Consider the following 57,671-nt stretch of genomic DNA (forward strand, 5'->3'; position numbering starts at 1 on the left):
GGGTGTCCTTATGATAACGCAGTTGCAGAAGCTACGTTTAAAATTATGAAGACGGAATTCATTAATCAGATGAACTTCCACAGTTTACATCACCTAGAATTGGAGCTATATGACTACGTAAATTGGTTCAACAAACATCGCATCCATGGAACCTTAGGCTATATGAGTCCAGTAGATTACAGAAGATTATCCCTTAAAAAAGCTGTCTGATTTAGTGTTGACAATCCATTTAGTGTTCCATGAAAATTGTGGAGGGGATAGGTCTTTGATTCTAGTGCTTAGCTTTGATATAGTAAGCTCTTAGGTCGCAGATTAAGGTTGTTGTAGGTTAAAACCTACAAAGGACAGGGAACCCTATATACAAACAATCATGGAGTGATTATATGAGTAAAGCTAAGGGTAAAGGCGGAACAGGTAGAGGAACGGACAAAAAGGGCTGGAATAGATGGCAAGCTAGTGAAAGAAGAGCAAAAAACAAACCAAAACCTTATAAAAGCAAAGGGACTAAAAAGGCAAATGGTGCAAAGTCCGATGGCGCAAAGAGCACTAGTAATAATAAAGGATAAAGGCGAGAACCCCGAAAATATAGCGCTTGCCAGAAGGTCATACGTAACAATTTTCAAATTATGATCATAGCAGTTGAATAAGAAACGAAAAAAACACCTCTTTTGCCTAAATCGGTTAGTGGAATCCGAGTTGGCTGTAAGAGGTGTCTTTGCATGTTGGATCAAAAAGCGAGATAAGATCATTTTTCGATTGTAGTATTAAGCATGCTTATCCGCAAAATATTCTTGATACTGGCTCGGCGTGACGTGGGCGTACTTTTTGAAAATGCTAATGAAGTACTTGTAGTCGCTGAAGCCGATATCGTGAGCAATGTTGTAAACTTTGTTGTCGCCTGATTTCAGCAGGTCGATCGACTTTTGGATACGATAGCGGTTCAGGAACTCGTTGAACGTATAGCTCGTCTCAGCTTTGAATTTCTGATTCAAGTAGTAGGCACTCAAGTCGAGCTGCTCCACGAGATCATGGATGCTGATTTTCTTCGCATAATTCTCCTGCACGTACGCGATCATTTGCGATACATACTTCGAAGTTTTCGTTTCTTTCTCCATAAATTTGCTGTTCAGTATCTCTTCGGCTTCTTGCGGATGATTCGAAATGACCTCATATTTGCGCTGCAAATCGACCTTCGTCTTGGCCGATTCAAGGGCGGCGATCAATTGATCATCTTCCAGCGGCTTCACGAGGAATTCGGTTACCCCCAATTGCAGCGCCTGCTTGGCAAGATGGAATTCATTATAGCCAGAAATAATAATGCTGCTGAACGTATGCTGCTGCAAACCCTCGCGAATCATGGAGATGCCGTCCATAATGGGCATGTTGATATCCGTGATGACGATATCCGGCTTCAGCTCGCAAATTTTCTCATAACCGTCCTGTCCGTTCAGCGCTTCTTCTATCACGATGCAATCATACTGCAGCCAATCGATGCTGAAGCGTATGCCTCTGCGTATCATATCTTCGTCTTCAACTAGCAGAACCTTGAACATCGCCTTCACTCCATTCATAAGGAATTGTTAGTGTTATACAAGTGCCAGTTCCTTGCTTGCTGTTGATGTGGATGCCGGATTCCTCGCCGTAGAGCAGCACTAAGCGGCGGTGAACATTGTAGAGCCCGATATGCTGTGTCGTATTGTTTTGGCTGTGTAGGATTCGGTTAACCTTCAGCAGTGTCTCCGCGTCCATGCCTTGTCCGTTGTCGCATACCTCTAGCATCAGCTTCCCGTCAGAAGGGTAGATGCGGATTTCGATAAGCACATTGCTTTGATTTTGGTAACCATACTTGATAGCGTTTTCAATGATTGGCTGCAGCAGCAGCTTAGGAACGTATACATGATTGGTTTCCTCTTCGACGGTAATGCGGTATTCCAACCGCTCATTGAAGCGGATTTGCTGCAGCTTCAAATAATCATGCACATAATTCATGTCATCCTTCAACTGGACGCTCCGATCATTGCCGATGCTGTATCGCAGCAGTCTCGACAGCAGCATAACGATTTGCTGCGCTTGATTGGCGTCCATCTTAATGGCGTATCGCAGCGTCTCCAATACGTTGAAAATGAAATGCGGATGGAACTGCGATTGCAGCTGCTTGACCTCGATAATCGTGCGTAGCTCGGACAGCTCTTTATTTTTCATCATCAATTCCTTCAACCGGTCCAGCATCACATTGTACTCATCGCCGAGTATCTCGAATTCATCATTCGTGTGAATATCGACATAGCCGTTGAAATTCCCTTCACGCAGCTGGGCCAGGGCCAGAATTAATTTATCGACCGATTCGGAATTGCGGGCAGACATTTTGTTCGATAAGAAATGAATGATGACCCACAGCAGCAGGCTGGCAGCGAGAATAAAGATAGACACCGTGTAGTAGGTGTATTGCTCTGACTTGTAGGAATTGAGCGTGACCACTTGAATCGGTGTGCCTGGTATGCGCTTGGTATACATGTAGTACGTACCGTCGTTCAACAGAACATGCCCTTGCTTGTCCAGCTTAGGACTGAATTTGTTCAATACGCCCTTGGTGACATTGCTGGTAGTGGCAATGATCGTGTTATGCTCGTCCGTGATCATCGCAATCTCATTGTTTTGTTCAAAAATGAGCTTCTGCATGTCAGATTCGTAGAGCTGGTAGATGATATAGCCAATCGTCTGCTTGTCCTTGACGATCGCTTTGCCGAACGTGTAGCTTGTGTCGCGATCATGCGAATAGCGGAAGCTGTTCATTTCAGTCAGCGTATTGCCGGATTTCTGATCAATTCGGTTGATGAGATTGCCGAAGGCGAAGCTGTTGTAGAGTGCATCCGGCGAATCGGAGCTGGCTCGGAAGATGCCGTCCGTGTCGACAATATGGAAGATGCTCTTCACTTTTTGCCGATTATTGAAGTCATAGAATTCGGAATACACCTTGTCGCTGCCTAAGCGTGTAGTCACATATTTCGTCACGGCAGGTGAGATAGCCATCCGGTTGATTTCCTCGTGATACTGTTGAAACACCTCCGCCATAGATTTACTGATCGACTCGGCGGCCTCCGTCGTTTTTTGCGTCAAATTCATCCTTCCATTAATGATCGTAAAGATGAAAAACAGCACAATCAAAATCAAAAATGGAATCACCGCATACAGCTGAAATAAGTGACGGGTTGACTCCTTGAAGGTGCGAATCTTCTTCTGTTCCATGTCTCCCTCCAGTGTCGGTAAGCCCTTTCATTCCATATTATACTGGTTCGTTGTTGAAAGAAGATCATCCAAATACAACCAAGCCGGCCCTCCAGATGAGGTACCGACTTGGTGTGGATGAAGCATTCAAATATGGTGTTCAAGAAGTTTGGTTTTCAGTACCGAGTTACTTCCTGTGTAACTTCGTGATCAAAGTCGGACTTTTTGAATTTCCTCTCTTATAGGGAGACTTCTTTTTGTCCGGACAACTTCAGGAAGACGAGCAGCGATATGACTGTGATGACGGTTAGGATTGTAGATAGTGCTGCTGCCACGCCATAGTTGCCGCGAATAACCTCGGTATAAATAGCAACCGTAACGGTCTTCGTCTTACCTGTATACAAGATGATCGAGGTACTTAATTCAGTAATGATTGTGATCCAGCTTAGAATTGCACCAGAGACAACGCCCGCGAGCATCATCGGCAGTGTAATCTTGAAGAATGTCTTCATCTGAGAAGCGCCCAAGCTGATTGCGGCTTCCTCAATACCGCCGTTAATTTGATGCAAAATGGCTGCACTGGAACGAATCGTATAAGGCAACCGCCGGATGACGAACGAGATAATCATAATGAACGCCGTTCCGCTCAGTGCCAACGGCTTATCGTTGAACGTAATCAACAAGGCGATACCTAAGATAGAACCAGGAACGATGTAAGGGAACATCGTGAAAATATCGATTGTGTTCGTTAATGCATTCTTTCTACGAACGGTTACGTAAGCAATCAGAATCGCAAGCAGGATAATGATGACAAGCGACACGATAGCCAGGATGAACGTGTTCGTAATGACACCGCCGATGCTATTGAAAGCATTCTGATAGCTTTGCAGTGAGAAGCCATCAACGAAGACGCGGCCGTTCGATTTCAAGAATGAAGTATAGATGACGTACAATTGCGGCAGCAGCGCGATTAACGTATACAGATAGATGACAGCATGCGCCGCGATATTGCCGATGCCTTTTTTCTTCTTCGCTTCAAGCGGATGCAAAGCACTCATTGTGATGGACTTGCGGTTGGCGATGAACTTCTGCATCAGGAAGACCGCTGTTGCGAACAATACAACGATGACACTGATTGCGGCAGCAAAGCCGTCGTCGCCGCCGACTTCACTGATGAACTCAGTAAAGATCAGGACAGGAACGGTCTTGTAGCCTTCACCGATCAGCATCGGCGTACCGAAGTCGGCCAGCGCGCGCATGAATACGAGCAGCCCGCCTGCGAGCAGGGTTGGTGTGATGAGCGGGAGCAGTACCTTGCGCATCTTGTTGATGCCCTTGTAGCCCATGCTCTCTGCCGCTTCCATAAGCGATTGGTCAACATTTTTGAGTGCCCCGGATACGTACATGAAGATAAGAGGCACCATTTGCAGGGTCAAGACAACTAATATACCGGTAAAGCCATATATGTCAGGCATTTGGAAGCCAAATGTATTGCTGACGAATTTGGTAATGACGCCGTTTCTTCCGAGTAGGAGAATCCAAGAGTAAGCTCCGATGAACGGGGCCGACATGGACGAGAGCAGAATCAAAATTCGAATCGTTGAGTCCCCTTTAATCTTAACGGTAGCCATTATATAGGCTAGCGGTGTTGCGATGAGCGCCGCAAGGGCGGTTACGCTGACGGTAACTTTAATACTGTTGAATAGTGCATTGGTGTAATACGGCTTGCTGAAAAACTTCACGAAGTAGGCGAGTGAGAAATCGCCTGTGGTACCGTTGAAAAAGCTTTTGAACAGCATCGTAAACAAAGGCAAGGCTAGGAACAAAAGATAGAAACCAAATATCAGGAACGAAATGTTAGTCCAGACGTCAAATCGTTTGCGCGTCCCCCTCATAGTTGACCGCCCCTTGTATAGTTCAATTCACCTGCAGCATCGTATACATTGATTTTTTCCTTTTTCACCTTCAAATGAACGACTTGGCCAGGATCAAGAATCTGTGTTGTCTTCGATTCCTGTGTAATTTCCACGCGCTGACCGGATTCCAGATCGACGAAGTAATGCGTGTTCTGACCCAAAAAGACGCTGTGTACGATGGTTGCCTTCATACCAGTCTGATCCTCAGTAATGACGAATTCCTCTGGGCGAACCGAGATTTTGACATTCAATTCATTTTGCTTCGCTGAAGCCGGAAGCTGAATGTTAGGAAGCTCCTCAGCATAGCCGGAACCGAAGTTCACCTTATAGTTGTCGCCCTGACGCGTTAAGCTGCCTTCGATAATGTTCGTGCGGCCGATGAATGTAGCTACGAATACGTTGGCTGGACGTTGGTAGATTTCTTGCGGTGTGCCCAAGTGCTGAATGACGCCTGACTTCATAACGGCGATGCGATCGGATACAGCCATAGCCTCTTCCTGATCGTGTGTTACATACACCGTTGTAATGCCGACTTCGCGTTGAATTTCCTTAATCGCGTTCCGCATATCGACGCGGAGCTTCGCATCAAGGTTGGACAACGGTTCGTCCATGAGCAGTACATCCGGGTGGATGACGATTGCACGGGCAAGCGCGACGCGCTGCTGTTGGCCACCGGACAGGTTCTTCGGCATGCGATCTTTATATTGCTCAATTTGTACGACCTTGAGGATATCTTCTACTTTGTCGTTGATTTCGGCCTTGGACAGCTTACGGTTCTCTAGACCGAACGCAATATTTCCCTTAACGGTAAGGTGAGGGAAGATCGCATAGCTCTGGAACACCATCCCGATATTCCGCTTGCCTGGCTCAACCTGATTAATGACGCGTTCGTTGAAGTTGATTGTTCCGCCTTCAATGCTGTTGAAGCCAGCAATCATGCGCAGAAGTGTCGTTTTGCCGCACCCGGAAGGACCGAGAAGTGTGAAGAATTCGCCTTTCTTGATCTCCAAGGACAACTCTGGAATGACGGTTGTGTCGCCATACTTTTTGACTAGGTCTTTTATTTTTATTGTCACGCTCATTGTTGTTGTCACCTAACCTTTTTATAGGTAGTCAAAAAGTCCGATAATCAAAAGTGGTTCTGAGAACCGGACTTTTTGACACGCATATTTTGATTCTGAAAACCGATTATTTGCTTGTGAATACAGAGATGTAACGTTCTACGATTTCGGATTTATGTGCACTAACGTAGTCTGTATCTTCGTCAATCATGTTGATCTTGTCGAGTGGCGTCATGTAGTCGCCGAGCTGTGTATCTTTGCGAAGTGGACGGTTCGTCAATTGTGTGCCGAATGCATCTTGCGCTTCCTTGGACAGGATGAAGTCGATGAACTTCTTCGCATTTTCCATATGAGGTGCGTCTTTAATAATGGCGGATGCTGCATCCAAGAATACGGCGCCTTCCTTCGGATACACGACTTCTACTGGTGCACCGTTTCTGACATAAGTGCTGGAAGGATCTTCGTATGTTAAGCCGACGATGTACTCGCCGTCTGCGACACTCTTATGAACTGCACCGGAACCGCTTGCAATTTTGCCGTCGAGGTTCTCGATCAGCTTGCTGACATAATCCCAGCCCTTTTGATTTTCATAGTCGCCACCCATAGCTTTCAGCATGTTCGTAAGCTGAGCGAAGGCGGAGCTGGAGCTTGCCGGGTCAGCGGATGCGATTTTGCCTTTCAGCTTCGGATTGAGCAAATCTTCATAACCCTCAATTTTGATATCGCCGATCAGGTTCTTGTTCACGAGCAGCACGCTGCCGTCTGAAACAAACGGAGTTGCGAAGCCTGTCTTATTGCGATGGCCTTCAATCAAGTTCGCATCTTCCGGAGATACGTAAGGCTCATACAGGTCAGCATGCTCGCGGTAGCCCGCCATGGAGCCGCCGAACATAACGTCCGCGTAAGGATTTTTCTTTTCAGACTGTAGACGCTTAACAATTTCCCCTGTACCAGCTGTTACGAGCTCAACCGTAATGCCTGTTTTCTTTTCAAACATTGGGATGATCGTCTTGATGATTTCTTCGCTGTTCGGACTGTAAATGACCAATTTATTGGATGAACCCGAATCCGATTCACTGCCGCCACAACCGCTTAACACTCCGACAAACATCATGCAAGCCGCTAGCATCAAAGAAAGCCTTTTCATTTGTTTATTCCCCCTTGAGCAATGTTCATTGCGTTGTGTGTCTATTGTAGCAAGTATGGTACCGCTTACAAATCCTATAATCCGCAAACATTGTCTAAAATTCGCAAGTGAATTTTGGGGAGGGATTGATGTCTTGTTCATAAGTGGAGGTAAATGCATTGAGTTAATGTACATATTTATACTTTAATTCCAATTAACATATTATATAGGTCTTATGTTCGAAAAATAGGTCTTAAGATCGTAAAATGATGAATTGTGTAATATTATGTTTTCCTAATTGTGGTATACTCATAGAGTGGAAGCTAATAATAGTGGCTGTTTTATTATTTTTTTCTTAATAAATATTCTAAAATAGGAGGGGTTTTCATGGAGTATAGGTTAAGAGTAGCAGGGACAGCTATAGGAGAGCTATCAGAAAAAATTCCTTCAAATATAATTGCACTAAACGAACTAATAAAAAATGCCTACGATGCTGGAGCTAAAAATGTATATATTTCTCTAGATACAAAAAAACAACTGCTAACAATAGAAGATGATGGATCAGGTATGAATGAGGAAGAAATATCTACATTGCTTCAAATCTCTAAGAGCAATAAAAAATACGGCTCCATTGTTAATAACCGTTTTGTTCAAGGATCAAAAGGGTTAGGTTTCTTATCGGTTTTCAAATTTGGAGATGTTGTTACATGGAGAACAGTTAAAGATAAAGAAAGGTATTTTAAAATTTATTATAATGAAATGCTTAAATTAGATAACGTGTACGATTATAAAGTTATTATTGATGAAAGCGAGGAAACAAATTTAAGTAATGGAACTATAATAGAAATACAATTAAGAAAAAGTTATGGGGTTGAACAATTAAAGGAATACCTTCGGGAAGAAAAGAATCGAGATAAAATACTCAATTCGTTTATTGATAGTTCATTTAATATAGAATTGAAAATTGATGGGGATTTTTATCAAACTCAGATGGATTTAACATTAACGAAATATTTTAAAGATCATCAATTGTTTCATGTTACTTACGATTCTGATTCTCATCAAATTGTTATCAATTATTTAGAACATCCTAAATATGGTAGCTACCATACCGCTTGTAAAACAATACCAGTTACAAAAATCGACAAACCGAAAAGGTTTAAACTTGAAATCGAATTGATGATTTATGACTTCAGTAGGGGGAGAAGAGGAGATTCCGGAGATAAACTCTATATAGATCCTACAAATAACCTTACTGATAAACTCACCCCTTTAATCTATGTTAATAAAAATTTATTTAATAACTATACTTTATTTGATCCAGAGATATCAAGATATAAAAGATCAAACGAAAGCCTTGCTCAAATGATAGGACGAGTTGAAATTATTTGTGAAGATGAGGAATTGCAATTTAATTCAGATAGAACCCAATTTTCAGAAAATGAGTTAACAAATAAAATAAAGCAAACACTATCAAATATAAATTTATTCATTCAAAGTGAAGGATCTAAAATTAAAAATGAATTAAAGAATAAGAAAAGTAGTAAACAGGTACAGTCACATGGAGCGCCCCCAGAATCAACAACTGAACCAACAACTGAACCAATAACTGAACCAACAACTGAACCAACAACTGGATCAAGTCCGGCATCTAGAGTAGGTGGTACAGTAACTGAGGAAACCAATAAAGATGAAGGCGTTAAATCAGTATCGATTAAAGATCCTATTTTGATACTAAATGAAAGGGAAACATCTTATTCGATTCCTATTGATTCAGTAGATTTAAACAAATATATTGAAAAGGCTGAAGATAGTGAAGGGAATTCGATAGATATTAACTTATTAATATATGAAATAAATGGTTTACCTGTTGAGAAGGGGATTCTTTCTTCATTAAACGAAGGAGAAAATAAAATCAGTATTTCTTTTGAAGATTCTATAAAAGGAAAAGTAGCGAGTGAATTAATAATTTATGGTATTGAAAAAGTCACTCCCTTAGAAACAGAAAAACCAGATCGAATATTAATTAGGAATGAAGCGAAACAAGGATACAAAATAAAATATTCAATAACTCCAATTACGCAATTGGTTGATCAGTTAAATAGACTTTATAAATATACAAGAGTCAATTATATTGAAGTTATTGCTTGTTCGTTACGTTCAGTTTTTGAATTAGCAATATATGAATTGGAAATGTCAGGTAAAATAGAGTTTAATTTTGTTAAAAAATCAAGTGATCGACTACTCGATAAGGTGGTAACACTAGTTAGAAATATTAGTGGTAATGCGAAGCTGTTGGGGGAAATACATAATGGGCTCGGGCTTAATGGCTATAGAGATTTTAAGAATAATTTAGATGCAAGGGACTATGCCGCTACAATCAAGAAATGCCATTTAGGTGCTCATAAGTCAACAAAGTCATTATCGGAGAGGAATTTGGAGGATATAGGAAAGGACGTAGCCCTATTTTTAGTAATTGTAAATGAAATCCTTAATAATCCTATGATCGATTGGACTAGTTTAGGAAGTCCTTGGGTGATTGACATATAAATATCTACCTGAAGTTGAGGTGTCTTAGGTGCGTAATATTGCTTTCAAGGAGTATAGAAAAAAAAATGACATACACGGAACTGTTTTATATCCTGCTGTAATGGTAGCACCAGTACAAAAAAATATTTTATCTGATTTGATTAATGAGACAATATCAACGAAAATTATTGATCCTTTTCATGGTTCAGGAACATCATTATATGAAGCATTAGAAGTTTCAGAAAATGTGCATTTAGTAGGATGTGATATTAATCCACTAGCAAATTTAATTACACTGGTTAAGCTTCAAGGTGTTTCAAGTGATATATTGACAGATATTGATGAACTAAAGCGCTTATTACTAAATTCATCTTGCATTAGTAATCATAGTTTTCCTAACATAGAAAAATGGTTTAGGAAAGACATAATACAATCTCTTTCACATGTAAGAACTTGCGTAATGCAAATTAAAAACAAACAGAACCGTTTGTATTTTTGGTGCATGCTCTGTGATATTGTTCGGAAATACAGCAATTCAAGGAGTTCGACATATAAACTACACACCAAAAAAATTGATGACATAAACAAAATGGACAATAATGTAGTATATGATTTTTTGAAGTCAGTGGAAATAAATTGGTCAAAATTCCAGAAGAACTTTAGTGATTTCACACTGTATAAAGGAAATACACTATCAATAATTAAAGAATTATCTTCAAATGAATTTGATATATGTATTACGTCTCCGCCTTATGGAGACAATAATACAACCGTACCATACGGACAGTTTTCAACTCTCCCATTATTCTGGATAAATAGAGATGACTTGATTATGGAGGGCTGGGAATTAGATAATTTTTCTGCGATAGATTCTAAAAGTATGGGTGGGGGATTTTCGCAAGGAAGAGATGGAAATGTTAATAGCGACTTGTTGAGTCCTTACCTAAATTTGATTTCAAAACCAAAGAAAAAGAAGGTAATGAGATTTTTCAGTGATTATTTTTTCTTTTTAGATGAGATGTGTAGAGTAACAAAATCACATATAATTATGACACTTGGAAACAGAACAGTAGACGGTGTAAAGATAGATCTCACTGATATTACTGTGAAGTATTTAAGTGAAAAGGGTTTTTTACAAAAAGAAGTTATGGAAAGGGAAATAGTTTCAAAACGAATACCAAGAAGAATATCAAGGGTTCATAGTAAACCAGTATCATCAATGAATAAGGAATATGTCATTGTAATGCAAAAAAGTACATCAGAATAATAAGTTAAATGATATCAAACAGCCATATATCTATATACTATGTAGGTTGTTACTTTTAACAGATCAGATAGCGACCCTTGATTTCAAGAGTCGCTATCAATAATTTCTGAACTAAATCTAACGTCGCTATCCAATGGACTTCACCCCGAGCCAATATCGGTGCTTATTGGTGACGATCCAGACCCGTTGTCAGCAAGACTCACTCCTAAGACGACCCGATAGAGCTGAACAAAAAAAGCCATGGACATTGTGATCAAATCCTAATAATTGATGTGACTTCAAATAATTCTGTAACATGGCTTGTACAAGACGTCAAACGGACTCATATAGAGAGCTAGGCATACTGTATGAGCAGGGAATATCTGTGCCGCAGCAGATTTGGTTAGTGTATGAATTGAGTGGGAGGAAGTGGGAGATTTGGCCACCTTCTACGGCGAACCGCTGCTGCCACTGAAAAGTAATATGGGCAGAATTACGTTAATTATATACAATCTCTTGATATTACAGTATGACAGTAGAAACCGCGTACAATGCGGTTTTTTTTGTTTTAATGCATCAATTGAAAATAATATCGAAAGTATTAGTTCAATTCGAGACCTGATCGAATCTTGTTTATAAATATTTATCGTTAATAATTTAACGATAAACATTAAATTATTATTGAAATACATAAATTTACCTGTTATGCTCTAGTCATCATAATAAAGGAGCAGGAAACATATGAGCACCCTTAAAATTCAGAAAACGAGCAAAATATTGGCTGTTTGTTTACGAATGTTGTGTATCATGCTGTTGCTAGTAACGATTGTGGAAATTGTCGCAATCCTTTGGCTTTCTCAGGTATCAGGGGATGAAACTCCAGCAGCAATAAACACTATGAGCTCTATATTCTTACATACCGACCATAGTGATTACGCCAAATCAGATCTAATTATTACATTCAGTGGGGATGTAGTGAGGCTATGTCTAATCATGGTGATACTATTTATTGCCGGGGGGATTTTTAAAGATATTAGTAAGGACTATACACCGTTTGTTGCCAAGCATATGAAGCGTTTGAAACGGATATCCTTGCTCATAGCTGGCATGGCCATTATTCCTGGACTTGTTGAAATAGCAATGATACAAATGGTCACCCCAGCAGCCATGGTAAATGTGTCGTTTGAGCTGTTTTATATTTTGGTTGCGGTCGTATTCTTTTGCCTAGCTCAAATATTCGATTATGGCAGAATGCTGCAACAGCAATCCGATGAAACTCTGTAAGGATGTGTGTATTATGGCTATTGTTTTGAGGCTGGATCGTGTGATGGCAGACCGTAAGATATCTCTGAACGAGCTTGCGGAGAAGGTAGGAATATCAAATGTTAATCTCTCGAATATAAAAACGGGGAAAATAAGTGCGATTCGTTTCTCTACGCTTGATGCGATTTGTAAAGTACTTGATTGCCAGCCTGGCGACATTTTAGAGTACAAGAGAGAGGAGTAATAAGAGATGACTGTTCCAATGTTGGTTTCATCACTTATACAAGTAACCCTATTTAGTGTAATTCCTCTGGTATGCTGGTTCCTTTTCGCCAGAAAGAAGCAGTCTTTTTTTGAATGGATTGGATGTAAACTTCCTGTTATCGAGAACAGAAAACTCTTTTTCAGCCTGTTCTTCTTAGCGCTTCTATTGTTCGTATCTCTTGGGTGGATAATCATTTTGTTTTTCACTAATGACACCGATGTTGCTGCTTCACAATTTTATGGAGTAGGCGTTTCAGGTATAGCTGCGGCTTTGTTGTATGCTTTCGTTCAGACCGGTTTATCTGAGGAAATTATATTCAGAGGTTTTATCGGGAAGAGATTGATTTCTGCGTTTGGATTTGCAACAGGGAACACGGTTCAGGCGTTATTGTTTGGTTGTTTGCACGGAGTTATGTTTTTTTCGAGAACCGGAATTATCAATGTTGTTATCATAACGTTATTTACTGCTTTAATTGGCTGGTTTATGGGGTACATAAACGAGAGATTAGCAGGAGGATCGATTATTCCAAGCTGGATTATGCACGGATTGGCCAATTCGTTCTCGGCGATGACGATGATGTTCCAATTGGTATAGTGAGCGTGATAGATTCGAGCCTTAAGGACCGCTTACTATTGTTGAATGTTATCCTAAATAAGAAAGCGACCCTTGAACTCAAGAGTCGCTTTCTGTATGTTTTGAACCTATACATTTTCATTAATTTGCACATCACTACTCAACGGACTCCATCCGGAGCCGATGTTGCTTACTTTCCACCCTGTCCCAATATCGCTACTCAAAGGTGACCATCCAGAGCCAATGTCACTGTTCGATGGAGACCAACCTGTACCAATATTGCTCTTCGGTGACCATCCCGAACCGATATTGCTCACATGGTAGTCGGATTCAGTATCACTGCTTGTTTTAGACCACCCCGATCCAATGTTGCTAACAAGCCATCCCGAACCGATGTCAGCTAGATTCGCTGCCGAAGATGCTCCGGTAGAACCGAACAAGAAAAGAGCCATGGACATCGTGATTAATACTTTTTTCATTTGAATCCACCTCATTTAATAGAATGTGTGTGAAACGGCTTTTGTTTTCTGCAGTAGCATGTATCTCATACTCTTGGAAGATAAGAACAGCCATTCCGACATACTGCATATTTTTGAATGTAAGCGCCAGTTCCAACGATAAGGCATTGTAGTCAAACCCTAATTCATGTTGGTTTGATTTCAAGTAATACTGTGCCAACGCATGTGTAAGGCGTAATTTATGCTTTTCGTGGAAAGGATCTTTTCTAGATAATAAATCGTCAACCTGAAGCTTGTATTTCTCGATATATTGAGCAGCGTCTTGGAAAGCTCCATTGCTGATATAACATTCTAACGCGATAGGAAGTACAAGAAGCAATTGGTCACCTTCAAGCATAGTCATGAGTTTATCGATAGCCTCTGTTTGCTTCATCTCAATAAAAATATAGAGACGATTACATTGAGATAGCCAAGCATAATGATCCCCATAAGAAACATACTGCTGTGTTGCTTTTAAAGCACCCTCATAATTTTTCATTCCCATTAGTGCAAACGATTCATACAACCAGCCTTCTGCCACGAAGTCATTTTGCCCTACCTCAAACGCAACAGCGCGCAATTCCTTGGCATACTGGAGCAGCTTTGCCCAGTTTTCTACGACATTGTAGTATGTAAGAATACGATAGTAGGCGTCGAGCCTCAGTGAATCAGGAAGTATAGGCAGATATTCAATCAGCTGGCATAAGGCTTCGTTGCCTGCTCCACTCGTATCCAAGTCTCTCAAGATGAGGAATCTTCTGAAGTAGGAGATGGCTATTTTCTCGCTGCGGCTGTATCCATTTCGGATAATGATGTCGTAGAAAGGAAGTGAGTAGTTGCGTTTCGGTGACTGGAAGATGCGTTCGGCGATTTTGAAGGCGGTGTCGATCAGTTTGGAACGATTGGTTTCTTCATAGAGGAGTTGTACTAGTTGTTTGACCAGGTCATACTTTTCTACTTCAATACAATGGAGAATAAAATCGCTTGTCTTATCAGGCCGCAATCGGCCCAGTTCATTGCAGCATTCCCCTATGAATTCTTCATAGAAGGTGTCTATTGGTAATCCGAATGCGTGATTGATCGCGTGGAGCTGAGGCAGCATAAGTGATTGCTTGTTGTTGAAAATGTAACTAATGGTTGAACTGTCGATGCCGGATGCCTCTGCTAACTCTTTCTGCTTCCACCCCCTTATGCTCAATTCATCTTGTAACCTGTGGCGGAGTTCCATCGGAGCTACATGAAGATTGCTTGTCATGTCGAATCCTCCTTATTTAGTAATTCAGCATAACAATTCGAAATCCTTCCTGAATTGACAATTTATTTAAGTTTCTGTTGGTTTTTAGTATAAATGAAGATGAAGTGAATGGCAAATTGACATCTGGTTGAATTTCTATACTATTTTTGTCGAAATTTGATAGATCCAATCTCTCAATTATGGATATGGTTTGCAAAAGGAAGGGGATACTGGAATAGGGCGATTAACGATTAACATTTAGTTAATTTCTTTTAAATACCTCTATAAGCTCCAATTTCATAGTTTGTATAGCATCTTCCTTTGGCATTTTTATAAATCTGCTTAGTCTTATCATATCTTTTTCAAAGAAGCCTAATAATTCCTTAGTAGCATGTTTATCATTATAATTTTGCATGCGAGATAACAAACCTAGGAAGTAATCTTCCGAGATAATTCGCGAATCATCTTTCGTTTCCACTTATTCACCACCTGTTGGCTGATATGAAGTTCTTGTGCAACTTGTGCTTCTGTCTTGTCGTTTATGTAAATTTCATAGATGACCTTTTTTCCTATTTTAGAGGGTAACTGATTCATATAATGCTGCAGCATTACCTTTTTATCGGAGTTTTCCGTGAAAGAGGAATATTAAATGAGGTCTGGAACTAACTCAAGCGATTATTTCTAAAAAAAATGTAAGACTTATTGTGGAAGTACTTCAGCATCTTTTACATTACAAGGCAGCGCAGCGAATCCTTTAAATACCGATGCTCCAGCAATTGACTGGGAATACAATGTAACCGTCGATAACAAGGGTAACCATGATAGTTTCCCGGCACATGAAATTTATAGGCGCGTAGATAAAGGTACTCCGGTTACTATTTATACTCACGATCCGCGCGTTACAGGCGATACTCCTATTTCCTTGTTCCCGCCGATGGAACGCTCAGTAGATAAAACCGTATAATCCAAAAGGAACTGGCACAATTACAGCGCAGTTCCCTTTTTTAGATGATTCTCATGATTGTAAAAAGGATTAGTACGATAAATGAGATGATGAAATACGGTTTTTTGTTGAGTCTTTTCTGAGCTATCCAAATACCATATGAGCACACGAAAGCGATGCTAAAGAAAAATAAAAAAAATAGGAATCCTTCTTGAGTGAATAGAAAAGATACATTGAAGAAACTAAAAAATCCAGTAAAAAGAGGAACAATAAAGACAGGCATGGCTCCGATCAATACGAAAAATAAGGTTTGTAGCCAAAAGGAATATTTATTTATTCTTCTAAGGAGTATCGTGCATAGAAAATATAGAGGTATTCCGAGCGTGAAAAATGCGGGCGCAGTCCACGTAATTAACCGCCGCAGATCTTTTGTATGTTCACCATAAATGACCCAAAGAGAAATCATGTATACCAGAGGCCCTGTTACATAACTGCTGATTGCTACCCAAATATAGAACAAATCCGACCGTTTCATCACATCGCCCTTCCGTGGCTGGAATGGGTCAATTCATAAGCTTTGTTTCAATAGTATATATTTACAGTTCATTTGTCTACCTACGATGCCCCTTCATTTTCTGCAACAGGTTTGGATACGGATTTTCTACGATGTAAGCCACCAGAAGGTTTTCGTTTCTGAAATAACCGAATACCTTTTCATGAAGCAAGAAGCTTTTATCGAACAGAAAAGAGACAAAAGCAGTCACTATGGCTTAGTCAGACAAGCGCAGAAGTAGGAAAAAGCTAAAACGATCGGCTTTCGCCTGTACGGTTGACCGCATCAGACTGCGATCAGGTTGGCATGCAATAATCATCCATGATGGCATACGCACAAGCAGCTTCACCCATAGGTTCATAGGATAGGAGGACAAATTACAGATGAAGCATTTAACGGGGAATCCATGCTGTAAGCGGTACTAAGTCTAAGGGGAGTAGCGCTTGCAACCGGGCGTCCCTTACACTCTCTTGTACCTCCTATCTTCTCACAAAAAGGTGATGACATGTCCATAGAAGCGTTTCAAAGGCTGGTCAGCAATGCGACTTCTGTCTTTGTGGGTACGAACATGGATCAAGCTGCGCTGAATGCGGCCAACGGCACAGGCACGAATGCTGACCAAGTGGCCCGCACCCTTGCTCCTGTAGCATGGCCACTATTGGAGAAGTACGATAATGATAACAGCCTGCAAGCGTATTCTCCATTCGGAGGCGTTCCCAATCCGGAATACGTATGGAAGCTGCCGGTATCTGATGGTCAGACATCGGCTTTTGCAGCAGCTTCCGCACCATTTCTGATTCCTGCGGGTGCAAGTGTCTCGTTCAGCTTGTTTCTCAATGCCTTTGCCGACAATGCGATGGAGGCGAGAATTGAGCTTTTTGAGGATACGGGCGGTGCTGGGACGGGGCCCTTTGCGAAGTCTGCTGTGCAGCCTGCGGGGTTAGATGACTTCTTCTTGATCGCGGGAGATCCCAATATGCCAGCACTCGGACTCCTAGAGACGCAGCCGTATAACTGGCAGGATATCCGCGTATATTCTACTCGCTGCCTCGTTTCTGGTTCGCCAACTGCCGCTCGAACATTCAAAATCGTAGTTTCCTTTCATGTGACGAATTATCTTGTCATGAATCCACCGAATCCAGCCGGCTTGCAATTTGCTGTCGATATGTACGCTGACGGACCTGATTATCTGTATGTATCGAATGTAGGCGATAAGACGGTAGAAATCTATAATATTGCAAATCCCGCGTCTCCTGTGCGTATCGGGCAGTTTAATGGCGGCAACTTAAACAATCCAAGAGGCATGGCGATAACCGGAACCACGCTCTATGTTGCGAATGCAGGCAGCTTCACGGTGTCTATGTATAATGCAGCTAATCCGACAGCACCTCTGTATATTAGTGAATTTAATGGAGCCAACTTAAGCTCTCCTCATGGCTTGGCGATAACGGGCACTACACTGTATATAGCCAATCGGGGGGATGGTACAATTGAAATCTATGATATTTCAAATCCTACGAATCCTGTGCGTGTAACCGAGTTTGGCTCAGGAGATTTGCACCGACCTGAAGGCCTTGCAATAATGGGCACTACGCTGTATGTAGCCAATCAAAATGATGGTACAGTCGAAATTTATAATATTGCGAATCCGGCAGCTCCGGTACGCGTAACTGAGTTTGGTTCTGGAGACTTAAGCGAGCCTGTAGGTCTGGCGATAACGGGAACCACGCTGTATGTCGCCAATCAGGGCAACAGCACGATTGAAATTTATAATATTACGAACCCAATCGCTCCGGTGCGTATAACTGAATTTGGTTCAGGCGAGGTAAGCGAACCTGCTGGAATGGCGATAACCGGGATCACGTTGTATGTAGCCAATCAACTTGATAACACGGTCGAAATTTATAATATTTCTACTCCAACGTCCCCAGTGCGGGTGGGAGAATTTAATGGAGGAAATGTAAATCAACCTTACGGGTTAGTGATAAATTCGTTTGTAGGCTAACGCGGCTTGGTGCGATAAAATGATAACCATAACTATAATTTTCCGTGACCGGTATGAACCTTTGTATGTCAGCCACTTGATTTGACGGAGAAGTCGAGCCGTCAATGACGGCGGCTTTTTGTTCCCTTTCAAGAAGAATCGAAATCCTATTAGAACCTAGCAGATAGAGGGATTTTTCCAATGAACAATGACTATCAATCCAGAATCGATAAGATCATCTCTTATATAAAAGAAAACAGCCATCAGAGGCTCAGTCTCGATCAACTAGCCGGCATTGCGAACTTTTCCAAATATCATTTTACGAGAGTCTTTGCGGCACATCTCGGCATAACGCCTATGGCATTTGTGAATCAAGAGCGCTTGCAGAAGGCAATTCACTTATTGGAGCAAACGGATCACACCATACTGGACATTTCAAGTCTGTGCGGTTTCGAGTCCATATCCACCTTCAATGCTGTATTCAAGAAGCACTATGGAAATACACCGAGCGCGGTCAGGAGCAAGCTGCGAGATACCATTCAGCATACAAATCGGGAAGATCGCAATTTGTCAGCAAATCATAGCAATAAACAAGAAGAGTTATCTTTCTCTCCAGACTACAATAGAAGTCGCAGACATCCATTGCTGCAGAGAGCGTGGGAGAACATGATTGTGATCAAGGAGCTTCCGGAAGTCGAAGTGGCGTATGTGCGGCATGTTGGGAGTTATTTGGATACACGAGGTGCTTGGGACAAGTTGGGAAACTGGGTACGAGAGCAGGGGAGTGCCATAGGGCAACAGAGGTTCATTGGCGTGTCGTTAGACGATAGTAACGAGGTTGAGGAGTATGCCTGCCGTTACGATGCTTGTGTCACGCTGCCGCCAGGATTCACCAAGCAGGAACACAAGGACATCTCATATGGAACCCTGCCTGGTGGTAGGTATGCGGTCTATTCGTATTACGATACCGTTCCGAATTTCGTTCTCGCATACGAGACGATGTTCAGGCTGTGGCTGCCAAGCAGCGGATATGAGGCTGATGATCGACCATGTCTTGAACTGTGCCTAAACGATCCAAAGCAGGATAAGGAAGGCAAGTGCAGAGTGGATTTACATATTCCAATTCGTCAAAGAGCATGAGCTGTGGGGATGATGTCCTCAAGCATTATCCTGAGCTAAATAAAAATCAACTCATTTTGATTAAGAATTTTTTAAACTTACGTTAGTGTCCTCGACCCTACCATCAAATATAGCAAACCACATTGTTTTTGAGCTTGGTAAATCGACTAGAGTAACCTTTTTGGACAGATTGCTCTTTTGAAGAACTAAGTTAACATTCTTGTTTGATGAATTCGGAAGAATGCCGTAGTAGATAGAGTATGGCTTTTCAGCAATCTTTCCCGCAGTAAAATGCCAGTTATCCGTTGTATCAAGAAATCCTCCATTCCCTCGAAACTTGATGTGCCCTTCAGTACCTGAGTACAACACCACTCCAATGTCATTGTGAGGATCACGTTCAAAAAAAGATATGAAACCACCTTCAACTTCTATTGTTGTAATTATGGCACTGGCATTCAGTTTTAATTCGGTTTGAATCATAGAATTAACATTAGTATAGGTCTTATTTCCACAGGCGGTAATGATTGTCGAGATGATAAGTAAGATAATGATTTTTCTCATCATTAATCAGCTCCTAAGGTAAACAGGCTGCAATAATTTATGCAGCCTGGTACAATATTATTTACTTTTGAAGATAAAACTTCCAGTTGCAGCTCTTTGAAAAACTTTATCTTGAGGTGTAATAGATATGCCTGGAGTATTGCCGCTTATTGACACTCCTAAGACAGTTTCTTCTTTTGTAAATCCAACTTTACCTACAACATCTGTCGTACCGCTGTCACCTGACGTGCGTCGTAAATCAATTTCAAGAGTTGTATGTGCAGTACTTAAATGGAAAGGGAGATTGTCGTATCCATATGCCAATCCTTTTTTTGGGGTGGCGTCTATAAGATACATACTTTTTGTTTCAGTGTTTCCCCAAAAGTCGCCGTATGACACCTCAGCTTTGGAGCTCATGTTATTCCAAGAATCAGACCAAGCAGCACCCGTAGCAATCTGCTTTAAATTAAACTTTTCAGTGTCTACCTTTCCAACAACATAAATACCTGCACATTTATACCCATTTTGACAAGTAGGAGAATTACCTGCAACTATGTTCACGTCAATATCACTAACCGACAGTAACTCGTTGAGCGAGGAATGAGTGGAATTTCCATTAATCAATCGAGCTGTCCCATCTGTTTTGCGGTAAATTCTTGTATAAATGTCTTTCTCGATGTAATCCATCTTAGAAATTTGATACTCAGAAAACCCAATATCCTTCAATACATCATACGTATTTGTACTAGCGTTAGTAGTGGTAGGAATAGCAATTACGCACACAAAAGCAAAAAACATCAAAATCATTTTCTTTTTAAGCATTCTACACCCTCCCAAAGTTTTTTCAAAGAGATAAATGCTTATGTATTTTCTAGTTGTTTTGAATTTCCGTAATAAAACTTAAAACCATCACCTTCCTATAAATGGATAATATTTACTGTAAATATAGAATATATAATTATTTGTATGTTTTCAATCCATATTTTGTGTTTGAGAGGCTAGCTTTACAACAATCGCAATTTATCGGTAGAACATAGCAAGAAGCAAGAAGAGTTATTCCTTTTTCCGTTTATAATAGAAAGAGACTGATGATCGGCCATGTCTTGAACTGTGCCTGAACGATCCCAAGCAGGATCAGGAAGGCAAGTGCAGAGTGGACTTACATATTCCGATTCGTCAAAGAGCATGAGAAGCATAAACAGAGGGGCGGTATGAAGGTATGATGGAACACAAGCTATATGAGCACGATATTGCAGCAATAGAGTGGCAGGACAAGCATGATCATCTGGATCGCATCTTGCAGCAAGCGGGTACGATTACGATCACTCCCTTGATGCAGGGCATGGAAGCAGAGACTGTTAAGGTGGTAACCGATACGGACAGCTATGTGCTGAAAATATGGAGCAGAGATTCTAAGCCGGATATTCGTCTGCAATACCAGGCGCTTAATCTGCTGCATGCGCAGGGAGTATCCGTGTCTGAGCCCATCGGTTGGGGGATAAATGCGAACGGTGACAGTGTGCTGCTGACTACTTTCGATGGTGAGCCGCTGCGTGATGGCAATGATCAGACTATGAAGGAGATTGCGAATCTATTAAACCGCGTGCACCGCATTTCTCCAGAAGAATTCCATACTCAGATACAACTGCCGCGGCATGATATCAGCGAATATTTCTTCCCAGGTATGCAGGCGCATTCAGATCTGTATCCTCTCCTAGAGCAATTGGTCGAGCTGGCAGCACCGAAGCATGAGCGAATCATCCACGGGGACTATCATCTTGGTAATCTCGTTGAGAAGGCCGGGCAATTAACGGTTATCGACTGGACCAATGTGCAATTGGGAGATGCAAGATATGATTTCGCTTGGTCGCTCACGCTGCAGCAGATCTACATATCGGAGCACTTTGCCGAAGTGTTTCGTAATACGTATTTAGCTATAAATGATATCCCGCAAGAGGAGTTTGATGTATTCCAAGCGCTGGCATGTCTTCGATGGATACTTCTGTATCGCAATGGGGGCATTCCAATGGGGCCAGATACCCTAGACAGGGTGCAGCGGTTGCTGACAAGCAATCCACATCTACACGGGATTACATGCTAAAAGGCTCAAAAGGTGGAACAAGACGGTCAACGCAGTGATGTTGCGATCATACGACGAATACGATTAAGCTGAAAATATGGAGCGGTGATACGATGAACCTGGACGCCGTGTTTGGGCAATTTCCGATATTGAAGTCGGATACTCTTACGTTGAAGAAAGTCGAAGAGCATCATCTGAATGAGGTCTATGACATTTACAGCAACGATACCGTTTTTGAATATTGCGGCATTATCCCGAAGCATAACAAGGCGACCGTCAAGAACATGATCGGACATTTTGAGAGAGACTTCAATAAGAGGTCGCGCATCAAATGGGGGATAGTCACCAATGAGGACAGCGAGAGAGTGGTAGGCATCATGGAAGCGTTCGACTTCAATCAGAAGGTGAATATGGTGACGATCGGGTACTTCTTGGCAGAAACGGAGTGGGGGAAAGGCATTGCTGCGGAAGCGACGCGAATTGTTGTGAAGTTCTTGTTCGAGGACGTGGATGTAAACCGAATTCAAGCCGAAGTTATGCCTGCAAATGAACGCTCGAAGCGGGTGCTGCTGAAGAATGGCTTCATCAAGGAAGGGACGCTGCGGCAAGCATCGCTCTGGTCGGGCAAAGGAATCGTGGACTTAGAGATATATGGACTATTACAGAGAGAGTATAAGATCGAGGTTTAGTGAGCAATCCTCACTTTGTGTTGTAATTTCCTGAATAAAAAGGTTCGAGGGGCTGCGGCTTCTCGGACTTTTTGTATTGTTACGAGCCAATTTGGACAATCTGCTTTCTCTACTAAATAAGTACGATTCTCATAAAAAAATGATGGAAACTACTAGATTTAGAGAGCATAGGCTATAGTACAATCGGATTTGTAAGCGGTTACCATATCTAGAACAGATAAGACGACTACATAAGCAAAGGAGGACAAACGTAACGCGTAACGATGAACAACAAGCTTTGGTTGGGAGGAATGAGATGAAGCGGTCAAGTAAGAATGTAGTGGTCTTCATGCTAGTCGTGCTAGCAACTTGGATGCTGACACCCTATTATGCAATGGCTTACGACGATGCTAGCAATGCTGTCATGCTCGATGTTGTACAGGAGGGAAATTCGATCCACCAAGACACTCCTTCGGTTGTTGATGCCACTTATGGTGGAGAGCAGCTCAAATCTGCATCCATGCCTACTGTCATTGATGTTACTTACTATGGAGCGAAGCCGAATTCGCAGGAGGATGCGGCATCTCCCGTCCAGCGGGCGATTGCTGTTGCGGCGGCTATGGATGGCCCTGTGATTCTTAACTTCCCGGAAGGCAGATATGATTTTTATGCGGAAGATGCGGAGAAGCGACCCTATTACATTTCCAATACAGCTTCCGAGAGCGAGAATCCAGATGTAACGAAGACGATTGGCTTGCTGCTTAAGGATATGAAGAACGTAACGGTTGAAGGCAATGGGTCATTGTTTATGCTGCGTGGGAAAATGACGACCTTTATCATCGATCAAAGCGAAGATATTGAGATTCGCAATGTACGCGTTGATTATGAACGGCCGACGATGTCGGAAGTGAAGGTGCTGGAGATCGGCAGTGACTATATGGATGTCGAGGTTAACCAGGATTCCCTATATGAGATTCGTGGTGGTCAGGTCTATTGGGTGAGCGAACCGAATAAGGCTGGGGCGCGTTATTGGGAATTCAAGGACGGAATCGCCCAAGAGTTTGATCCGGATCAAAATATTACATGGAGGACAGGCAATCCCGTATCCAGCGCGACAAGCGTGCAGGAGTTGAAGGCCAATACACTGCGGCTAAATTATAATCAGGCTCCGAATACAGCGGTAGGGCATGTATTTCAAATTCGAGACGGGGTTCGCAGTCAGGTAGGCTCCTTCATTCATAAGAGCAAAAATGTCACGTGGAAGCATGTTACGATGCACTATACGCATGGACTAGGTATCATTGGACAGTTCAGCGAGAACCTGACATTCGAGGACATGACGTTCGCACCGCGCGCAGAAACGGGACGTACCGCGACCGGATTCGCTGATTTCATCCAGGCATCAGGCGTGAAAGGCAAGCTAAAGATTATGAACAGTACCTTCCGAGGGGCTCATGATGATGTCATTAATGTGCATGGGACTCATCTCGAAGTGGTGCGCAAGCCGGCATCGAATCAGATCGTCGTTCGCTTCATGCATCATCAGACGTATGGATTCGAGGCGTTCTTCCCTGGTGATGCGATCGAGTTCATCGATAACAGAACCCTTACATCTGTAGGCAGCGGTAAGGTCGCTCAGGCAGCCCGGATCAACGACCGTGAAATTACCCTCACCCTTGAAGAGGATGTACCTTCGAGTATTGGAACAGGCGTTGTAATCGAGAATGCTACCTGGGCGCCAGAGGTCGAAATTAAAGGAAATCACTTCTCGCGCATTCCGACGCGAGGAATTCTTCTATCCACGCGCGGCAAATCCATCATTGAAGACAATGTGTTCGAGCGCATGCAGATGAGCGGAATCCTCATCGCTAGCGATGCGCAAACCTGGTACGAATCCGGGATGGTTCAAGATGTAACGATTCGCAATAATACGTTCATCGAGAACGGGAATCCGGTGATTCAGATTCATCCGGAGAATACGAAGTATGCAGGGCCTGTGCATCGCAATATCAACATTGAAGGCAATACGTTTCAGATGCTAGACAATACCGTACTGTTCGCTAAGAGCACGGACGGCATTCGTTTCTCCGACAACAAGATTACGAGAACGCACCCCAACATGAACCCCAATGAGCAAGCCGCATTCCACCTCTTAGAGAGCAATCATATTTCAATAGAAGGCAATCAATTCGAAGGCGAAGGTGTAAATCGAACCGTTCTTCTGGACAGGACGCCTGCGGATGAGGTCACAATCTCCCCAGAGCAGCAGTTGCATGTGAATGATAAGGGAGTGCTGAAGAGTATTTCGATTGCAGCGGGCAACGACCAGATGACAGTGAAGGCAACAGCTTCAAGCGAGGCGACGCAGTACAATGGTGATGCCAAATACGCGATCGACGGCAATCCATCGACGTTCTGGCACAGCCAATGGGTTCCGTACGCACCACTTCCGCAATCGATTACGCTTGAGCTCGGCATGAAATCAGTCGTTAGTGGTTTAAGCTATCTTCCGAGACAGGAAGGGTATAACGGGAACATCACTGCTTATAAAATATATGCAAGTACAGATGGAGCGCAGTTTACTGAAATCGCGAGCGGCAGCTGGTCGTCCGATTCTTTGGAGAAATCAGCAGCATTCCAACCTGTGATAGCTTCGTTCATCAAGCTGGAGGCTACTGAAGGCGTCGGCGGCTTCGCATCGGCAGCGGAGGTTCAATTAGAGAGCCGAGTGGAGCGGGATTATACAGTTGGGCAGAGCTTTCAATTAGGGGTAAGAGGCACGACGGTTGGCGGTTATGCCGCAGATCTGACGAAGGCGGTCATTACCTACTCGAGCGACAACCGGGCCATTGCCCAAATCGATAACAACGGTGTTGTGACGGGCTTGCAAGCCGGAACGGCTAACCTTACAGCGACCGTAAATTTACGTGGAAATGTGGCGGAACAGACGATTCCTGTGACGTTCAAGCCGCAGCAGGGAACTCCTGTGGAGCGAATTATCGTAACAGGTCACAATGGGATGCAAGAGATTACGGCTCCATTCGATACGCTGCTCATGCAGGCGAAGCTTGAACCGCAGCATGCTGATAAGCAGGCGGTTGAATGGAGGGCGTACAATCCAGGCACGAAACAAGCCTCGCACGTCGCCGCGATTGACAGCAATGGCCTGTTAACAGCGAAGGCTAACGGGATTGTTGAGGTTCGTGCTGAAGCAACCGATGGATCAGGTGTGTATGGCAAAGCGCTCATTGCAGTAAGCGGCCAACTGACACTCAATTCCGTATGGACATGGATCAGGGAAAATAAAGAGGCTTGGGCGCTTGATGCCGAGCACAACAGCATGAAGATCAAGACAGAGAAAGGGAATCTGTGGAGGGACGCCAATTCGAATAAGAATATACTTCTTTATGCGCCATCTACCAAAGATGTTACGTTGATTACGCGGTTGACCTTCAAGCCGACGAAGGCGTATGCCGAGGGAGGATTGCTGCTCTACGGCGATGATGATAACTACTTCTATGTGGCCAGAAAGAACCATCCGGGCTATGGAGGAGCGATATTTTCCGTTATTTCAGAGTCGAATGGAGCTCCGCAAGAGCAGGTGACGGCAGATCGGATTCAGAGCGATACGGTATATCTAAAAGTAACAAAGGAAGGCAATCGGTATGCGGGCTACTATAGCACGGATCTTACGACATGGACGCAAATAGGGGGTGCATATGAAAATGCAACGATTGCGAATCTCCATGTCGGATTGTTCGCCAATAATGCAGGCGGAAGCCCAGGTGAGTATGGGGATACTGCTGAATTCCAAGACTTCCGACTGAACGATAGCATCGTACCGTTCACAGGCTATGCCCTTGATCCGACTTCGTTGAACGACACGATCACGCTAGCGAACAAGATCTATCATGCAGCGAAGGCTGGAACTGAACCGGGGCAATATCCGCAGAAGGTCATTGATGAGCTGCGAGCTGCTATCGAAGCAGCTGCTAAGGTTGCTCATGATGCAGGAGCGACGCAGCAAGAAGTGAACAGAGAGGCAGTAACCTTGATGGAGGCTCTTGATACGTTTCATAGCGGCGTCATTCCGGGGAAAATTACAGCAATTCGCATGAACGCTCGACTCCTTACGGACTTTGCGCCAGAGAAGACATCCTATCATATCGAATTGCCCGTAGGGACGGCAGAAGTGCCTATTGTCAGCGCGGAGGCCAATGATCCACGCTTGCGGGTAAGCGTCATTCAAGCCTTGGAGCTGCCGGGAACGGCTGTGATTCGAGTCATGAATGAGGATTTCAAATTACTGCGCAGCTACTCGCTCCATTTTAAGACGGCGACGGTTCCCGAACCGGGTTCCCCATCCGGAGGATCTTCTGGAGGTTCTTCTTCCAGTGGATCTAACGGAGCGTCTACTGGCAGCAGCGGAGCAAATAACGGTTCAGGCAATCAAACGGGTACAGGTGAAGGGTCTGCCAGTGGTTCGACCGGGACGAAGAAAATCGCCCTCAAGGATATTTCCGGGCACTGGGCCCAAGCTGCGATTGAGCAGGCTGTAGCACAGGGGATCGTTACTGGATATGTAGACGCTACCTTCCGTCCGAATGAGCGGGTCACGCGGGCCGAATTCGCGGCAATGCTTAGTCGGGCATTGAAGTTGGATGGGATTGGTTCGAAGATACTGGATTTCACCGATCTAGACAAGATTCCAGTCTGGGCTCGGCCATACGTGGCGAGTACGGTCACTGCGGACATTATTACGGGGTATCCGGATCATACCTTCCGTGCAAGCCATCCGATCAGCCGTACGGAGATGATCGTGATGATCGTTCGTACATTAGGACTGAAGGCAGATTCGCAAGCCCAGCTTCCATTCGCTGATGCGGATCAGATACCTCTGTGGGCCAGGGAGCATGTATCCGCAGCATATGCGGTAGGTTTTATTCGCGGTCAGCAGGGCAACAAGCTGGCTCCGAATAACCCGGCAACGAGAGGGGAAGCGGTAACTTTACTTGTTAAGGCTATATCAAGTAAACACTAGCTGTTCGCGTATTGCATGCAAGCCGGATCTATTTTAAATAGTAGTGTTAATAGATGAAGAAGCAGCCTTTTAATCTTAGAAGGCTGCTTCTTTTTTTGATATGCGATTCCACGGCTACTTCTCATATTGCTAAGCATTTTCATCTATCATCATATCTATCAGGCACTATTTTTAAAAATTTGATTTAGCAGAATGCATAAAAATCGGGTACTTTTTGGCGGAATCGCAGTGGGGACAAGGCATTGCGGCAGAAGCGACGCACATCGTTGATTTAGAGATATATGGGCTATTACAGGAGGAGTATATCGTTCTAGCATAAATGAATGATTCGGGATTCTCTTACAGATTCTCGAATTTCTTGCATGTCTGATAATGTGCGATTATTTGGAAATAAGTAGTTTACAATGCGCGAGAATCGATCTATTATTGTCTCAAATGGATATAACTAGCATATTAAGACGTGATAAACTCCATTTCGTTTTAATTGAAAAAACGAATCTATGTAATGGAGGAAATGGAAATGAAAAAGAAAATGTTCACGTTATTGCTCGCTATTTTGGTGTTCGCCGCCGTTCCGATTACAGCATTCGCATCAGGTGCGATGGTTGAGAGAATTACGAACAGTGCAGGCTATAAAGCCGCGCAAACGTGGTTCAAAATGCCGGATTCGATGTACGTTGCGCCAGAGACGTACCCATCCGTATTTTGGACATTCGATACAGTCGCGCCGAATGGCACTTATTATAACTTGGATTTCGGATTGCAATATGCGAACGGAGGCTGGAGATTTCAATACTTTGGGGGTGCTACCCAAGGCGGCGTAGCACGAAATGGCACGACCTTCAATACTTGGTCAAGTGCATACGGCTCAAATTCATGCTCAATCAGCAGCCCTTGTGCCAGCACTACATACGGCCATAGTCCGACGGTATTAAGTTATCAGCCCGGCCAAACAATTCGCTTGGACGTCAATTTCGTGACGCTGTATGGCGCGAATGCAGGGGCAGGCGTGCAGGTCGATATCTATAATACTTCGAACAACCTGCTGGCTCAAGCCGTAATCCCGATCGAGCAGGGATTTAAGGACGGAGCCGAAACCAAGGGAGCGAGATTCAACCGGCAATTCAATATGGTAACGACTGCCCATCACCCCGATCAATACAAGAACAATGGCTCGTATGCATATAATGCGAAATTTTTGAACGCTTCCCTTGTGACGACGTCTGGAAGTTGGGTGAGCATGACGCCATATAATAGTTCTGCCATTGTGAAGTTCGAAGGATTCGACTCGATGAGCACAGACGGAAAGATATTCCACTGGTCGGAGCTTGCTAATAGTTATGTCCACGATAATATCGGATATAGCTTCAGGTAATGTCCTGGACGCTTCGGGAGATCGACAATCTAGCGTCAAGAAAGAATGAAAGAGGGCACTTACGATCTATATCAGAAAAGCAAAAAGAAGCGGCTTTCTATAGCAGAGATGGAAGGCAGCTTCTTTTTTTTTGTTATATTCGAATCAATGACGCTACATCTCCCATTGCTAGCATTTTCAGTATATCTATCAGGCATTTTTTCAGAAAAATTTGTTCTGGATCATATGCATAAAAATTGGTAATATTGGATAATGATAAATAACTTTGTTCTGCTTTGGACTACATGAATGCTTAATATCTTCTCCTACAGTACAAACCTCGCCGTCGATTCTCAGGGAAAGGAAGAACGGTTAGCTTAGCAATAATTACCTATATCTCAGGATTCAATAGACATGTTAAAATCGTTCTTAACCTAAACATAGATAGCATAAAAATTGGTATGGGATGTAAATGTTTTCAATAATTACTGATTGTGTTTGCTTTTGCGTACCAGAGCATAGGGGGAATAATATTGAATAAGCTTTTCCGAAAGAAGTCATTGAGCCTCATGCTTGCGCAGAGCGAGAAAAAAGAATTGGCACGGGCGATGTCTTTACTCGATTTGATTTTTCTTGGCGTAGGCTGCGTGATCGGGACAGGGATTTTCGTCGTTACGGGCGTCGTGGCGGCAGAATCTTCGGGGCCAGCGATCATGCTATCATTTGTTATCGCGGGTATTGCCTGCGCGCTTGCTGCATTTTGCTATGCGGAGTTCTCCTCGGCAGTGCCCGTCTCGGGAAGCGTATATACATTTACGTATGCAACATTGGGAGAATTGCTAGCTTTCCTTATCGGCTGGGATCTCATGCTCGAATATGTAATCGCGGTTTCCGCAGTCGCTACGGGATGGTCTGCGTACTTTCAATCTCTGCTTGCGGGCTTTAACCTGCCGATTCCAGACATTATATCCTCTGCTCCTAGTATGGGGAAAGGCGGCCTTATTGATTTGCCGGCGGTTCTCATCATTTTGGCAATCACAGCGCTCGTCAGTAAAGGAGTCAAGGAAAGCATTAAGTTCAACACGGTCATGGTGTTCGTGAAATTAGCTATTATCTTGCTGTTTATCGCAGTCGGAATATGGTATGTAAAGCCTGATAACTGGACGCCGTTCATGCCTTTTGGATTTAGTGGCGTGATGACAGGGGCGGCTACTGTGTTTTTCGCCTATATTGGGTTCGATATCATCGCTACGGCATCGGAAGAAGTGGAAAACCCAAAAAGAGCATTGCCAATCGGGATCATCGTATCTCTGCTCATTTGTACGATTTTATATATTACGGTATCCGGGGTATTAACCGGGATGATTCCATATACCATGCTCAATGTCGGTGCGCCGGTTGCATTAGCATTGGAATCCGTAGGGCAGAACTCGATAGCGGGGATCATATCAATCGGAGCGGTATTTGGCATTACGACCGTAATCCTTGCCATGATTTATGCACAAGTCCGCTTATCGTTCGCTATGAGTCGTGACGGCTTGTTGCCGAAAATGTTCTCGCAAGTGAATGCCAAGACCAAAACTCCAATCGGCAACACATGGTTAACCGGGTTCGTTGCGGCAGGCATTGCAGGCTTTGTTGATCTAACCACGCTCGCGCATTTGGTGAATATGGGGACATTGGCTGCGTTTACATTAATCTCGGTCGCTATCATTGTCTTGCGCAAGAAGTTTCCTGAATTGCAGGCTTCATTCCGTGTTCCGTTCGTACCCGTGCTCCCTATCATTAGTGCGCTGCTTTGCCTGTACCTTGCATCCAGCTTGCCTTTCATGACATGGATCTCATTTATGATATGGATCAGCATTGGCACGATTATATACTTTATGTATTCGCGTAAGCACAGTAATCTGAATTAGTAAATCATATGTTATGTCGCAAAAGAAGCAGCCTTCTATCCAGAAAGCTGCTTCTTCACTATGCCAATTTTGGATGGCATATGTCAGTGGGACAGGGCTTCTGTCTTGACGGGTCGAAGGCGCGCAGTGAAATGCCGCAATATCGGCGGTTCGTAGGTGAATTCTAATCCTGTTAGTGTTCCTGCCCGATCCTTGATTGCAATCAAGGCATCCGCAATGACATCCATATGGTTATTCGTATAGACACGGCGCGGAATCGTCAAGCGCAGCAATTCAAGCTTGCTCTCCAATTGCTCGCCAGTCGCAGCGTCACGTCCCAGCAGAAAGGAACCGATCTCAACCCCCCGTATCCCTGCTTCAAGATATAGCTCATTCGCCAGCACCTGGGCCGGGAATTGGGCCGCGGAAATATGCGGCAGCATCTTCTTCGCGTCTACGAAGACGGCATGGCCGCCCGTTGGCGTCTGGAACGGGATTCCGCCTTCCTCGAGGCGACTGCCGAGATATTCGATCTGGCCGATGCGATAAGCAAGATACTGCTCGTCGATGCCTTCGCGCAGCCCGCGGGCAAGAGCTTCCATATCGCGGCCGGTCAAGCCGCCGTAGGTCGGAAAGCCCTCCATCGGCACTGTCATCGAACGCGCTTGCGTAAATAAGGTTTCATCCTCTTTAAAGGCTAGCAAGCCGCCGATATTGACAAGTCCATCCTTTTTAGCGCTCATCGTGAATCCTTCGCCATAAGAGAACATTTCACGGACGATATCAATAATCTCTTTATCTTCATAGCCTTGCTCGCGCTTCTTGATAAAGTACGCATTCTCGGCATAACGCGCGGCATCAAAGAAAACGCGAATCCCGTTCTGCTTCGCAATGGCGGATACCTCACGGATATTTTCCATGGATACGGGCTGGCCGCCGGCGCTGTTGTTCGTCACGGTAATAAGAATAAATGCGATATTTTCTGCTCCTTTTTCAGCGAGCGCATGGCGCAGCTTATCCACATCAAAGTTTCCTTTGAACGGGTAAGGCGTCGTCGTGTCATAGGCTTGTTCGGTAACAAGATCAACCGCAATCCCGCCAGCCAGATCGACATGCGCACGCGTTGTATCGAAATGCCAATTGCTAAGGACATACTGTCCTTTTTGAATAAGCAGCGGAAACAGCACCTTCTCGGCACCTCGCCCCTGATGCATGGGAATTACATGCTGATAGCCAGTAATCTGTTGTACCGCGTCGCACAGATGATAATAGTTGCGGCTGCCTGCGTACGATTCGTCGCCCAGCATCAGGCCTGCCCATTGGTTGTCGCTCATCGCGGTCGTACCGCTATCGGTCAACAGATCGATATACACTTCGTCCCCGCGCAGCAGGAATGGATTATATCCCGCCCGTTCAAGCGCCTTTTCCCGTTCTTCCCGTGAGATCATGTTCAACGGCTCCACCATTTTGATTTTAAACGGCTCTGCGAATCGCGCCATTCCAACACCTCCGTCATTGAAAAGTTTTTATTCAACGTACAGCTTGGAAGTCCTCCCACATATATCCAATATTTTGAAATCAATTTCATTATACTGGTAAAGTATAATGCTTTCAATCAGAGGATCCCCGGCACGATTCGGGCAGAGTGTTCGCTGTTTATATGTTGTTCAACTCCATAATCTCGCCATTTGCAGCATTAACCGCATAAGCACAGTCTAATTTTCCGCATAATACATACTTCTTCTGTTCAGGATGATACACGTAGACCGGCGTAAGCTTAATGAATCCCTTTTTCTTCAGCTTCACATAGGCTTCATCCTGACTAATGACAACCCCATCTGCTTCCTGAAAATCATCGAGCATTTCGATAAATGGCAGGTTGTCCATTGCATTTACAGTCACAAAGCGCTGCGCATCAATGAACAGAACCAGCTTGCGCTGGAATACGCGCTTGCTCGGCGTTTGCTCCCGCAATATCGCTTCTATATATCCCCGATGACGATGCAAGGTTTTTAACACCCATTGTCCGGAGTCGTTCGGGTAAAGTTGGCTCATTCCCTCAACAACCGCTGCGACCGCCTTCTCTTGCTCTGCTCCGGTAATCGGGAAGGAGTCGGGATGCGGCTCACTCGATACCACTTGTTCGACGGTGACCGTCTCCCGCCACTCGATGTCCACCTTTTCCAAAGGCTGTGTGCTGGCCTGTTCCCATTCAATGACCTTATCGATATTCAGCCGCGAACCCGCATGGATTATGAATTCGAACGGAAAGACGGAAGCTCCGTCGTTCGTCACATAAATCTCCTCGATCCCATAGAGCGGAAGAAGGCATTGTTCCTCGTACACCGGATATTCGAGCAGCTTCAGTTGCTCCTTAGCTAGCGGCTCGACTTGTTCAATTGAGAGAGAGAACGTTTCTTTTTGAATCAATGACTTGGAAGCATAGAATCCATACTTGGAATACTGTACGAGCTTGTTGGCTTCATCGATGTGGATCTCGATACGTCCGCCAGGAGACAGAGGGGTTCCGTCGACGCATTCATGGAAGATATATTGGCCATTCTGGTGGTGAGAGAGCTGAAACTGCTTGCCATAGACGAGTTCGGTATCTCTCTCGATCCACGCAATGATCTCTTCTAAGCCGATGTTTGGATAAGAGGGGCTGTTCGCATACGATTTCCCCTGTACAAATATGACACTCGTATATTGACCAGCAGTCAGGTCATAGGAAATAACGGCTGTACCTTCGGGATTTGTATCTTCATCAACAGACTCCTTCACATAGGGCGGATACCACTCCATGCTGAGATAGTAGGTCGTCTCATTGAATAGATTCACTTCCCGGTACAATTCTTGCGTGTGCAAGCGGTATTTCTCTAACCCGAACTTATGCTGTGTGGCATGGATGATTTCTTGTATATTAATAGTCATTCATGTTAACTCCTCTAAATGTTGTTGCTTGATATCATACCATTTTCAATATAAAAGTAGGTGAATGCAGCATAAGTGAAAGTGAGAAAGTTATAGCGCTAATAAGATAGTATCAGAATCAAGATTCGACAAAGGAATGGTTCGCTGTACCTATTGAGAGAAGTAGATGCAATTTCCTATACTAAAGTCGTTATCAATAACAAATTGGATAGGAGGCGTATAATGAATCGCAACTTCCCGTTCTCGCACAAGCTTCTGCTCAAAAGTTTAAGCGCTGTTCTTGGTGCGGCAATTCTCACAGTAGCGCCACTAGGATCATCTTCTACAGCTTATGCGGCAAGCAGCACGAATTCGTCTCAAGTACAAGCTTGGCAGACCAACAAGGCTTACTCTGCAGGTGATATTGTATCCCATCAAGGCAAGATTTATGAAGCGAAGTGGTGGTCCTACAATAGCAGACCTGATGCAAAAGTAACGAACGAATGGGACACCTCATGGAAGTTATTGAAGGACAACAACGAAGATACTACACCTCCTACCGCTCCAACGAATCTCGTATCAACCGAGCAATCCTCCACCTTTATTACACTTACTTGGACAGCTTCAACAGACAATGCAGCCATTTCTCATTATGATGTTCTCCGAAACGGTGCCAAAGTAGGCAGCATCATCGCCAAGAAATTCACAGACTATGAATTGGAAGCGGATACAGGATATCAATACGTCATTCGCGCTGTGGATACATCAGGCAACTATACGGATAGTTCAGCGATAAGCGCAGCAACGAAGGGTGGTGGCGGCCCGGTCACTGACATTGGCGTAGGAGAGAGTCGTGTGCTGACCGACGACCAGATTAGTCAGCTGTGGAATGGCATTAATCCTTCCTTCCTGCCGGATGCGGCTGCAGCGGAGGTGCAAGCAGCCATTCCGAAGGCGGAATATGAGTCCACGTTCCCACTGCGCTACGGTACACCGGAATGGGATGCAAAAGCGAAGGGCAACTACTATTACAAGCCGAACCAGTCCGACTATTATTCCTATGACAATCTCGTAGCAGCAGTACGCGAGATTGCGAATATTAAGTATAAGGAAGTCGTCCGCGAGGGCTATCCGAACGTGAAGCAAATTTACCGCCTGGACAAGCAGGCGAAGACCGAAACCTTGCTCTTCCAAGCGCCAGACTTCAATGATGCCAGTCATTCGAATTTGCCGAAGCTGACGCGGATCGTGGATTTCGGCAGTTTCCTGGGTGAGGGGAGCAGTAATGACCGCAAGCGTGAGCTTGCTGGGTTCCTAGCGAACATCGCTCATGAGACAGGCGGCGGCTGGTCTACGGCACCAGGCGGCGAGCTGCGCTGGGCGCTGTTCTTCAATGAAGAGCTAGGCTTCGTCAATACGGACAAAATCGGCTATGTAGATGAGGACAACCTGTTCTGGAAGCCAGTACCGGGCAAGTCCTATCATGGGCGCGGTCCGATTCAGCTTAGCTGGAACTATAACTATGGCTTGATTAGCTCCATTGTATATCGCGATCCTAGTGTACTGTTGAACGATCCAGACAAGATTACAGCAGATGGGAAGCTCGGCTTCATTACGGGGCTGCTCTTCTGGTTGACCCCACAGGATCCGAAGCCTTCCAACCATGACATCATGACAGGGCAATGGACGCCTACGGCAGATCAGTTGGCGAAGGGGCTCGTGCCGGGATTCGGGGCCACCATTATGGTCATCAACGGCGGTCAAGAAGCGAATTTGCCGGAGACGGCTGATCCAGTACGCCGTCGCGTTGCGCACTATCGTGATCTGACGACACGCATGGGTACGAACATTGATGGTGAGAAGCTGGATACAGCGGGCATGCAGCCATTTTAATTTGGAAATAGCGAGCCACAATTTAAGAAGCTGTCTGACGGGTGGAGATTTCTACTTGTTGGGCAGCTTTTTGTATTTTTTTGCAGCTAATGAAATCCATGTGATGTAGAAATGACTTATAGCACGGGAGTATTACCAATTTATTCAAATGAAAACGTTCGATTGTATGATATATTGTTGTTTGTATCTTCCTTATATAGCTAAATTATTGAGGAGTGTCGAAATGATGGGGAAACGTGACTGCATATAATAAATAGCTCAGGTATATAGGAAACTTAGGGAAGAGGGTCGATAACATATGAAAATGCGATTAGTAGGGTTTCTATTATTTATCGCCATTATCGGGATTGTGATTGTTACGGCACTAACGTGGAATGATAGCGTTACGGAAAAGGCGATTAGCAAGAAAGAAAAGCAGCTTCATGAACCTGCGGTTCTAACGAAGGAGCAGCAAAAAGCGATCAAAGACATCGAATTTTTGTATAACAAAATTGCGGACACACATCCCGCCACCGCGAATGGAATACCAGAGGAACTGAAGGCCCAATACGAACAAGTATTGAAGGAAATTAAAGAAAAGAAAGATCAGATATATCGCAAAGATATTTACTTCTGGGGACATTCCGTTATTGCTCAACTGCATGATGCCAATTCAGGGTTTGTAACCAATTTAAGCTTTCGAAAGCGCAACATTCCCATTCTATATAAATGGTATGAGAATGGAGTGTATATCTACCACAGTAATGAGGAAGATTTGAAGGTTGGAGATAAAATCATTTCTATTGGCGACAGAACAGTCGAAGAGTTGGCCCAAGAACTTAGCAAATATATCCCTAGTGATAATGAGATGTTTTTGCTCGCTTCGTTGGAGATATCACCCCTATTGGCTGAAGAGGTGTATTTGGAGAAGTTAGGTTTGATTGAAAATAAAGATTATGTTGTCTATACCATCATGAGGGATGGGAAAAAGCTGCGGCAGCCGATTAGGTTGCAGGTGAAGCCTGTTTCAGTGGGATATCCTTCGAATTATTCTCAAAATATAGCTAAAGATAAAAACATAGCTCTATTAAAAATGAATATGCTGAAGTCAGATGATGTGTATGATGCTGAATTAAAAAAGTTCTTCTCTTCTGTTAAGCACAATCAAATCGAAAATGTCGTGCTAGACCTCCGTGATCATAAATTCGCTGGGAATCCGAATGCTATCGTGAAACTGCTCCAATATGTGAATGTGCAGCACTATCAATCCTTTGGGGTAACGCATAATTCACAAGTGGCGAACAGTGGAGGGAACATGGAAGGAATGGCAGAAATAATACGTTCAACACAGAATAATAATGTTCATAAAGAGCTTGTATTTAAAGGGAAACTGTATGTACTTACCTCCAAAAATACATATGGCGGAGCATCATTGATGGCGGCGATTTTGCAAGATAATAAGATTGGGCAGGTGATTGGCGAAACGCCTGGAGGAAATGCGAATGCATACATTGCTTCCGTAAAATTCGATCTGCCAAACAGTAAATTTTCCATGTATTTGTCAAGTAGACAACTCGAAAGACCGGATGCTTCCAAAGGAGCAGCGCTTGTCCCTGATTATGTGGTGCCGTCAACCTACAACAAAACAAAACATGTGGATGAGCAGCTCGCCTTTGTCGAACAACTCGTGAACAAAAAATAAATAATGCGTACACTTGTCCCCAACGCTTCCATGCGTCTGGGGATTTTCATTGCAATGGGCTAGAAAAGTGGAGTCTGAACAAACGTGAATAGGTGATTCGAAGCTTCCGCCCATGGATCTTGTCAGGTACAATGAATGCAGCAGCACTTCACAACAATTACCATTCATAAAAGGGGAGACAAGGGATGGTGTATATACGCCAAGCCGCAGTGCAGGATGTTCGTATACTTAGTGAGCTTGCTTATGCATCCAAGGCGTACTGGGGTTATGATGAAGCATTTATGGAAGCTTGCCGGGAGGACTTGACGATTACCGAGGCGCACCTTACAGCCGCTCAATTATTTGTCGTCGAGGAGAATCGGCAGATCCAAGGATTCATTGCGCTCGAACAGGAACTTTCTCAGCGGGATAGGGGGTTAGTAACCTATTTGTTCATTCATCCGAATGCCATCGGTCGCGGATATGGACAAGCGTTATGGAACCGCATGGTCGATGCTGCTAGGGATTCGGGAATACGCGCGGTGCTCGTACATAGCGATCCGCATGCGGAGCCTTTTTACGTACGAATGGGGGCTAGACGAATTGGGGAAGTCGCTTCGACGGTATTCCCTGACAGGCATCTGCCTGTACTAGAAACCATAGTCTAAGATTCCATTTAGATGGATGCGGAACAACGGGCGACAAATCATGTGCACCACAACAGTTGTATATAGAAGTAAAGACCAGTATATGGAATGCCCTTCGAACTGTATCTACAATAAGAAGTGGGTCTTCAATACACATATTAGGAGGGTCAGACGTGAAAAGAATGCGGAATATGTTACTAGCACTTACGCTTATCTTGAGTCTCGTCGCAACAGCTTGCACAAGCAAGACAGCTGAAACTTCTCAGCCAACAACGGATAAACCAGCAGAAAATACAACAGCAGAGAAACCAGCTGAAAAACCAGAAAACACAGTAATTGAAGCATCTACGGTTCGTGCGAAGGATCCGTATTTGAAATTTGATGCAGGTGAAACGTACGACAAGAACGCTGTATATGACGCTTATGAAAAAGACGTTGGCGTTAAAATTACAAATAAATGGATCGTAGACGGTGTCGTAAGTGGGCCTCAGTTCCAGGAGAAGCTCAAGATGGCAATTGCAACTGACGATTTGCCAGACTTCTTCCCAGCTACACCAGCTCAATTACAGCAGTTGATTGAAGCAGATATGATTCAGGACTTGACTGAAATATATGACAAATACGCAACGGATGAAACGAAAGAATTCTTGATGCGTGATGGCGGATTGCAGATGAAATCCGGTACATTTGATGGTAAGTTGATGGGGATTCCAGAGTCAGGAACTGCGTTCACGCCTCAATTCGTATGGGTGCGTACGGACTGGCTGAAGCAGCTGAACCTGCCTGAGCCGAAAACGCTGCAAGACCTGATTAAAATTATGGAAACGTTTACAGCTAAGGATCCAGGAGGCACTGGAAAGTCATATGGTCTGGCATTGAATAAGGAATTTTATGAACCTACAGGTGCACTTGGTCTCACTGGATTCATGAATGGATACCACGCTTACTTGAATCAATGGATCGACGATGGTAAGGGCGGATTGATGTTCAGTGATATTCAGCCTGAAATGAAAGAAGCACTTCGCTCGTTGCAAGATATGTTCAAGAAGGGGCTAATTGATCCAGAATTTGCAGTTAAGGACATGATGAAGGAATCTGAAATGATCTTCAATAACCAAATTGGTGTACTCTACGGCCCAGAGTGGACTCCTGCGCATTTAGCTCAAGGTGCGGTTAAGGATGGCAAGGTTGTTCAAGAATGGAAGCCATTCCGCCTTCTCTCCATTGATGGTACGGAAGCATCCACGCAAATTGAGCTGGGAACGGAGAAATATAACGTTGTCTCTAAGAAAGCGAAGAATCCGGAGGCTATGGTTAAATTGTTGAACCAATGGATCGCAATTGATAGTCACCCGACGGAAGAACAGAAGGTATACGAGTACGGCAAGAGCATGAAGGAGAGCGGAAATAACTATTGGCAGCTCAGCCCGGTTATGGCGTTCAACCAAGCAAGCGATAATGGTTCCGTATTGCCTAAGGCAATTGAAACGAAGGATGAGAGCTTGCTGAAGACGAAAGACCAGAAGACACGTTATGCTCGTGCGATGAAATATGTAAATGGTGAAGATATTTCAATGTGGTGGGAAATGCTTATCTCTGGTCCAAACGGAGCAGTCTCAAATGTACCATACATGAAGGAGCACAACCTGTTCCATCGTAATAAATTCTATGGTGCACCGACACCAACAATGGTGGAAAAACGTGAGCTTTTGAAGCGTAAACGCGACGAGCTCTTCATTAAGATCATCATGAACCAAGTACCTATCGACGAATTTGATAAATTTGTTGAGGATTGGAAGAAACTCGGTGGCGATGACATGACGAAGGAAGTAAACGAATGGTACGCATCAAATAAATAATTTCACAGGGAGAGCGGAGTATGTTCCGCTCTCTTTTTTTTCTGCGTCAGGCACCGTAAATGATTGCAAATACGCTCACCGGGAAGTGATTCTATTAGATTAAAGCATAAAGGAGATGTGGAATCGCAACAGTTGTATATAGAAGTAAAGACCAGTATATGGTATGGGATTTGCCCTGAGACTACAATGAAGATAGTTCTTATTAGATATGAGGTACTCTCTTCTTTATAAATTATAACTACAAGTAGGTGGAGCTGAATGAATCAATTATCTCGGATGTGGAAGCGTGAATGGCAGCTGCATTTGATGCTCATTCCCGCACTGATTCTTATCATTGTGTTTAGTTACATTCCGATGGCGGGCATTATGATGGCATTCCAGAAGTATATCCCGACGAAGGGATTAATGGGATCGCCATTCGTGGGATGGAAGAACTTTAAGTTCCTGCTGGATTACCCAGATGTCGGACGCATATTCTTCAATACGATATATATCGCGTCGATGAAAATTATCGCAGGTTTGATTGTTCCCATCACGATTGCGATTCTCCTGAACGAGCTACGAAAGGAATGGGTGAAGCGGACGTTCCAGACCTTGGTCTACTTGCCGCACTTCTTATCTTGGGTCTTGCTTAGCGGTATAGTCATAGATGTACTGTCTCCGTCTACCGGGGTTTTAAATCAATTGCTGGGGTTGTTTGGCATAAAGCCTATCTTCTTCTTGGGGGACAATAATTGGTTCCCTTATATCATGGTCGTTACAGACGTATGGAAGGAATTTGGCTTCGGGACGATCATTTATTTGGCGGCACTTACAGGCATTAATCCAGCGTTGTATGAGGCTGCAGAGATTGATGGGGCTGGACGTTGGAAGCAGACCTTATATGTTACCTTGCCGGGTATGCTGCCGATTATCGTACTCATGCTTACGCTCAGTATCGGTAACGTATTGAATGCTGGATTTGACCAAATCTTTAACTTGTATAGCCCGCAGGTATATGAGAGCGGAGATATTATCGATACGTTCGTCTATCGAATGGGTGTCGTGGAATCGCAGTATGGATTTGCCACAGCAGTTGGACTGCTGAAGTCAGCTGTTTCCTTTATTCTGATTTCCGTTTCATATGTCATGGCCTATCGCTTCGCCAATTACCGCATATTCTAGTCAAGGAGGACGATCTTCGTTATGAAAAAGTCGTTAGGCCGACAAGTCTTTCTCGGATTCAATGTTCTATTTCTAGCTCTCATTTCGATACTATGCCTCATGCCACTTGTTCATATATTAGCCGTATCATTCAGTTCAGGTTCTGCGGCATCTGCAGGCAAGGTCATGCTCTGGCCGGTGGAGTTCACGACTGCGGCGTATCAGAACGTATTCGGCAGACCAGAGTACTTGCGAGCTTTCTGGGTTACGGTTGAGCGTTCCGTATTAGGTACGGCCTTCAGCATGTTCTTAACGATCATGACCGCATACCCATTATCCAAAGAAACTTCACAGTTCCGGATGCGAACGATTTATGTATGGATATTCGTATTCACCATTCTGTTCAATGGTGGCTTAATTCCATGGTATATGACCGTGAAAGCCGTTGGTATTATGGATACGATCTGGGCTTTGATACTTCCAAATGCAGTTCAAGTATTCAATATCATTCTGTTGCTTAACTTCTATCGCGGCTTACCGAAGGAGCTGGAGGAATCGTCGAAGATTGATGGTGCAGGGCATTTCACAACCTTGTGGAAAATCTACGCCCCGCTATCGGTTCCGGCATTGGCAACAACGGGACTCTTTACGGTGGTATGGCATTGGAATAGTTGGTTCGACGGTATGCTGTTGATGAGTCATCCTGAGAAATATCCATTGCAAACGTTCCTGCAGTCGATCATTATAAAGATGGATCTGCGTTACCTGAAGCCTGAAGAAATTGAATTAATGCAGAAGCTGTCTGACCGTACAAGTAAGGCAGCTCAGATCTTCGTTGCTGCATTCCCAATTCTAATTATATATCCATTCTTACAGCGATTCTTCATTAAAGGAATTGTAATGGGAAGTGTCAAAGAATAATAGTAGCCGAAACCTCCAAATGTAGGGAGAAAATACGATGAAACTATTATTCCGCTTAAAAGACTCTTCCATCTTCATGAAGATCATGGCTGTATTTCTAATCGTATTGCTCCCCCTCATGATGATTACGTTATTCATCAATGAGCGGGGAGCTAATAGCATTCAGCTTGAAGTATCGCGTTCTACCTTAAATACGACAAGCTTCTACCTCGACTCGCTCGATAAGGAAGTCGAACGAATTATCCGTTACTTGCCGAATTATGTAACGGACAACGATTTACTGGAGTTAGCTGCACTAGGGACGGACTTGACCGCCTACGAGCGGGCCAACAACATTACGCTTATTCAGAAGCGATTGGAGCTCATGAAGAATTCGAGTCCGTTTATCCGCGAAGCCAAGGCATACGTACCGAAAATTGATCGTACGCTGCTCAGTCAGCAATATGATACGACGCTCAATCGAGAGGAATTTGCTGCCATGCAGCATGAGAGTCCTTTCTACAGCAAGCCGTTCATATACTGGAACGATCGACTGTTTATTACCCTGCAATACCCGACGACTACTTTCAAGGATCCAATCTATTTGGTCGGTGCAGAGCTGTCCGTTAGGAAGATCAAGGAAGCACTTGATCAGATTGCGGGCTCTCTGAATGGAGAGACGATGCTGCTGAATGTGGAGCACGAATGGGATATTCGCAGCAATGAGCAATCGACACTGTACGATTCAATGAAGGAGTTTATTCAACAGAAATGGAAGGAAGAGAAGCAAGAAGGCTACGATATCGTAGAGTATGATGGGGAGCGGTATTTGACGGTTTACAAATACTCCGCTGTATGGAGTTCTTACTCTGTGACCTGCATACCGGAATCAACCGTTCTGGGGCCGATTCAGAAGTATCGGCAATGGTTCTGGTGGGCATGTGGATTGGCTGTGGTGGCAGCGCTCTTTTTCTCTTACTCCTTAATGAAGCTCATGTATCGACCGCTCATGAAGCTCATTCATGCGTTCAGGCGGGTGAAGCAACTGAACCTAACGCCGGTCTCGATTGATCGCGGCCATGATGAGTTCGGATATTTGTATCAGGCGTTCAATGATACCGTGCACTCGTTGAAAACACTCATTGAACAGAACTACGAGCAGCAAATTCGAAGCCAGCGCTCGGAACTGAAGCGGCTTCAATCACAAATCAATCCCCATTTCTTGTACAATTGCTTCTTTGTACTGTGCCGGCTTATTAAGTCGGAGGACAAAGAGAAGGCATACCAATTCTGCTTGTATATCGGCGAGTATTTTCATTTCATTACCCGGAACGATGAAGATGAAATTCCGCTAGAGATGGAAGTGAAGCATTCCTCGACCTATGTAGAGATGCAATCGATCTGCTACGGGGATCGGATTCAAGTGTTCCTCGACATCGAGAGCCAGCCAATACGCGTACCGCGTCTTGTGCTGCAGCCGATCATTGAGAATGCCTATAAGTATGCATTCGGCAATATGCGCGGAGCAGGAGAGTTGTGGGTGCACAGCGAACAGGTTGAAGATGGAGTTGTGATCAGTGTCGAAGATAATGGAGATGACTTAGACGATGAGAAGCTGAATGAGCTTTGCAATCGCCTTGCCAATTGTACCAATCACATCGATGAGACGACAGGGCTAATTAATGTACACAGACGGATACAGCTTCGCTACGGAGATTCATATGGATTGAAATTGTCGCGTTCTGAACTTGGCGGACTGAAGGTACGTATACATCTGGGGCTTGAATAAAGGAGGAGATCGGCATGCGACGAATGCTCATCGTAGACGACTTGCCTATTATTGTAGATGGTTTGCTAGAGTTATTTCAGGGCATAGAACATCTTGAGCTCGATATTTTGAAAGCGTATTCGGGTGAAGAGGCATTAGATATGATGCGCAGGTCCGCTTCGCCCATAGATATTGTTATCTCTGATATTAAAATGCCTGGCCTGGAAGGGATTGAGCTGCTTCAAAATATTAAGCAGAGTTGGCCGAACTGTAAAGTGATTTTCTTGACGGGCTATAATGACTTCCACTATGTCCAGAGTGCTATGGTTCTTGGCGGATTCGATTATATCTTGAAAATTGAGAGCGATGAGAAGATTGTTGCTGCCGTTGAACGGGCCATTGCTCAGCTTAACAAGGAATGTGAGCAGATGCGCAGGCTGGAGCAGGCGCATTATCGGATGCGGCAGGCGCTGCCGCTGCTGCAGAGAGAATATGTGTGGGAGCTTCTAGAGGGCAAGGCGGAGATGCTGAGAGGGATTGAACGTCATTTTCAAGAATATGATATTCCGCTGCGCGCGGATCTACCTGTCATGATGGTGGTTGGCAAGGTGGATGCTTGGAAGAATTCCTTCAGTTCACTTGATAAATCCTTATTGCTGTATGGCGTTCAGAATATCGTCGAGGAGTATGTCACCCCGTATATGGAATGCTTCTCCTGCCCATTCGAGCATTCCAAGCTTGTATGGCTGCTGCAGCCGCGAATGACGCAAGACGGCAATCATAGCTATTCCTACTCCAGTTATGAGTCTCATGAAGGTGTGATGTCCGAGTCGGAAGTGTGGAAGTCATCACAGGCTCGCCTGAACGGAGTCATGGGCATGATTCAACAGACCTGTCAGCGCCTTCTGCAAGTAACGGTATCCTTCGCACTCAGCAGTACATCGACGGAATGGGCAAGTGTGGCGGAACGATTCCAGATGCTAAAGTATTGCTTCGTGTCAGGGGAGCGGCTGCCTAAAGAAGTTATTTTGACGGATTCCGATATTCTGCAAATGCAAGAGTGCGGGAACGGTACGGATACGCAAGATTACTTTCAACATAACCGAATTCAACTGCTGCTGAAATGTCTGGAGAACAATCATCGCAAGGAGTATTATGAATTGTTCCTGCGCATCACGAAGGATTGGAACAATGAGGAGGAGAGCAGCTATGCTCGGAAGATGGCGTTGTATCATTCCTTGTCGGCGCTGTTCCTATCCCATTTAGGAGAGAATCCGAAGTTGAAGCAAGAGGTCGGCGCGAAGATGGATATTAGTTTCTTGTACCAGAAGAAGGAGTCATTCACATGGCTCGATCTGAAAAAATATTTCTGGGAACTCGCTGATCTCATGTTCGAGCGGCAAGAAGGAAGAGAAGAACAGGTTCCGGGAGAACTGATCAAGCGAGTCCATCGGTACATTGCCAATAATTTAACCCATGATATCTCGCTGATTGCGATTGCGAACGAGGTAGGGTTGAATCCTTCCTACTTATCTAGACTATATAAGCAAATGACAGGCATCGGGATATCCGATTACATCAATGATTATCGCAATCTGCAGGCGAAGGAATGGCTGCTCAATACCTCGAAGAGGGTCAATGAGATCGCGTCCGCACTTGGTTATAATTCTGCACTGGCCTTTATTCGCTTCTTCAAGAAGCAGAATCAGATGACGCCGCTTGAATATCGGATGAAGCTGCAAGAGAAGAACGTCAGGGAGGGAATGTCCTGAGCCCTAGAGCTAGAGCGTAGAGAATGTCCAGCAGTGCGGCAAGTGAAGTTCGCAAGTTCGTAAATTCGCAGATTTGCAGATTCGCATTCGGATGCATGTTCATTTTTGCAAGTTCTCTAGACCTTCAGTCATGGCAAGCTTGGCTGGAGGTCTATTTCTTTTTGTTCTGCATTTCTTTTCCCACAATTAGGTTGGCCTCTCCATTGGATGTTATTTATAATGAGTGTTATATGCCTGTAAATGGCGGGCCATATGAATCGGAATGCCGTCTTTAGCGATATGAACTATACGGAATGTGATGGTTTGGTGTAATAGGTGATAGGAGGTTTAGCGGAATGAGGGGAAAGATCGGTTCTTTTTTGAAATTTTGCGGCGGTTTTCTCATATTTGCGCTTGTACTTAGTATCCTTGGGATGCTTATGGATCGATCTATGTTTCGGAAGGATTATCTAATGATATGTCTGCTTGTATTTCTTCTGCCTGGATTGGTGCTCCGAAAAATTGGAGGCAGTATGAAGAAAAAAGCAGATGAACGCGAGCAATTGCGACAGCTAGGGCTTAATCCGCCTAGCATGGCCTTCCAATCATTCCTGCGATTTGCAGGGGGATTTCTTATGTTCTTATATGGGATCGTATGGTTTGGTATGATCGTGAACTGGTCTACACAAGGAGATAAGTTCATGTTGGCAGCTATTTTTGCGCTTCTCTTTTTCACACCGGGGGTATTGCTCTGGTGGGCAGCATCAGGATTGGAGAAAAGGTCACGGGAACGCTTTAGAAGAGAGCATCTAGCCTATTTCGCACAGGAGCCTGTGCCAATGCCTTCGTATGCGCCAACAATTGAGGAGATCGTTGAGCTTCCTCCAGCACAGCCGATTCGTCGTGCAGAAATAGAAGCAGCAGCTAGTTCGATTGTACCACAGACTGCACCACAGCTGCCCAAAATGATTGCATGTTCTAGCTGCGGCGCACAAACGAGTGTATCTCCTAGCTCCACCTCAACTTGTGAGTATTGCGGTTCAACGGTGACTTATCGGTAATCTTATCGTGACGTAAGATAGCAGTCAGGGGATAAATTCCTTTGGCTGCTTTTATTTTATACAAGTAATTGAGGAGATTCATATACGGTAAAAAGTGATTTATCTCCGCTCCGTAAGTGACTAAATTGTCACCTTCACTGTCACTTGAAAGTCATTTTAGACAGATAACATGATATCCATCAGCATAGCTATGAAAATCGGCTATAAAGGAGTAAACCATGACTAAACAGCAGCGTAAGATTATGTTGGGAATAACCATATGCTATACATTTTTGATTCTTTATTTTATATTTCTAGCTTTCGGTAGAGTAGGTACCATAGATCAAAAGGATGGTTACACCTTTATTCTTATACCGGACAGTTTTTTTAGGCTGCCAAGTGTATCAGATCTTCTACATCCTACTCTGATGGACTTTGTGGCTATTGGAAACATTGCAGCTTTCATTCCTTTTGGCATATTGATTCCGTTGTTATATCGAACGAGTTTTATTCGATTCATTGCATTGTTCATCCTGTCCATTCTCGTGATTGAAACGATTCAGGCACTAACGTTGCTCGGCACCTTCGATATTAACGACGTAATTGAAAACTCATTAGGCGCAGCAATCGGATTCTGGGCGTACAAACTTGGCTTTCGTACAAATAATATCCGGAAAAGTATAGCTGCCACGGGCATTTTCATTGTTGTCCTTATGACTGTGGTTTGGGGGAGCTTCGGGATTGTTGACAAGGCGTTCACCCAAGAAATGGGTCCCTTTGTGGCGTTGAACGAACTGATAGACAGCACCGGAAATACATCAACGGGCACAAGACCATACAGTTTCAAAATTGGCGGTCAAACCGTAGAACCCAAATATAATGTGTATAGTATCGAAGGCAAAAATAGGGAAACGTATACGTATACGTTAGGCAATAAAGAGCTTTATCTTTCCTTGTTTTATGGAGTTCCCGATCAGAAGGAGTTGCAGGGGAGAGTAAGTGTGTCCGTTGATGGACATGAGTTCCTGTCTGCGTCTGGAGAACGCCATGAGCCGGAAATATTCACAGTTTATCTCGAAAAGGCCAATGAGCTGACGATAACCATTGAAGGAAATGAAACATTGTGGGATGTTGCTTTTAGAGAGATGAAATATTATTGGAGCTGGGAAAAGCGCGAGCAATAAGGCGAGATCCGAATGCTGTACAAGATAAGGTGAATCATGACTAGATTGTACATCGATAGAAGCTCGCCGATCTAAATAAGCAGCCAGGGGGACGAATCCCTTGGCTGCTTTAATTTATATGACGAATTGTATATAAAGTGCGACAGTTATCATTAAATAATCCTACATGCGCAAGGATGGTCTATAAGAGTCATCGCTCAAGTCGTATGATGGATTAATGCTTTCTTGCAACGATGGCGAACCGTTGTTCATTCGTACGAATGCCTTTGTCCGTCCTATTGTCGGCAACGAATTGCTTGAAGATGCGCATATCGTCCTCGAGTTGCCCGAAGTTCGGTATCGTTGGCGTATGTGTAAGGATGAACATCAGATCTTCTTCGGTCTGATAATACTGTGTCAGATTGATTTCATAGGATTGGATATTCATGAATCCTGCTTCGCCAAGCTCTTTCTGATATCGACGCAGCAAGGTGCCGGATTCAACGCCGTTGCTTTGTCCTCTGCCGAATGCCTGCTTCAGGTTGAGCTTGTTGCCTTCGCTGATTTGTTGGGTAAGGAACACGCCATCGTCCGTCAATACCCTAGCAACTTCTGCGGCATTGAATTCGGAATGTCGACATGTGACGATGTCGAAGTGTCGATCTGGGAACATAAGCTGCACTGCATTCATTTGCATAAAGCGCACATTGGGTTTCTTAGATGCTGCCAGATTCGCTTGTGCCGTATAGACCATGCTTGCAGAAGCATCGATTCCAACGAGCAGAAGCACTTGACCTGCGATCGGCAGCACAGATTCACCGCCACCTGTACCGATGTCGAGCAGGATGTCCGACTTGGCGCACAGCTTGCCAGCCTCATGGAATAACTCCCAATTCGTCCCCTCTGTAGTTGATTTCACTTGACTGAAATCCCAACCGTTCAGCTTGCCTACTTGATCATAAAATTGTTTGTAATCGAAAGAGTTCATATAGATTCCGCCTTCCAATAGTATGTGAAATTAATGGGCATACGAGTTGTCAGATCGGCAGGAACTGTACAACTGCATATCCTTCTGAATGGATTCCATTTCGTTGCGCGGCTCTCTGTTCCGTTAGGCTTAAAAGGGCAGACTATCCCCTTGATAGCTGGTACGCGTTTTGACCCAGCCCGGAACCTACATACCTCGAACGTTGCGGAATGACATCCATTTCACCTCATTGGAAAGAATGACCGAATTATATCATGGGAAAAGATTGAAGGTCAAAGCATTATCTCTCTTGATCGTTATCTCATAGAATTCAATAAACCATATAAATCTTATATAGCAAATATTGGGTATTGTGTTACAATAATAGATACTACGTGTCTGCTGGCGGACGATGCAACTTCCACGTCCCAGTCAGGCCAGAGCTTCTGGAGGAAACCGTGAAACCGGATTATGCTGGCATTTGTTTGAATCGAAATGTTGTGCTTCATCATTCCTATAAAGTGAAGAAAGTAATCGCTTGCAGTGAGCTGGCCAATGTTTATGCGGGCCGGAAGCTGGAGGACGGGGCGGCGGTCATCGTGAAAGAGTTCTACCCGAGGCAGGTAGCTCTTCGCGATCTGGACAAGCGAACCGTGCTGTGCCGTGTACCCTCTGTTCAACGGCAGTATGCTGAGCTGCGGGAGGCCTTCCTGATGGAAACGCAGATGCTGCAGCAATTGAGCCACTCGAACATCGTTCGCCTTGTGGATTATTTTGAGGAGAACGGGACGCATTATATGATTATGGAGTATTGCAAGGGCATCTCGCTTGAGCGGTTTGTTGAAGAAGGCAGGCTTGTTTCCGTGGCCGATTTCCTGCGCGATACGATACTGCCGCTTGCATCTGCGCTTGAATATGTCCATGCGCAAGGCATCATTCATCGCGATATCAAGCCAGCGAACATTATCATTGGAGAGGACGGTCAGCCGAAGCTGCTCGATTTCGGTTCTGCTATATACTATGAGAAGACGGGTCATCGGATTTTTACGAGCACGGGATATTCGCCGCTTGAATTCTATTCCGAAAAATCGCAGCAGGGAATCACGTCCGACGTATACAGCTTTGCAGCTACGATGTATTTTTGCCTAAGCGGCCGCACGCCGAATGATGTGACGAGGCGCTTGTTCCAGGATAATCTGGAATCGGTCAGAAGCCTAAACCGCAGCGTCAGCCCGCTGATGGAGCGCACTATTCGCAAGGGACTAGCGGTTCGCCCAGATAAGAGGCATGCTTCCATGAAGCAGATGAAGGCCGCGCTGCATGCGGAACGAATTCTGCTGGCAATGGTTGAGCGCTTGCTCGGCAAGCACAAGGCGCGGCAGCAGGATGATCGCAAGCAGGCTTAGAAGTAGGATGTAGGTGCAACTACGTTTGCAACAGGTCATGTTGTACGATTTACATCAATATAGTGTGCTAGGTGGCATTTATAGGATTTGCTGCATAAAGCGCAACATGGCATGACGATGCCTTATTAATAAATAAAGAGGAGGCTGTCCCACATCGGACAGCCTCCTCTTATTTACTTATTGAAATCTAGGTTCTAATGAACTGAATCGGCCCCTGATTTGTATCTACTTCCGTTGTCCCTACGGGTTGTTGATTTCATTTAGCGTGACATTGCAGACGAATCCGCATACGATACAGCGCCCTGTTTAACAGCTTTGAAGCGCAGCTCGATCTCCGTTATCCCATCCTCGAACGTAATGTACAGCTTATCATTGTATTCAAGCGTTGCCGTATCGTTCGGCTTAATGGGTGTACGTCCCTTCGCTACTGTACAGTTGGTACGGTGCTTGATTCGGAGCGTGCCGTTCTTGCCAGCCTCGAATAGGATATGGGCGGCTTCCGGCAATGGCTCATTCACATCCAGGCGGGCAAACAGCTGCTGCAGGCTCACCTTTCGCGTTTTGCCGAAAGAAGTGAGTGGCCAGTATTTAACGGGAACCTCGTTGCCGCTTGCCGTATTTAAGAAGAACCCTTCCAGCCTCCCAGTGAACGTCGGCTTTGGACGCAGCAGCACGTATAGTGCGAATAAGGCAATCAATGCAGCCAACGCACAGCCTCCGATAATCCAATAACGTTCCCACACCGAAGAAATTTTCACGTACAGCTTTCCAGTAACCGTTCCCCCCTCAGGGTCAGTTGCCGTTACGGTTATTTCCGAAGATCCGGAATGCAGCGGGGACAGGTAGAGCGTCGCACCGTCGACACGTGCCTCCATTCGATTTTTATGATCGCTGGAGACAATCTTGTACGTCAATTGATCTCCGTTCGGATCGGTGAAATAATCCCCGAAATTCAGCTTCGCCTCGCCATCTTCCTTCACGATGCCAATTTGATTCTGTCCGGACAATACCGGTGCTTTATTGACGATTTCGAGCATGCTGCCTGCGGTTTCTCTGAAGAAATGAGGCCCATTCATGACGACAGTCCAGTCGTATTTCCCTGATGTCCGGAAGCGATGCTCCGCCGAGAAGCCTGTCCCGTTGTTCGTCATCTGCACGCGTTCTTTCTGCTTCGTCTGCCGATTGGTGATAACAAGCTCTGCCTGTACGTCCATGTATACATCCTTATCTTCCAATGGCTGCTTGTTCGACAGGGAATACAAGCGAGCCGCGAAGGCTGTCGGCAGTCCTTTCGTCGCTTCCTTGGAAGTCAATTCCCCGACTGCTCGCATGTTATAGCTGCCAAGCAGGTTCACCTTTACAACATCGCCTGTCATTCCCCTGAACTTCAATAGCAGCTCGCCTTTGCGCGGCTCGGGAATCTTCATCAACGTATATTTGCCGGATTTATAGAATCGCGCATTCTTGGTGCTGTTATAGAGCTGAGACTCCAGCAAAGGGCTCTGAGACAACAGAATGAGATTGGCTTCCGACATGCTGGAGTTCGGAAGAGGAACCTTTACTTCCTGCATGCCACCAGTCGCAGTTAACGCGGCGATCGGTACGAGAACGGATTGGATTTGATCGGCGAAAATGCGGTTGAATATATCAGGCAGCTCTTCTGCGCTTGTCGTGACATACGAAGTGCCGCCGGTCTTTGCGGCAATGGTCTTCAGCTGCTTCTCATTCACCGAGCCGTCATGATTCAGGCCGATGGTGTAAATACGGTATCCCTGCTTGTTCGCCTGCTGAATGACGCGCTCTACGTCCTGGTTCGAGTCGGCGATTGTTCTGCCCGTATAAGTATTGCCGAAGTCGGTGCCTCCGTCGGACAGCAGAATAATGAATGGCTTATGGCCTTGTCCAGTTCCTTTCCCAGCGATCTCGGCTCCCTTCTTCAAGCCGAGGCCTAGATCCGTGTACCCATAGCGGCGCAAGCTGCTGATCTGACGCTTCAGCTTCTCCTTCTGCCTGGGCTCAGCGAGCGAAGTTAGCGGCTCCGAGGCCACGATTCTGTCGTTATAGGCAACGAACCCAATACGCGTGCGTTCCGAATCGCTCATGTCCATGAACATATTGACGACTTCCGACGCAATGCCTTCCTTGTCGGTCTCGTTCATGGAATAACTGACGTCCATGACGAATACGGCATCGATTCCTTGTGCTGAATCGGCCTGAGCTAGGGAAGTGCGAATAGGTATTAGGGATGATGACGTTAGAAATAACAAGCAGGTCGTAAGCAGGAAAATCATAGATTTGAAAATACTTCGTCTATACATAAAAGCTATATACCCACCTTTTAACAAAAAATATAAATATTTTTTGTTGTGATATAAAGTATTTGTTAGATTATACCGAAATATTTGGGAAAAGGAGGAACGGTGTCTATGGTGCTGGGAATTTGGAACTGTCACCCTATTTAAAATCATCGGAAATAAGTACCAAAAAATGAAGGTCAAACGACAAAATTTTTTCTTGATTTGGGTAAATCAAGGGGATTTATAGCGAATTTGAGCGATATATAAATAATATTGACAAATTTGGGATGTTCTCTCTAAGATTTAAATAGAACTAATCACCCAAATTATAGAAACTGTATTTGCGAAGGTATGATTTCTCTTGCATATCTAGTGCGAGAAGACTATTGCAACGAAATAGAGAGGAGGAAGCATAAAGCGTGCATACCAGTCCTAGCTTATGCGTTCAAGCGTAAGTTAAGTTGGTCGCCGTTTTTGTGCTGACATTATGGACATTATCAGTCAAACGAACCGAGCCATGCTTTTCGAGGAGATTAACCCGGAAATGCTGGATCTGCTGACCATCGTAGGCGATGTCAAAGGAATCGACAGCCTCAGTGACGACAAGATCAAGGAAGTGAACGAGCACCTGCTTGTTCGGAGCTTTGATGAGTTCCTCGACAAGTTCTCTCCGAGCGTGTATTCGTTCTACAATGCGGCCAATCAGAAAGTGATGTATACGCTGAAGAAGCCGGAAGGAATTGCCGAGGACTGCATTTCGGAAATTAAGATCGACCAGAACAATGATTTCCTGAAAATGCTGTTCACCCTGATCGATACGAAGCGCAGTCAGGGAATTACGAACGTCGATTTCAAGTTCGAGAATTTGCTCGACATGATTTCGCCGAAGAAGGTGATGGACGATATTCGCCAAGTGCGCAAGGAAATCCATTACTTGTACGGCCAGTATGACAAGCTGGATGAAGGGGATCCGAAGAAGCTTGATTTGGGCGATAAGCTGAACGGGATGTTCGAGGACGCCAGCAAAAATTACAACAACGTGATGGCAATGCTGCCGCTCGCGATTGAAGATATCAAGACACGGCTCTTGCTGGGCGGCTCGCGGGAGGAGAATCAAGCCGAGGCGATCCAGATTGGCATGCTGACGATCGGTGAGTCGGGCGAATTGAAGATCATTGAAGCGCCGAAGAGCGATAATACCGAGCTGATGCTCTTGGATGACAACAGCGGTACCGAGCTTTCGAACGTGTTCGGCGAAGATTATGAATCCATTACAGAGACGCCGTCTTCTTACGTGAAGGATTTGGTAGTGCGTACATTCTGTCCGCTGCCAGCGGTACATAACGAGGTCGATACGGAGACGGAAGTACAAAACTATAATACGTATTTGGAGTTCTACAAGAATGCGAAGGATGACTTTGTAAAAACAGTCAAGCCGCTCGTGGAGAAGATACTGGGCGTACGGATGTTCTTCGATCAGTATGCGACCAAGAACAAGGGAATGCTTCCGTCCATGCTCATCACGAACGCGAAGCTGGATATGACCGTGAAGAGCAGCAATATTCCGCGCTTGGAGACGTATCTGAACACGGTGAACTCGAAGAATGAATTCTCCGACACGATCTGGTTCGGGATTGTGCCGTCCGTCGAGTTGGAATCGGCCGGCAAGGTGAAGGTGTCCCGCGAACGCTTCCGCGGCAACGGCAAGACCGTGAAGCAGGAGGGCAACACGATGGAATCGCTGTCGATGCTCCTGCAGGTCGTGAAGGACTATAAGGTGCAGGTATTCTTCAACTTCGAATCTGGAGAAGAGACGACCTTCAACAGTCTGGCAACCACCGGACTCGATAAGTATATCGACAAGTGCAGTAGCATGGTTCGCAAGGAATACAGCGAGTTCGCTATTCCATGCATCCCGAACTTCACCATTATTCCGAAGGATAAGTCCGGCGTTGTCATCGATAGCCGCATGCTCCACACGGAGGACGGCGTCAAGCTGTCCCAAGATAAGGAAGACATCTTGAAGCTGTGGATCGAGGGCGTGTACGTAGGGGCCGCTTATGTTGCTGCCGGGGTCGTTGCTGCCTATCAGTGTCCGGAATATTTGCGCGAATCGTTCAAGAACGTCAGCCGTGACTATCCGGGCGTACGCTTCGATATTGAAGCAAGCGACCATGCGCTGCGCGCGGTTACGACGATGGCGAAGGAGATTACTGGATTTACGAATAACATCAAAGACGCGATCAATTATAAAAACTTTGGCTTCGTCTTCTCTTCCGAGAATGCGCAGCTTCAGGATAAAGACATCAAGCGAATCACGGTATACAAGGCCAGAAGCATGGCATTGACCGAGAATGGCTTCGATTCCATATACAAAACGCTTGTCAGCACCTATATCGAGCGGATTCTCCGCTTCCAGACGGGTGACTTCAAGCATGAGAACATCGTGAAATTCTTCAGCAATAATCCGAGCAGCCAAAGGAGCAAGTGGCTTGGTACGCGCGGCTTTGTCAACTCGATCATTCAAGACGGGGATGACATGTCCTATGTGATAGACGACAAGAGCAATCTATGCCATATCGATCTTGTGTTCAACGGCAATGTGAAGAATCTCGAAGTCATGATCACGAAGGGCACTACGCCTGTTAAAGCCTAATGATTAGAAGCTTGGCTGGCATATGGAAGCGTATGTTAGAGGCGTGCTTCAAGCGCGCCTTCCAACATAAATCCCGTAAGCATTCCATGCTTGCGGAACCTAAATTATTTTCATTCAAGGAGGCAAAATTCATGGGATTCATACTTAGAGTAGAAGGCGCAGAAACGATCGAGCTCGGCATGGACAACATTCAGAAAGTTGTGTATGACACGGACACACCGAATGATTCCAACGCAAGATCGACGGACGTGGGCGCGACGCTGCGTATTTCCGGCAAAATTATCACGGCGACTGACGGTGACAACGCTGACGACACGAAGAAGCTGGCATTGTGGTCGCTCGTTCCTGCCGAGAAGGCGGACTGCTACCGCAAGGTGACGCTTGAGGTTGTCGCTGCGGATCAAGTGGTGCGCAAAGTGTATTTCCCGAACGCATTCGTGGTTGACTACTCCGAAACTTACGGGGACACGGAAGGCGTAGGTACATTCACGCTGTACATCAAACAAAAGAAAGACAAAACCGAACTGGCTACAATCGACGGCGGTTACCCGGTATAAGCAGGTACGACCTGTTCTGGTGGCAGAAATGCGGACAACAAATATTAAGAGGCTTACAGCCTCTTAATATTTTTATCCGGTACACTGGGGAATTCATGAGAGCCATTGCAATATTTTGTTGAAAACCGTTAGAAAGGCAGGGGCGAAGCGAATGACGAACTATTATGAACTTCTGGGCGTACAGCGGCATGCATCGCCTGAAGAATTGAAGAAGGCATATCGGCGGCTCGCCAAGCAGTATCATCCCGACGTAAATGGGGGAAGCAGCGAGGCGGAACAACGGTTCAAGCAGATTCATGAAGCCTACGCGGTGCTTCAGGATGAGGCTGCACGGAAGGCTTATGATGATAAGCTGGGTGGCATGGAGCGAGACTCCGGACGAAATCATCAATCTACCCATTCAAGAGGGAGAAATGCAGCTTCTGGAGAAGCGGCAGGAGAACGGGCGAATTTTGATCCACGGAACGTGGAAGCCAATTTCGCGCGATTTTTCGGCTTTGATCCGAAAACGAAGAAGCCAATGCAGAACGGCGGCAAGAACGCGGGGAATCCGATAGATACGTCCGAGATGTTCCAACGCTTTTTCGGTATGAACAAGAAAAAATAGAGTGGCTCTGCCGATTGCCTATGCAATTCGGGTACGGCTTCGGCGACTATACGCACGCGGTATGGTATTTTCGGACGAATATGACAAGGCAGAGTGACATTGAGAACAGCTCCGAACAAGCTAGCAAAGCCATCGTTTTGCTTTAGGTACGGTGCTTTTTTTAATAAAAGGGATGCACATGAGTTGAGCGAAGCAACGGAGGAATGAGATGTGAGTAAGCAAAATAGCAGCGATCAAGTTCACCGTCATGCCAATCGAAAGAGCGGGTGGATCGCGCTCATTGATATAGGGGTTGCAGCCATTGTGGTTGCTGCTCTGTTATATGTGTACATATGGAACATCGATCCCGTCCTGAAGGCGGCGGTCGGAGTCCTTCTGGCGATCGCGATCATCGTGTATGCGGCGCGACGTTCCGGTAGTCGTGAAGCAGGCCGGCAGGACGAAGTCGACACCATTGCCAAGCTTGTACTCCTGAATGATGAGGGAGAGAGCGTAAAGGAATGGTACATCCACGGCGAAACATCCTTGCTTATCGGCAAAACCGGTGCAGAAGGCGAGGTTGACATAGATCTGTCGGATTCGGAATATGCGTCGCTTATTAGCAAGCATCATGCGGTGCTCAATTATGCCTCGGGCCAATGGTTCATCGAGGATCTTGATTCCCGCAGCGGGGTTGGCATTCGAAGAGCCGGGGGGAAAAGGGCGAATCAGTTGGAACCGGAGGAACCATGCCGGATTCATTCCGGAGATGTCATCAGCATTGCCAACACGCGGTTACTGGCGAAATAACGAACGATATATTGACTTCATGATCATAAGAGAACTATTCAAATTGACGGGGGAATGAAGAAAGATGAGTCTGACAAGATGCGCTAACGGACACATGTTCAGTACGAGGAAGCATGGCAGCATATGCCCTTATTGCAGCATATCGGTGGAACAGCCGCAGAATGTGGACGCGAAGAGGCCGCCGCGCGTGGAGGACAATGAGAAGACGATGCCGTACCTGGGGGAAACGACCGGCATCGAGCCGGTTACCGGCTGGCTCGTATGCATTGAGGGCCCTCAGCTTGGTCAGGACTATCGGATTATGGCGGAGAAGAATTTTATCGGGCGCGCAGAGGAGATGCATATTCGCATCTTGGGCGACAATGCCATCTCGCGCAGAAATCATGCGGTAATCGTATATGATCCGAAGAAGCGCAATTTCTACCTGTTGCCAGGAGATGCCTCAGGACTTGCTTATCACAACGAAGAAGCCGTTTATTCGCCGGTGGAGCTGGCAGCGTATGATGTCATTCAGCTCGGTCGCAGCAAATTTATCTTCATTCCGCT

The 57,671-nt window shown here is 44.9% G+C and carries 45 protein-coding genes and 1 pseudogene (1 of these 46 running past the window's edge); 31 read left to right on the top strand and 15 right to left on the bottom strand.

What is annotated here, in order from left to right; translation table 11 throughout:
* Together BP95_RS0108625 and BP95_RS0108630 are read left to right on the top strand one after the other, a co-directional pair.
* Positions 1-210: IS3 family transposase (locus tag BP95_RS0108625; protein ID WP_028531912.1), on the top strand; the 210-nt coding region annotated here is incomplete at its 5' end.
* 173 nt (positions 211-383) lie between these two features.
* A complete protein-coding gene (locus BP95_RS0108630; protein ID WP_021255473.1) occupies positions 384-566 on the top strand; it encodes a DUF3934 family protein in 183 nt (60 codons plus the stop codon).
* A gap of 198 nt (positions 567-764) precedes the next feature.
* Here the strand turns inward: BP95_RS0108630 and BP95_RS0108635 are convergent, their stop codons facing one another.
* From BP95_RS0108635 to BP95_RS0108655, 5 genes are all read right to left on the bottom strand, one after another.
* On the bottom strand, positions 765-1,553 hold the full coding sequence (locus BP95_RS0108635) for a response regulator transcription factor (protein ID WP_028531913.1): 789 nt from the start codon (positions 1,551-1,553) through the stop codon (positions 765-767).
* A complete protein-coding gene (locus BP95_RS0108640) occupies positions 1,531-3,246 on the bottom strand; it encodes a sensor histidine kinase (protein WP_028531914.1) in 1,716 nt (571 codons plus the stop codon). The genes BP95_RS0108635 and BP95_RS0108640 overlap by 23 nt, the downstream gene beginning before the upstream one ends.
* Positions 3,247-3,464: 218 nt before the next feature.
* Positions 3,465-5,120: an ABC transporter permease gene (locus tag BP95_RS0108645; RefSeq protein ID WP_021255470.1), complete on the bottom strand. Its 1,656-nt coding sequence runs from the start codon at positions 5,118-5,120 to the stop codon at positions 3,465-3,467.
* Positions 5,117-6,223, bottom strand: coding sequence for an ABC transporter ATP-binding protein (locus BP95_RS0108650; protein WP_021255469.1), 1,107 nt, complete (start codon positions 6,221-6,223; stop codon positions 5,117-5,119). The genes BP95_RS0108645 and BP95_RS0108650 overlap by 4 nt, the downstream gene beginning before the upstream one ends.
* 106 nt (positions 6,224-6,329) lie before the next feature.
* Positions 6,330-7,349, bottom strand: coding sequence for an ABC transporter substrate-binding protein (locus BP95_RS0108655; protein WP_021255468.1), 1,020 nt, complete (start codon positions 7,347-7,349; stop codon positions 6,330-6,332).
* 366 nt (positions 7,350-7,715) lie between these two features.
* Here BP95_RS0108655 and BP95_RS32305 point away from each other — a divergent pair, with 366 nt between their 5' ends.
* From BP95_RS32305 to BP95_RS0108680, 5 genes are all read left to right on the top strand, one after another.
* Positions 7,716-9,878, top strand: coding sequence for an ATP-binding protein (locus BP95_RS32305; RefSeq protein WP_081819837.1), 2,163 nt, complete (start codon positions 7,716-7,718; stop codon positions 9,876-9,878).
* Positions 9,879-9,906: 28 nt separating this feature from the next.
* On the top strand, positions 9,907-11,124 hold the full coding sequence (locus BP95_RS0108665; protein ID WP_028531915.1) for a TRM11 family methyltransferase: 1,218 nt from the start codon (positions 9,907-9,909) through the stop codon (positions 11,122-11,124).
* 720 nt (positions 11,125-11,844) lie between these two features.
* A complete protein-coding gene (locus tag BP95_RS0108670; RefSeq protein WP_028531916.1) occupies positions 11,845-12,387 on the top strand; it encodes a DUF2975 domain-containing protein in 543 nt (180 codons plus the stop codon).
* A gap of 13 nt (positions 12,388-12,400) precedes the next feature.
* Positions 12,401-12,610 carry a helix-turn-helix domain-containing protein gene (locus BP95_RS0108675; protein WP_021261114.1) on the top strand — a complete coding sequence of 70 codons (210 nt, stop codon included), beginning with the start codon at positions 12,401-12,403 and terminating at the stop codon, positions 12,608-12,610.
* Between the two features lie 6 nt (positions 12,611-12,616).
* A complete protein-coding gene (locus BP95_RS0108680) occupies positions 12,617-13,225 on the top strand; it encodes a CPBP family intramembrane glutamic endopeptidase (protein WP_028531917.1) in 609 nt (202 codons plus the stop codon).
* A 107-nt stretch (positions 13,226-13,332) separates the two neighbouring features.
* Here the strand turns inward: BP95_RS0108680 and BP95_RS32970 are convergent, their stop codons facing one another.
* The 4 genes from BP95_RS32970 to BP95_RS34385 form a co-directional block, all read right to left on the bottom strand.
* A complete protein-coding gene (locus tag BP95_RS32970) occupies positions 13,333-13,683 on the bottom strand; it encodes a hypothetical protein (RefSeq protein ID WP_155987216.1) in 351 nt (116 codons plus the stop codon).
* Positions 13,601-14,956, bottom strand: a complete 1,356-nt coding sequence (locus BP95_RS0108685; protein WP_028531918.1) for a helix-turn-helix domain-containing protein — start codon at positions 14,954-14,956, stop codon at positions 13,601-13,603. Before BP95_RS0108685 ends, BP95_RS32970 begins: the two co-directional genes overlap by 83 nt.
* 241 nt (positions 14,957-15,197) lie before the next feature.
* Positions 15,198-15,413 carry a hypothetical protein gene (locus BP95_RS0108690; protein WP_028531919.1) on the bottom strand — a complete coding sequence of 72 codons (216 nt, stop codon included), beginning with the start codon at positions 15,411-15,413 and terminating at the stop codon, positions 15,198-15,200.
* Positions 15,365-15,544 carry a hypothetical protein gene (locus BP95_RS34385; RefSeq protein WP_081819838.1) on the bottom strand — a complete coding sequence of 60 codons (180 nt, stop codon included), beginning with the start codon at positions 15,542-15,544 and terminating at the stop codon, positions 15,365-15,367. Before BP95_RS34385 ends, BP95_RS0108690 begins: the two co-directional genes overlap by 49 nt.
* Positions 15,545-15,656: 112 nt before the next feature.
* Here BP95_RS34385 and BP95_RS32315 point away from each other — a divergent pair.
* The 3 genes and pseudogenes from BP95_RS32315 to BP95_RS29920 form a co-directional block, all read left to right on the top strand.
* A pseudogene (locus BP95_RS32315) lies at positions 15,657-15,899 on the top strand (DUF3238 domain-containing protein); the annotation flags it as partial.
* Positions 15,900-16,936: 1,037 nt separating this feature from the next.
* Positions 16,937-18,436, top strand: coding sequence for an LVIVD repeat-containing protein (locus BP95_RS33790; protein ID WP_231515075.1), 1,500 nt, complete (start codon positions 16,937-16,939; stop codon positions 18,434-18,436).
* 180 nt (positions 18,437-18,616) lie between these two features.
* Entirely contained in the window at positions 18,617-19,555 is a 939-nt protein-coding gene (locus BP95_RS29920) for an AraC family transcriptional regulator (protein ID WP_036666878.1), read from the top strand.
* A gap of 60 nt (positions 19,556-19,615) precedes the next feature.
* Here BP95_RS29920 and BP95_RS0108710 read toward each other — a convergent pair whose 3' ends face one another.
* Both BP95_RS0108710 and BP95_RS0108715 read right to left on the bottom strand, forming a co-directional pair.
* A complete protein-coding gene (locus BP95_RS0108710; protein WP_028531922.1) occupies positions 19,616-20,098 on the bottom strand; it encodes a hypothetical protein in 483 nt (160 codons plus the stop codon).
* 54 nt (positions 20,099-20,152) lie between these two features.
* On the bottom strand, positions 20,153-20,896 hold the full coding sequence (locus BP95_RS0108715; RefSeq protein ID WP_021255458.1) for a hypothetical protein: 744 nt from the start codon (positions 20,894-20,896) through the stop codon (positions 20,153-20,155).
* Positions 20,897-21,293: 397 nt separating this feature from the next.
* Here BP95_RS0108715 and BP95_RS0108720 point away from each other — a divergent pair, with 397 nt between their 5' ends.
* From BP95_RS0108720 to BP95_RS0108745, 5 genes are all read left to right on the top strand, one after another.
* Positions 21,294-22,175: an aminoglycoside phosphotransferase family protein gene (locus tag BP95_RS0108720; protein WP_231515076.1), complete on the top strand. Its 882-nt coding sequence runs from the start codon at positions 21,294-21,296 to the stop codon at positions 22,173-22,175.
* Between the two features lie 92 nt (positions 22,176-22,267).
* Complete coding sequence (locus tag BP95_RS0108725) at positions 22,268-22,843, top strand: GNAT family N-acetyltransferase (RefSeq protein ID WP_021255456.1); 576 nt, start codon at positions 22,268-22,270, stop codon at positions 22,841-22,843.
* A 295-nt stretch (positions 22,844-23,138) separates the two neighbouring features.
* Entirely contained in the window at positions 23,139-27,863 is a 4,725-nt protein-coding gene (locus BP95_RS32325) for an S-layer homology domain-containing protein (RefSeq protein WP_081819839.1), read from the top strand.
* A gap of 520 nt (positions 27,864-28,383) precedes the next feature.
* Positions 28,384-29,238, top strand: a complete 855-nt coding sequence (locus BP95_RS0108735) for a hypothetical protein (RefSeq protein WP_021255454.1) — start codon at positions 28,384-28,386, stop codon at positions 29,236-29,238.
* Positions 29,239-29,750: 512 nt separating this feature from the next.
* Positions 29,751-31,133 (top strand): branched-chain amino acid transporter BcaP, encoded by a 1,383-nt coding sequence (locus BP95_RS0108745; RefSeq protein ID WP_021255452.1) that lies wholly within the window; start codon positions 29,751-29,753, stop codon positions 31,131-31,133.
* An 83-nt stretch (positions 31,134-31,216) separates the two neighbouring features.
* On the opposite strand, the gene BP95_RS0108750 is transcribed toward BP95_RS0108745, so the two are convergent.
* Entirely contained in the window at positions 31,217-32,611 is a 1,395-nt protein-coding gene (locus tag BP95_RS0108750; RefSeq protein ID WP_021255451.1) for a tryptophanase, read from the bottom strand.
* A gap of 157 nt (positions 32,612-32,768) precedes the next feature.
* Complete coding sequence (locus BP95_RS0108755; RefSeq protein ID WP_028531925.1) at positions 32,769-34,043, bottom strand: hypothetical protein; 1,275 nt, start codon at positions 34,041-34,043, stop codon at positions 32,769-32,771.
* A 222-nt stretch (positions 34,044-34,265) separates the two neighbouring features.
* Here BP95_RS0108755 and BP95_RS0108760 point away from each other — a divergent pair, with 222 nt between their 5' ends.
* The 10 genes from BP95_RS0108760 (at position 34,266) to BP95_RS0108805 (ending at position 47,867) form a co-directional block, all read left to right on the top strand.
* On the top strand, positions 34,266-35,915 hold the full coding sequence (locus BP95_RS0108760) for a glycoside hydrolase family 19 protein (protein ID WP_036666881.1): 1,650 nt from the start codon (positions 34,266-34,268) through the stop codon (positions 35,913-35,915).
* Positions 35,916-36,213: 298 nt separating this feature from the next.
* Positions 36,214-37,596, top strand: a complete 1,383-nt coding sequence (locus tag BP95_RS0108765) for a S41 family peptidase (protein ID WP_028531927.1) — start codon at positions 36,214-36,216, stop codon at positions 37,594-37,596.
* A gap of 185 nt (positions 37,597-37,781) precedes the next feature.
* The gene (locus BP95_RS0108770; RefSeq protein ID WP_021255447.1) at positions 37,782-38,243 is read left to right on the top strand and encodes a GNAT family N-acetyltransferase; all 462 of its coding nucleotides are present in this window, start codon (positions 37,782-37,784) and stop codon (positions 38,241-38,243) included.
* Positions 38,244-38,404: 161 nt separating this feature from the next.
* Complete coding sequence (locus BP95_RS0108775; protein WP_021255446.1) at positions 38,405-40,081, top strand: type 2 periplasmic-binding domain-containing protein; 1,677 nt, start codon at positions 38,405-38,407, stop codon at positions 40,079-40,081.
* Positions 40,082-40,339: 258 nt separating this feature from the next.
* Positions 40,340-41,245: an ABC transporter permease gene (locus BP95_RS0108780; RefSeq protein ID WP_021255445.1), complete on the top strand. Its 906-nt coding sequence runs from the start codon at positions 40,340-40,342 to the stop codon at positions 41,243-41,245.
* 21 nt (positions 41,246-41,266) lie between these two features.
* Positions 41,267-42,145: a carbohydrate ABC transporter permease gene (locus BP95_RS0108785; protein ID WP_021255444.1), complete on the top strand. Its 879-nt coding sequence runs from the start codon at positions 41,267-41,269 to the stop codon at positions 42,143-42,145.
* A 37-nt stretch (positions 42,146-42,182) separates the two neighbouring features.
* The gene (locus tag BP95_RS0108790; protein WP_028531930.1) at positions 42,183-43,913 is read left to right on the top strand and encodes a sensor histidine kinase; all 1,731 of its coding nucleotides are present in this window, start codon (positions 42,183-42,185) and stop codon (positions 43,911-43,913) included.
* Between the two features lie 14 nt (positions 43,914-43,927).
* On the top strand, positions 43,928-45,664 hold the full coding sequence (locus BP95_RS0108795; RefSeq protein WP_028531931.1) for a response regulator transcription factor: 1,737 nt from the start codon (positions 43,928-43,930) through the stop codon (positions 45,662-45,664).
* A gap of 335 nt (positions 45,665-45,999) precedes the next feature.
* On the top strand, positions 46,000-46,704 hold the full coding sequence (locus BP95_RS0108800; RefSeq protein WP_028531932.1) for a hypothetical protein: 705 nt from the start codon (positions 46,000-46,002) through the stop codon (positions 46,702-46,704).
* Between the two features lie 218 nt (positions 46,705-46,922).
* On the top strand, positions 46,923-47,867 hold the full coding sequence (locus BP95_RS0108805) for a VanZ family protein (protein ID WP_028531933.1): 945 nt from the start codon (positions 46,923-46,925) through the stop codon (positions 47,865-47,867).
* A 214-nt stretch (positions 47,868-48,081) separates the two neighbouring features.
* Here the strand turns inward: BP95_RS0108805 and BP95_RS0108810 are convergent, their stop codons facing one another.
* Positions 48,082-48,834, bottom strand: a complete 753-nt coding sequence (locus BP95_RS0108810) for a class I SAM-dependent methyltransferase (protein WP_021255439.1) — start codon at positions 48,832-48,834, stop codon at positions 48,082-48,084.
* 437 nt (positions 48,835-49,271) lie between these two features.
* Here BP95_RS0108810 and BP95_RS0108815 point away from each other — a divergent pair, with 437 nt between their 5' ends.
* Positions 49,272-50,219: a serine/threonine protein kinase gene (locus tag BP95_RS0108815; RefSeq protein ID WP_028531934.1), complete on the top strand. Its 948-nt coding sequence runs from the start codon at positions 49,272-49,274 to the stop codon at positions 50,217-50,219.
* A gap of 260 nt (positions 50,220-50,479) precedes the next feature.
* On the opposite strand, the gene BP95_RS0108820 is transcribed toward BP95_RS0108815, so the two are convergent.
* Entirely contained in the window at positions 50,480-52,537 is a 2,058-nt protein-coding gene (locus BP95_RS0108820) for a VWA domain-containing protein (RefSeq protein WP_051614029.1), read from the bottom strand.
* A gap of 466 nt (positions 52,538-53,003) precedes the next feature.
* On the opposite strand from BP95_RS0108820, the gene BP95_RS0108825 reads away from it, so the two are divergent.
* The 5 genes from BP95_RS0108825 to BP95_RS0108845 form a co-directional block, all read left to right on the top strand.
* Positions 53,004-55,172, top strand: coding sequence for a hypothetical protein (locus BP95_RS0108825; RefSeq protein ID WP_028531936.1), 2,169 nt, complete (start codon positions 53,004-53,006; stop codon positions 55,170-55,172).
* A gap of 131 nt (positions 55,173-55,303) precedes the next feature.
* Positions 55,304-55,729 (top strand): hypothetical protein, encoded by a 426-nt coding sequence (locus BP95_RS0108830; RefSeq protein ID WP_021255435.1) that lies wholly within the window; start codon positions 55,304-55,306, stop codon positions 55,727-55,729.
* Positions 55,730-55,880: 151 nt separating this feature from the next.
* Positions 55,881-56,336, top strand: a complete 456-nt coding sequence (locus BP95_RS0108835) for a J domain-containing protein (protein ID WP_021255434.1) — start codon at positions 55,881-55,883, stop codon at positions 56,334-56,336.
* Positions 56,337-56,546: 210 nt separating this feature from the next.
* Entirely contained in the window at positions 56,547-57,125 is a 579-nt protein-coding gene (locus BP95_RS0108840; protein WP_021255433.1) for an FHA domain-containing protein, read from the top strand.
* A gap of 64 nt (positions 57,126-57,189) precedes the next feature.
* A protein-coding gene (locus tag BP95_RS0108845) for an FHA domain-containing protein (protein ID WP_028531937.1) crosses the window boundary here: on the top strand, positions 57,190-57,671 show its 5' portion. The gene runs 40 nt beyond the window's last position; 482 of the gene's 522 nt are visible here — the first part of the coding sequence; it begins with the start codon at positions 57,190-57,192; its stop codon lies beyond the right edge, outside the window.

The sequence above is a fragment of the Paenibacillus sp. UNC217MF genome, assembly GCF_000686865.1.
GTDB classification, from domain to species: Bacteria; Bacillota; Bacilli; order Paenibacillales; family Paenibacillaceae; genus Paenibacillus_B; species Paenibacillus_B suaedae.

Coding starts and splice junctions, on each gene's coding strand:
- BP95_RS0108630 (WP_021255473.1), top strand. CDS start 384: ATGAGTAAAGCTAAGGGTAAAGGCGGAACAGGTAGAGGAACGGACAAA.
- BP95_RS0108635 (WP_028531913.1), bottom strand. CDS start 1,553: ATGTTCAAGGTTCTGCTAGTTGAAGACGAAGATATGATACGCAGAGGC.
- BP95_RS0108640 (WP_028531914.1), bottom strand. CDS start 3,246: ATGGAACAGAAGAAGATTCGCACCTTCAAGGAGTCAACCCGTCACTTA.
- BP95_RS0108645 (WP_021255470.1), bottom strand. CDS start 5,120: ATGAGGGGGACGCGCAAACGATTTGACGTCTGGACTAACATTTCGTTC.
- BP95_RS0108650 (WP_021255469.1), bottom strand. CDS start 6,223: ATGAGCGTGACAATAAAAATAAAAGACCTAGTCAAAAAGTATGGCGAC.
- BP95_RS0108655 (WP_021255468.1), bottom strand. CDS start 7,349: ATGAAAAGGCTTTCTTTGATGCTAGCGGCTTGCATGATGTTTGTCGGA.
- BP95_RS32305 (WP_081819837.1), top strand. CDS start 7,716: ATGGAGTATAGGTTAAGAGTAGCAGGGACAGCTATAGGAGAGCTATCA.
- BP95_RS0108670 (WP_028531916.1), top strand. CDS start 11,845: ATGAGCACCCTTAAAATTCAGAAAACGAGCAAAATATTGGCTGTTTGT.
- BP95_RS0108675 (WP_021261114.1), top strand. CDS start 12,401: ATGGCTATTGTTTTGAGGCTGGATCGTGTGATGGCAGACCGTAAGATA.
- BP95_RS0108680 (WP_028531917.1), top strand. CDS start 12,617: ATGACTGTTCCAATGTTGGTTTCATCACTTATACAAGTAACCCTATTT.
- BP95_RS32970 (WP_155987216.1), bottom strand. CDS start 13,683: ATGAAAAAAGTATTAATCACGATGTCCATGGCTCTTTTCTTGTTCGGT.
- BP95_RS0108685 (WP_028531918.1), bottom strand. CDS start 14,956: ATGACAAGCAATCTTCATGTAGCTCCGATGGAACTCCGCCACAGGTTA.
- BP95_RS34385 (WP_081819838.1), bottom strand. CDS start 15,544: ATGCTGCAGCATTATATGAATCAGTTACCCTCTAAAATAGGAAAAAAG.
- BP95_RS33790 (WP_231515075.1), top strand. CDS start 16,937: ATGTCCATAGAAGCGTTTCAAAGGCTGGTCAGCAATGCGACTTCTGTC.
- BP95_RS29920 (WP_036666878.1), top strand. CDS start 18,617: ATGAACAATGACTATCAATCCAGAATCGATAAGATCATCTCTTATATA.
- BP95_RS0108710 (WP_028531922.1), bottom strand. CDS start 20,098: ATGATGAGAAAAATCATTATCTTACTTATCATCTCGACAATCATTACC.
- BP95_RS0108715 (WP_021255458.1), bottom strand. CDS start 20,896: ATGCTTAAAAAGAAAATGATTTTGATGTTTTTTGCTTTTGTGTGCGTA.
- BP95_RS0108720 (WP_231515076.1), top strand. CDS start 21,294: ATGATGGAACACAAGCTATATGAGCACGATATTGCAGCAATAGAGTGG.
- BP95_RS0108725 (WP_021255456.1), top strand. CDS start 22,268: ATGAACCTGGACGCCGTGTTTGGGCAATTTCCGATATTGAAGTCGGAT.
- BP95_RS32325 (WP_081819839.1), top strand. CDS start 23,139: ATGAAGCGGTCAAGTAAGAATGTAGTGGTCTTCATGCTAGTCGTGCTA.
- BP95_RS0108735 (WP_021255454.1), top strand. CDS start 28,384: ATGAAAAAGAAAATGTTCACGTTATTGCTCGCTATTTTGGTGTTCGCC.
- BP95_RS0108750 (WP_021255451.1), bottom strand. CDS start 32,611: ATGGCGCGATTCGCAGAGCCGTTTAAAATCAAAATGGTGGAGCCGTTG.
- BP95_RS0108755 (WP_028531925.1), bottom strand. CDS start 34,043: ATGACTATTAATATACAAGAAATCATCCATGCCACACAGCATAAGTTC.
- BP95_RS0108760 (WP_036666881.1), top strand. CDS start 34,266: ATGAATCGCAACTTCCCGTTCTCGCACAAGCTTCTGCTCAAAAGTTTA.
- BP95_RS0108765 (WP_028531927.1), top strand. CDS start 36,214: ATGAAAATGCGATTAGTAGGGTTTCTATTATTTATCGCCATTATCGGG.
- BP95_RS0108770 (WP_021255447.1), top strand. CDS start 37,782: ATGGTGTATATACGCCAAGCCGCAGTGCAGGATGTTCGTATACTTAGT.
- BP95_RS0108775 (WP_021255446.1), top strand. CDS start 38,405: ATGCGGAATATGTTACTAGCACTTACGCTTATCTTGAGTCTCGTCGCA.
- BP95_RS0108780 (WP_021255445.1), top strand. CDS start 40,340: ATGAATCAATTATCTCGGATGTGGAAGCGTGAATGGCAGCTGCATTTG.
- BP95_RS0108785 (WP_021255444.1), top strand. CDS start 41,267: ATGAAAAAGTCGTTAGGCCGACAAGTCTTTCTCGGATTCAATGTTCTA.
- BP95_RS0108790 (WP_028531930.1), top strand. CDS start 42,183: ATGAAACTATTATTCCGCTTAAAAGACTCTTCCATCTTCATGAAGATC.
- BP95_RS0108795 (WP_028531931.1), top strand. CDS start 43,928: ATGCGACGAATGCTCATCGTAGACGACTTGCCTATTATTGTAGATGGT.
- BP95_RS0108800 (WP_028531932.1), top strand. CDS start 46,000: ATGAGGGGAAAGATCGGTTCTTTTTTGAAATTTTGCGGCGGTTTTCTC.
- BP95_RS0108805 (WP_028531933.1), top strand. CDS start 46,923: ATGACTAAACAGCAGCGTAAGATTATGTTGGGAATAACCATATGCTAT.
- BP95_RS0108810 (WP_021255439.1), bottom strand. CDS start 48,834: ATGAACTCTTTCGATTACAAACAATTTTATGATCAAGTAGGCAAGCTG.
- BP95_RS0108820 (WP_051614029.1), bottom strand. CDS start 52,537: ATGTATAGACGAAGTATTTTCAAATCTATGATTTTCCTGCTTACGACC.
- BP95_RS0108825 (WP_028531936.1), top strand. CDS start 53,004: ATGGACATTATCAGTCAAACGAACCGAGCCATGCTTTTCGAGGAGATT.
- BP95_RS0108830 (WP_021255435.1), top strand. CDS start 55,304: ATGGGATTCATACTTAGAGTAGAAGGCGCAGAAACGATCGAGCTCGGC.
- BP95_RS0108835 (WP_021255434.1), top strand. CDS start 55,881: ATGACGAACTATTATGAACTTCTGGGCGTACAGCGGCATGCATCGCCT.